Origin of the sequence: Nocardia sp. NPDC005366 (genome assembly GCF_040606855.1) — a bacterium.
GTDB lineage: Bacteria > Actinomycetota > Actinomycetes > Mycobacteriales > Mycobacteriaceae > Nocardia.
This window is the reverse complement of record NZ_JBEXFQ010000030.1, coordinates 57672-99434: the sequence shown is the minus strand read 5'-3', so window position 1 is coordinate 99434 and position 41763 is coordinate 57672. Positions and strand designations below refer to the sequence as shown.

Sequence of the window (41763 nt, the reverse complement as noted above, 5' to 3'; positions counted from 1 at the left end):
CGTGCCCGACCGGTCGGGCACGTCATCGGATCGGCAGAAGTTGTCACGGAGTCGTCGTAGCCAACGCCTCGAACGCCCCGAGGTCGACGATGGCGTTCGCGGCACGCTCGATGATGGCCAGTGAGTATGCATCGGGCTGATACTTCGGCTGATATGTGGCGCGTCCGATGGTGAACACCCAGGCGATATAGGGGTAGAAGGCGTGCCGTCGATACTCCAACCAGGCTGCGTCGAAGTCCAGCTTCTCGCCGCCGGCTTCGGCCAGCCGGTCGAGATAGAAAGCGATCAGTTCTTCACCCCAATCACGCCTGTTTTCGACCGACAGGGCTGTGTTCAAGGTGTAAGCAACGTCGAACACCCATCGGCCGCGCTGTACCACCTGCCAGTCGGCGAGCCCAATCCGTCCGTCGGCAGTGCGGTAGATCTGCCCGGCGTGCGGGTCCCCGTGCAGCAGGGTCGGTGTCAGCGCGCGGTCGTTGCTCAGCGATCGTAATGTCGCATCGAATATCTCACTCGCTCGACCATGCAGTGCTTCCGGGATCACCTGGATGGCGCGCTTCTCCCCCACCACAGACCGTGAACGTAGGCCGACGAGGCGATCCGGCCAGCTGACGACGTCGAGCGAATCGCGGAGACCGTGAGTGCGCAGATCTTCGGAGTCCCAGAACCGTCCGTGCATGGCGGCGAGGTTCGAGAGCAGGTCTTCGACGTGCGGACGGGACAGCGGCTCGATGGGTGACAGGAAGGTGACACCCTTCGAAGCGGAGATGTCTTCCATCAGTGTGATCGACCGCCAGGAACGATCGTCCCAGACGCCGTGGTACCCGTTCGGCGCCTCGATGTCCAGCCTCGGCCGGAACGTGGTGTAGAAGGTCGGTTCGCCGTTGAGCACCTTCGAGAAGCCCAGGAGGAGCCGCTGGCGAAAACCGTGCGTGGTCTTGGCGAAGATGTCGGTCGGCAGGTTCGCGTGTCGGCCCACGTCGTTGTAGGAGACGCGGATGCCGAAACGGTGAGCTGTGCCGCTGCTGACATCGAAAGTCTCGAAATCCTCGACCTCGGCGCCGGCGGTTCCGGCGCACAGGGCTGCGGTCAGCCAGTCGCGGGTTACCTCGGTACGGCCGGTCGGGGTCGCGGTGGCGCTACGAGCCAGGCAACCCCGCACCCGATCGGCGATGTAGGAGCTGCCGACGGTGACGACTCGGCGGACCAGGTATCGGACAGAGGGTTCGACCGGCTCGCGGCCGCCACCGATTCCGTCTGTCCGGGCCTCCTTGGATGAATTCATCAGCCGAGAATATCGCAGAATAATCTAACTATTACAGGAATTGGTGATCGGTGGGCGACCGATAGCGAGTAGGGGTGATCGACCGGTCTCCAGCGGGGTTTCGCCGGTCGGTGGGAAGGAGTTTCAGCGCTGCGATCGGGGTGTCGAGGTAGCGGGCGCGGACCCTTTTCTGCTGGTCGAGGATCAGGGTGGCGGTGTACTCGGTGATAGGCAGGCGTCGGCCGGGCCGGTTGGCTTTGAAGTTGTCGTAGATCAACACGGGCAGGCCGTCGCTGTCGCGGGCGAGACAGTCGAAGCTCAGGCAGCAGATCTCCTCGGGACGCCGCCCGGTATCGATGGCCAACTCGACCGCGGTGCGTATCTCCGCTGAAGTGAGCAGGTGCAGGTTCGCGCAGAGCTGGGACATGATTTCGGCAGGCAGGTCCCGGTTCAGTTCCGCGGGTTCGGGTTCGAGCGGGATGTCAGCGATGTCGATGGCGAAATCCTCACCCAGGCGGCCGGCGGCCGGACCGCCCGGCAGGGTGAGTCCCATGGCGCGGATGCGGACCAGGACCGCACGAACCTCGCGGTAGGCGCGGATGCGTGGCCTTGCTGCTGTCCCGCACGGCGGGCACCCGGCGCATGATCGAGCGCAGGCCGCCCCTTAATTACGGGTACCATGATTACCGTAATTAAGAGGGCAGCGGAATTCAACACCACGAGCGCGCCCGCGACGAAGGCGTCGATCCCGACCTTCGCGCACGTCCGAGACGGAACCCAACCCACCTCCACCGATCGAACAGCGCCCTCTCCACTGTTCACGCACCAGGGTTTATGTAGTAGAATCATCTAAAGAATTAAGAAGCAGAGGTGCGAATTTGCAGACATCCGTCAGCACATGCGATCACCCGGCGCCGAGTCGTGATCAAGAGACCCGGCACATCCTCGCCTCCGCGTGGTGGGTTCTCGAACGATCCCGGTTCCGCTCCCTGAAGGTTCGCCAGGTCCTGGCCGCCTCCAGCACCTCCGCCAGCAACTTCTACCGCCGCTTTCCCAGCAAAGCCCATCTGCTCCTGGCGCTCTTGGAGGACGAAGTCCAGCTGGTCGAGAGCCAGCTGCGCAGCCGGATCGATCCGGACGCGCCCGTCGCCGTGCAGCTCGAGGTCTGGCTGCGCTACAACATCGGCATCCTCTTCAACCAGAACCGGGTCCAGCGCACCCGGTTGTTCCTGGACCAGGACCTGACCGAACTGCTTCCGGACCAGGTCGCCGCGCTGTGCCGCATCGGCGACAGACACCTCGCGGAGATCATCCGGCGCGGCACCTCTCGCGGTGAACTCGCCGACAGCGATCCCCACGAGGCGGCCATGCTCGTCGGCAATCTGGTGCGCGGACTGATCACCAGCGGGAGCAGCGCGACAACTTCCGATGAGAACGATCTGGTGGCCCAAGTGCTCAATTTCATCCTACGAGCACTCGGACCCGCGTAGCTCGAACCCCGAATCGGCCATTTCGACCAAATCAGTTGAGGAGAACAGTGTGACCCCCACCACGTTGGGCAGCATTTCACGCGAGCATCGGCGCAGCTACCCCACCGGTATCGCCGTCGTCGACGACCAGTACCGCCTGACCTGGCCCGAATTCGACGACCGGATCAACCGTGCTGCGCACGCGTTGCAGTCCGTGGGAGTCGGTGCGGGCGATCGGGTGCTCTGGTTGGGTCAGACGTCGTTCCGCGTGTTCGAATTGCTCGGCGCCTGCGCCAAGCTCGGTGCGATGGTGTGCCCGGCGAACTGGCGGCAGTCCGGCGAGGAGTTCGCCTTCGTGATCGACGACTTCGATCCGAAAGTCGTTGTGTGGCAAGAAGAGGAGATCGGGGACGCGGTGCGGGCAGCACGCAAGCTGACGCAACGGGATCCGGTCTGGTGGCAGCACGACACCGAGGGCGAGGGCAGCTACGAGGGCTCGCTCGCCGCGCAAGGCACCGACGACCCGTGGGGTCCGGTGGACGTCACTCTGCCGCTGCTGGTGATCTACACCGCCGCGATCGGGGGTAAACCGAACGGTTCCCTGCTCACGCATCGAAACCTGCTGGCCATGGCGCACGAGTCGTCCTATCTGACCCGCTCCACTTCCGACTCGGTGTTCCTCAATTCCGGGCCGCTGTTCCACATCGGCAACTTCCAATGGGACGCGCTGGCCGTCTACGTGCAGGGTGGCACCAATGTCTTCGTCCGCCGGGTCGAGGCCGAGACAGTCCTGGAGATCATCACCCGCGAAGGCGTGACGTCGGCCTTCCTCATGCCCCCGACAATTACGCAGATCACGCAACTGTACGACCCCGCCGAGCACGACGTGTCGAAGCTGCGCGGTGGAGCGTTCACTCCCCTGTGGAACGGTCTGCTGGCCGAGGACACCACCCTGTGGGGGTCGGTGCCCGGCGGCTTCGGGCAGACCGAGGTCAGCGGCCTGGCGGTCGTCAACGGCCACGGCGGGCGCGGCATCGGGAACGCGGGCCGCCCCTCGCCGCTGGTCCAGGTGCGCATCGTGGACGCCGACGGCAAGGAACAGCCTGTCGGTGAATCCGGTGAGATCGTGATCGCGGGCGATGTCGTCCACGCGGGCTACTGGAATCGCCCGGACATCAACGCGTCGCGCATGCGCGAAGGGTGGTGGCACACCACCGATCTCGGCCGCCGTGAGCCGGACGGCACCATCCACTTCCTCGGCACCATGACGCGGATGATCAAGTCGGCCGCGGAGAACATCTACCCGGTCGAGGTCGAGACCTGCCTCGAACAGCATCCCGCGGTCCGCGAAGCCGCGCTGATAGGTGTTCCGGATCCGCAGTTCACCCAGTCGGTGAAGGCGGTCGTTTCGCTGGTCGACGGCGCCGAGGTGACCGCGGACGATCTGATCGAGCACTGCCGCCAGCTGATCGCGTCCTACAAGAAGCCGCGCACCGTGGAGTTCGTGAGCGAGATTCCCAAACGAGGCGGCGCCAAGGACTACGACGCCCTGGATGCCCAGTTCGGTGGCGGCGGATATCCGGGCGGGGACAACGTCCGCGCCTGACCCCCCAGCGGCGCCGGCTCCGTCCAACGGGCCGGCGCCGTTCTGTATGTCAACGATAAAGAAAAGGAGCCATCCAATGGCGGAAGCGGTGATCGTCGCTGCGGCGCGCACCCCGATCGGCCGGGCGTACAAGGGCCGGACCAAGGACCTACGACCGGACGACCTCGCCGCACGTGCCGTGCGTGCGGCGCTGGACCAGGTGCCTGGCCTCGATCCGGCCGATATCAAGGATCTGCTGCTCGGATGTGGCGCTCCGGGCGGCGAGCAGGGGTTCAACATGGGCCGCGTCGTCTCGGTACTGCTCGGTCTCGACACCGTGCCCGGGACCACCGTCACCCGCTACTGCGCCTCCAGCGTGCAGACCACACGTATGGCGTTCCACGCGGTCAAGGCCGACGAGGGCGAGGTCTTCGTCTCGGCGGGTGTCGAGGCGATCAGCCGCGGCACCCGCGGTCACGCCGACACCCCGCCGGTCGCCGAGGGCGCCGATCCACGTGACCGGACCACCAACCCGTGGACCAATCCGCGTTTCCGGGATGCCCAGGGCAGGACCGTGACGCGGGCGGCCGGTGCCGCGCCGACCTGGACGGACCCGCGCGAGCAGTCACAACTCCCCGACGTCTATCTCGGCATGGGACAGACCGCCGAGAACGTCGCCCAGCTCCACAAGGTGTCCCGGCAGGAGCAGGACGAGTTCGCGGCGCGCTCCCAGCAGCTCTACGAGAACGCCGCCCGCAGCGGATTCTGGGCACGGGAAATCACGCCGATCGAGCTGCCGGACGGCACCGTCCTCGACGCCGACGAAAGCCCGCGCCCGGGAACCACACTCGACGCCCTGGCCGGTCTGCGTCCGGTGTTCCGGCCCGATGGCACCGTGACCGCGGGTAACGCATGCCCGCTGAACGACGGCGCCGCCGCCCTGGTCATCATGTCCGACAGGGCCGCCCGCGATCGAGGGCTCACTCCCCTGGCCCGGATCGTAGCCACCGGCGTCTCGGCCTTGTCTCCCGAGATCATGGGCCTCGGGCCGATCGGCGCGACCAGGGACGCGCTGGCCAATGCCGGACTCGCCATCGGCGACATCGATCTGTTCGAGATCAACGAGGCCTTCGCCGCACAGGTCATCCCTTCCTACCAGGAGCTCGGGATCCCGCTGGACCGGCTGAACGTCAACGGCGGGGCGATCGCGCTCGGCCATCCGTTCGGCATGACCGGAGCCCGGATCACCACCACTTTGATCAACTCGCTGCGCACCCACGACAAGCAGTTCGGGTTGGAGACCATGTGTGTCGGTGGCGGTCAGGGCATGGCGCTGATCCTGGAGCGCCTCAGCTGACACGCCGGTGGCCGGCCCCGAAATCGGGCCCGGCCACCGTGACGTCGGTTCGGCTTCCGCCGATCAGAACACCACCCGGCTGACCGCTTCCGCGATCATCGCCGGTTTGGGAGCGTTCTCGATCTCCACGGTGTGCCGGACGACCAGCTGCAGCGCTCCCCCGCTGACCTCGGTGGCCTCGATCAGCTCCGCGGTGGAGCGGACGCGCGCACCGACCGGGACGGCGCTGGGGAACCGCACCTTGTTGGACCCGTAGTTCAGGCCCATCTTGGCGTTCTCGACACGATAGATCTGATTGCCGAGCACTGGCAGCAGCGACAGGGTCAGATAGCCGTGCGCGATCGGGCCGCCGTAGGGGCTCTCCCGCCGCGCGCGCTCGACATCGACGTGGATCCACTGCTTGTCACCGGTCGCCTCGGCGAACAGATCGACCATCTGCTGGGTGACCTCGATCCAGTCGCTGGTACCCAGCGTTGTCCCCACGGCCGCCAGCACCTGAGCCTTATCGGCGAAGACCTGCATGAACTCCTCTTTCACGGTAGGACGCGGTCAGTTACCCAGGAACAGTTCCATGCCGTTGTCGCGGATGAACCGCTTGCGGTTCTCGTCCCCGAGCCCCTCCACGCGCGCATAGAAGTCGGCCGGTTCACGCAAGCCCTCCGCATGCGGCCAGTCCGAGCCCATGACCAGCGCTTCGATTCCGCCGAGTTTGTCGGCGAGGGCGATCGTGTCGTCCTCCGGATACGGCACGACCCGGACATGCTTCTTGAAGATCGTGCTCGGCCGTTCGCTGAGCTGACCACCCAGCCACCGGCCGTTGCGAGCCATACCGCGACTCTTGTCCATATGCCGGATGAAGTGCGGAACCCACTCCGCGCCGAACTCGCTGACCAGCACCTTGACATTCGGGAACCGGCCGAAGACGTCGTCGAAGATCAGCGCCGACAAGGTGTCGGTGATCGGGCGCTCGCCGTAGGTGTTCTGCCACTGCCAGGCGGAGAACTGGAACGGCGGCACCAGATTCCACCCCCAGTGGGAGGCCACGTTGGCCTGGTAATGGAACTCCGAGATATGGTACGAGACAACCGCTTTGGCCTCATTGATCCGGGCCCAGAAAGGGTCGAAGTACGGATCGCCTGGCGAGCGGCCGTAGGCCGGACCCGCGGGCAGCAGGATGAACCGCGCACCCGCGGCCAGTACCCGGTCCAGTTCGGCGCAGGCACGGTCCAGGTCACGCATCGACAGCATCGCCGGGGCGTAGATGGTGTCCTTGTAGGCGAAGCCCCAATCCTCGTCGATCCAGCGATTGAACGACTCGAGGTTGTCGTAGAGCGGATCGACACCGTCGAGATAGGCCTCGGCCAGCAGGCCCCAGCCGCCCGGGTACATGATCGCCTTCTCGATCTGCTGCTCGCGCAGCTGGACCAGCCGCTTGTCCCTGTCCAGGTATTCGGCCTGGATCGGCTCGTAGAAGCGATCGGCGTCGGTCGCGTTGCCGGAAGCGCGCTGCTTGAGCATCTCCACCAGCGAGCCGGGAACATAGGCCTGCTCCAGATCGGCTTCCAGCGCGGTAACGATGCGGTCGTTTGCCAGCAGGACCTTGCGGCCGTAGCCCGGGGCTTCGATCGGGCGAACAGCGGTGTGCAGCTTGTCCTTCGGCATGAAGCGGGTGAACGCGTCCTGCGCTTCGTAGGAATGCTGGTCGAAGTCCGTCATCAGGTACGGCAGTGTGCCGACGGTGTTTTCGATCAATGCCATCTCGGAGTCTCCTTCTCACGCTGACGGGCAGAAGTGCGGGCTATGACGCGAAGAGCGCGCATTGCTAGAGTCAGACTACCAACATGATAGAAACTATTGCAATGATAGATCATCACGATATTCGTGACAGGAGGAAGTACCAGATGACCGAAGAATTCAAGGGACGCGTGGCCTTGGTGACCGCGGCGGCCGGCATGGGTATCGGCCGTGGCATCGCGCACCGCCTCGCCGAGGGCGGCGCCACCGTGGTCCTCACCGACATCCACGAAGGGCGACTCCTGCAGGCGGCCGACGAGATCAGCGAGGCGACCGGATCCCGGGTACACCCGCAACTGCTCGACGCGGGCGATCGAGACCGGATCGTCGCGGTCACCGACTGGGTCCGCGAGGAACTCGGGCCACTGTCGATCCTGGTCAACAATGCCGCGGTCAACATCATGGCCCCGATATTCGACTACGATCCCGCCGACTGGGACCGTGTACTCGCGGTCAACCTCAGCGGACCGTGGATGCTCTCGCGGCAGGCGATGGTCCAGATGCGCGACGCGGGCACCGGTGGTGTGATCCTGAACGTGTCGACCTACGCTCCCGATGTGGGCGGGCTCGGGATCGAGGCACCCTACGCGGTCTCCAAGGGCGGCCTGAATGTGCTCACCCGCAGTTGCGCGCACGAGGGCGGGAAGTACGGCATCCGAGTCAACACGCTCTCGATGGGCATGGTGACCGGCACCCGGTTCACCGACATGCTGCACGCGGACATGCGCACCGAGGAGACCGGCAAGGCGCCGCTGGGGCGACTCGCCCATGTCACCGATATCGTCGAGGCCGCCGCGTTCCTGATCTCCGACCGGTCGGCAGCGACCACCGGCGAGACGCTGAATATCGCCGCAGGCCTGCACATGAGGTACTGACCCCAGCACATCGCCATCGGCGGCCGTCCCCCTCGCGCGAAAGGTACGGCCGCCGTTCGGCATTCGTTCAGCGCGGACCGAACCGCTGTGCGCCGTCCAGTCGCACCACCTCACCGTTGATATAGCCGTTGAGGAGCAGATGCTCGGTGAGAGCGGCGAATTCCGCCGGGGCGCCGAGCCGCTTGGGGAACGGAATGTTGGCGGCGAACTTGGCCAGTGCCTCCTCGCCGACAGACTCCATCATCGCGGTGTGCATCGTGCCCGGCGCGACCGTGTTCACCCGGATTCCCACCGCGCTCAGATCCCGGGCAGCCGCGAGGGTAAGCCCGACGACGCCCGCCTTCGCCGCGGCGTACGAGCTCTGGCCGATCTGCCCCTCGAAGGCCGCGATCGAGGCCGTCATCACGACCGACCCCCGTTCACCGTCGGCATTCGGCTCGTTCGCCGCCATCCGGGCCGCGGCGAGCCTGAGCATGTTGTAGGTACCGACCAGGTACAGATCGAGCGTCTTGACGAAACCGTCCAGGGACGCGGGCGTGCCATCGCGCTGCACCACGCGCTCGGCCACGCCCCAACCACCGTGCGAGATCACCAGATGACGCAGGACACCGAGCTCCGCGGCGGCATCCAGGGTCGCGGTGACCGATTCCTCGGAAGTCACGTCGGTCCGGACGTAGGTCGCGCCCGCTCCGAGCGAATCGACCAGTGCCCCGGCGCGCTCGTCGGCGAGGTCGGCGACCACGACCGCGGTACCCGCCTTGTGCAACCGGCGTACGACGGCCTCGCCGAGACCTCCCGCACCGCCGGTCACCACGGCCACATCGGCTGTCGGACTACTCATTCCATCTCCGTTCACTGTCGTTCGATCGCGTCGGCGCGACACAGGCTCACTTGCCCGTCCACACCGGCTCGCGTTTCTGCGCGAAGGCCTCCGCGCCTTCGCGCGCGTCCTGGGATGCGAAGACCGGTTCGAACACGGCCCGCTGCTGGTCGAACGCCTGGTCGTCGGGCCAGCTGCTCGACTCCACGACGATCCGTTTCGTCGCCGCCACCGCGAGCGGTCCGTTGCGGCAGATCCGCGTCGCCAGTTCCACCGCGCTCTCCAGTGCGGAGCCCGGCTCGACCAGCCGGTTGATCAGCCCGTGCCGGTAGCCGAACTCCGCGGAGAAGTTCTCCCCGGTCAGTGCCAGCTCGAGCGCCACCTGATACGGCATGCGGCGGGGCAGCCGCAGCAGACCGCCACCGCCCGCCACCAATCCGCGCTTGACCTCCGGAAGTCCGAAGACCGCGGTGCGCGATGCGACGATCAGGTCGGTGGCCAGGGCCAGCTCGGTACCACCGGCCAGGGCGTAGCCTTCGACCGCGGCGATCACCGGCTTGCGCGGCGGCGCTTCGGTGAAACCGAGTCCCCGGCCCTCGACCTCGATCGCCTCCCCGGCGAGATATGCCTTGAGATCCATCCCCGCACAGAAGTTCTCACCGGCGCCGGTCAGCACGCCGACCGACAGCTCGGCACTGTTGTCGAGACGATCCATCGCCGCCGCCAGCCCGTGGCTGACCGCGGCGTCGATGGCATTGCGCGCGGCCGGCCGGTTGATCGTCATCACAAGGATGCGATCGCGCTGTTCGACGAGGACCGCGGGGGGAGATTGGTCGGGCACGACACGGACCTTCCTGAAGGTGGCGAGACGATTCTGGCCATCGGTATAGTATAACTATATACCTGATTACCCCTTTGGGAATCCAGCGACCGCGATCGAGGAGCCATGCCGGAATACGTCGACTACGAAACTCTCGATGATGGAGCGATCGCCCGGATCACCCTGAACCGGCCCGAGTACCACAACGCGCAGAACCGCGGCATGCTGGTCGACCTCGATGCGGCGTTCAACCGCGCCGAGGCCGATGACACCGTACGGGTGATCATCCTGGCCGCGGCGGGTCGCAGCTTCTCCGCCGGTCACGACATGGGCTCGGCGATCGCCGCCGAAGAGATCGAACCGGGCCCCGGTCAGCACCCGACCATGCGCATCCACGGCGGCACCCACGTCGGTGTCGTGGAGCAGCGGATGCGCCAGGAGTGGCACTACTACTTCGAGAACAACCTGCGCTGGCGAAACCTCCGCAAGATCACGATCGCCCAGGTGCACGGCAACGTCATCTCCGCGGGGCTGATGCTCATGTGGGCGTGCGACCTCATCGTGGCCGCCGACGATACGACCTTCGCCGATGTCGTGGGCACCAGGCTCGGCATGGGGAGCGTCGAGTACGTCGCCCATCCGTGGGAGTTCGGGCCGCGCAAGGCCAAGGAACTGCTGTTGACCGGCGACTCCATCGATGCGGAGGAAGGCTACCGGCTCGGCATGGTGAACAAGATCTTCTCCCGTGACGAACTGGCCGAGCGGACAGTGGAATTCGCCCGCCGGATCGCTGCGCGGCCGACCATCACCAGCCTGGTGGTCAAGGACCTGATCAACGATGCGGTGGACCACATGGGGTTCACCAACTCGCTCAAGCACAGTTTCACGCTGCACCAACTCAACCACGCACACTGGTCCGCGCTGCACGACGACAAGTTCCCGGCGGGTAAGCCGGGCTCGGACGTGGAGGACTGGCGTACCGCGGGCAAGCCGCGCCCCAGCCGCAAGGACCAGCCGTGACCGACAACCTGTTTCCGGCGGAATGGGCGGATCGGCCGGCACTGATCGTCGAGCCGGCCGGAACCGTGCTGACCTTCGCGGAATTGGAGACCCGGTCCAACACCGTCGCCCAGTTGCTGCGCAGGCGCGGCCTCGGCCCGGGCGCCACGATCGCACTGCTCATGGAGAACCGTGCGGAGTTCCTGGTCATCGCCTGGGCAGCACAGCGGGCCGGCCTGTACTACGTAGCCGTCAACACCCATCTGACGGCAGCCGAGGCCGAGTACATTCTGCGCGACAGTGGCGCCACGGCAGTCTTCGCCTCCCCCGCCCTGGTGGCGGTGGACACCACCGGTATCGATCACCGGTTCGTCCTCGAAGACGCGGCGGTCCCGGGCTGGGAAAGCCTCGACAGGTGCCTCGTCGGCCTGCCCGCGTTCCCGGTACCCGACCAGAGCGAGGGCGACTTCCTGCTGTATTCCTCGGGGACGACAGGCCGCCCCAAAGGGATTCAGCGCCCGCTGCCCGGCGGCCCCCTGGGTAGCTATCCCGACGCCCCAGGGCGCTGGCTGCGCGAGCTACTCGGATTCCAGACGGGCGATGTGTATCTGAATCCCGCGCCGCTCTACCACGCCGCGCCCCTGGGATGGAGCATGGGCGTCCACCGATCCGGTGGAACGGTCGTGATACTGCAACGATTCGAGGCCGAACTCGCGCTCGCCTGCATCGAGCGTCACCGTGTCACTCACTCCCAATGGGTGCCGACCATGTTCGTTCGTATGCAGAAGCTGGCTCCCGAAATTCGCGAGCGATACGACGTCTCGACGCAGCGAGTAGCGATACATGCCGCAGCGCCCTGCCCGGTCGAGGTCAAACGCGCCATGATCGAATGGTGGGGTCCAATCCTGTTCGAATTCTATTCCAGCACAGAAGGAATGGGCGCGACCGCGATCTTCTCCGATGAATGGCTGCGCAAGCCCGGCTCGGTCGGCAAGCCGCTACTGGGCAGGCCCGTCATTCTGGACGAGCTCGGAAACGAGGTCCCGACTGGGGAAATCGGCACCATCTGGTTCCAGGGCGGCACACCTTTCCGGTATCGCGGCGACCCGGGCCACACCGCGGCGGCGGTCGACGAAGCGGGCCGATCCACGGTCGGCGATCTCGGTTCCCTGGACGAGGACGGCTATCTCTATCTCGCCGACCGCCGTACCGACCTCGTCATCAGTGGCGGTGTCAACATCTATCCGCGCGAGATCGAGGACGTCTTGATCATGCATCCCGGCGTCCTGGACGTCGCCGTGATCGGGCTGCCCGACCCCGATCTGGGTAAGCGCGCCGTGGCGGTGGTTCAGCCGACCGAGCTCGGCAGCGTCGGTACCGCCGAGCTGCTCGAGCACTGCCGTAACCATCTGGCCACCTATAAGATCCCGCGCGAGATCCGTCTCGTCGAACAGCTCCCCCGCACCCCGACCGGCAAGCTGCGCAAACACCTGCTCATCGATGAGATGCGCTGAGCCGACTGTTCGCCGACTCAGCGCTCGGGATCCGGGCGCAGCATGCCTTCCTGCAGGACAGTCGCAACCAGGGTGCCGTCCGCGGTGAAGACACGCCCCTGGGCGATACCGAGACCCATCGCCGCGTTCGGGGAGATCTTGTCGTAGAGCAGCCATTCGTCGACCCGGAAGGGCCGATGGAACCAGACACAGTGATCCAGGGAGGCGAGCTGGAACCCGTCATGGCGTGGCGGAACCCCGTGCGGCTGCAGGGCGACCGAGAGCAGGGTGAGATCGGTGAAGCAGGCCAGCAGCGCAGTCTGCAGGACGGGGTCGTCGGGGACCGGCTCCGTGGTCCTGAACCACACCCGGCGCCCGTCCCGGCCACCCGGCTCATCCAGGACATGCCGGATATCGACCGAGCCCCACTCCAGGTAGAACTCGGGCCATTCCGCCGGATTCATGGCGATCGTCTCCGGCATCGTCGGCAGCGTCTCCGGATCGGGCACCTGGGGAAACGGCACCTGATGGTCCGGTCCGGCCTCGGCGACATGGAAGGACGCGGATGCTTCGAAGATCACGCGTCCGTCCTGTTCGGCGATGATCCGGCGGGTGTCGAACGTCCGGCCGTTGCGAATCCGGTCGACCTGGAACTCGATCGGCCGGCCCACCTCCCCGGGACGGAGGAAATAGGCATGCATCGAATGCGGGAGGCGACCTGCCGCCACGGTGCGTGCCGCCGCGGCCAAAGCCTGTCCCGCGACCTGACCACCGAACACCCGGACGAGGGAAGTTCTCGGGGATCCGCCGACGAAACGGTCGGGTGCGATCTCACGGAGCTCGAACAAGTCGAGCAGGTCGGGCAGCGTGGTGGTCACGAGGTCTCCAGGGGTTCGGCCGTCGTCAACGGCAGGATGGATGGCGGTTCACACACCGCCGACCAGGTCGAAAGGCAAGGTCGATCGACACCGTCCGCTCCTAGGTGGTCAGGATGGTCACGGCGCCGGTACCGGGCGAACCGTAGAGGTGGGCATAGCCGACCCGGTGTGGGCCGGGGATCTGACGGCCCTCGGCCGTGCCGCGCAACTGCAGCACCAGTTCGTGGATCTGGCGCAGGCCCGAGGCGCCGATCGGTTCGCCGTTGGCCATCAGCCCGCCGTCGGTGTTGACCGGAAGCTTGCCGGCGATCGTGGTGTAGCCCTCGGCGATCAGTTTCTCCTGCTCACCGTCCGCGCAGAACCCGTTCTCGGCCATGTGGATGATCTCGGACCCGGCGTCGGTGTCCTGCAACTGCGCGACGTGCACGTCCTCGGGGCCGAGCCCGGCCTTCTCGAATGCCTCGAGCGACGCGTCGACCGAGGGACTCGGTGTACCGAGCGCCGGAAGAGACGGGCTTTGCATCTCGAAGGCGCCGAACCGGCGGGTGCGCAGCGAGGTCGCGGCGAGATGGATCGGAGTCGAGGTGAACTTCCTGGCCAGATCACGCCGGGCCAGGACCACCGCCGCCGCGCCTTCGTCCGGACCGCAGTACATGAACTGGGTGAGTGGGTAGTTCACGTACGCGCCGGCGAGGATCTGCTCTTCCGACATCGGCTTGCGCCGCCAGGCTTTCGGATTGAGCGAACCGTTGGCGAAGTTCTTGGCGGCCACCCGGGCCAGGGTCTGCTGGGAGATCCCGTGCTCGGCCATGTACCGGTTGATCTTCATCCCGAAGAAGTGCGTGGTCATGAACAGTCCGGTCTCGCCGTACCACGACGGCAGGCCGAGCACGGACGGATCCGCCGCGAACGCGCCCTTGGGGTGTTTGTCGAAACCGGCGGCGACGGCGATGTCAGCCTCCCCGTGCTCGATGGCCTCGGCGGCCATCCGCAGTGCGGTGTTGGCGGTCGCGCACCCGTTGAACACCCCGAAGAACGGGATGCCGGTCAGTCCGAGTTTGCCGACGATGGCGTCCGGATTCGACACTTCCAGACTGCCCGCGAACCCGCGCTGCACGTCGGACCAGCCGATGCCGGCGTCGGCGAGCGCGTCCCGGACCGCCTCGGCGCCCATGTCGAGTGCCTGTTTGCCCTCGAAGCGGCCGAATGGGTGCAGGCCGACACCCACGATCGATACGTTGCTCATGCGCTTTCCTCGGTCTCGGTGGAATCCGACGTGGGCGCGAAGGCGAAGGTCATAGTGACCGAACCATCCGCCTCGGTGCGGAAGGGGATGACGACCACGGTCATCGACATTCCGATCGTCAGTGAATCGGTCGCGGCGGCGACGATTCGCCCTTCGACCAGCACACCTTCCGGGAACGCGACATAGCCGACGAAGTACGGCTCGAACCGTTCCGGTCCCCGGTAGGGCGGTGACGGCGGCGGGAACTCCTGAGTGGTCCAGGTGTGCAGCGTGCCGGTTCTGGACAGCAGGAGTTCCTCGTCACCGGGGTGTGCCGGAAAATCCGGCGTCTGCCCCGGGCCGGGGCGGGACGAGATCAGCTGCGGTTCTTCCGAAGGCCAGGTGAAAAGGCCCGGCGCGATGGGATTCCGGACGACGGACTCGCCCGACACGGTATCGGCGACCATCATCAGATCCGCTCGTAGATGGTGGCGTTGGCGGTGCCGCCACCCTCGCACATGGTCTGCAGGCCGTAGCGCTTCCCGGTGCGCACCAGGTGGTGGATCAGGGTGGTGGCCAGCCGAGCGCCGGAGCATCCGAGCGGATGACCCAGCGCGATGGCGCCACCGAGCGGGTTGAGACGCGCTTCGTCGGCGCCGGTCTCGGCCTGCCAGGCCAGGGGCACCGAGGCGAACGCCTCGTTGACCTCGAACGCGTCGATGTCGCCGATGCTCAGCCCGGACTTGCGCAGGGCGAGCGCGGTAGCGGGAATCGGTCCGGTCAGCATCTTGACCGGGTCGTCGCCGGCGACCACGGCGGTGTGGATCCGGGCCAAGGGGGTGAGCCCGAGGCGGGCCGCGTTCTCCGAGGTGGTGATCAGCAGGCCGGCCGCGCCGTCGGAGATCTGCGACGCGTTGCCCGCACTGATCCGTCCCCCGTCCTTGAACGGGGTCTTCAGAGTTGCGAGCTTCTCCACGGTCGACCCACGGCGCACACCCTCATCGATCTTCACGGTGGTGTCAGCGGTCGGTACCGCGACGATCTCGCGCTCGAAGTCACCCCGCTCCTGGGCCGCGGCGGCCAGCTCATGCGAGCGAACGGCGTACTCGTCCAGTCGCGTCCTGGACAGGTTCCACAGCTCCGCGATCATCTCGGCGCCCATGCCCTGGTTGAAACTGCCGTGGAACGCCGGATCGGTGAGCTGCTCGGCGTACCGTCGCACCGCCGGTCCCCCCATCTCGCCGGTGCCCTCGACCCGCGCGGCGCCCATCGGCACCGCCGACATCATTTCGACGCCACCGGCGACCACCACATCGGCCTGGCCGGAGATCACGGCGGCAGCAGCCGTCGAGATGGCCTGCTGAGACGAACCGCACTGCCGGTCGATGGTGAAGCCGGGCACCGATTCCGGCCAGCCCGCGCCCAGGACCGCCATGCGGCCGATATTGCCCGACTGCTGACCGATGCTGAGCACATTGCCCCAGTGCACGTCGTCGACGACCGCGGGATCGATGCCGGTGCGTTCGGCGAGCGCCCGCAGGATCGTGGCGGACGCCTCGACCGCGTGCACGCCGGCGAGCCCCCCGCCTCGCTTGCCGACCGGGGTGCGCAGAGCCTCGACGATGACAGCATCACGCATCAGAATGTCCTCTCAACGAAAGAATAGATTTAATTATTATACCTTATAAGCATCCGCTGCCACGGGCTAGCGAGGCAGACCGAGTACTCGCTCCGCGATGATGTTGCGCTGGATCTCCGCCGTGCCGCCGTAGATGGTCTCGGCGCGGGAAAGCAGGAAGGTCTTCTGCTCTCGATCGAGGCCGTCGTGCCCGGTATCCGCGGTCACCATGGCCTCCTCACACCGCAGATCCATGGCCAATTCACCGAGTAGCTGGTGCGCGGTCGCGGCGTACAGCTTGCTTGCCGTGGCCGCGGCGCCGGTCGACTCCGGCGCGCCCTCGATGATCGAGGACAGGACCCGCAGGTTGGTCGCACCCATCACCTGGGCAGCGATATAGGCATCGGCGAGTCGTTGACGCACCCGCGGATCACCGGTCGAGCCCAGGCGCCGCGCGGTGCCGATCACCTCGTCCACTTCCCGCTGCATGGCCAGCTGCATGGGCATCAGCGCGGAACCGCGTTCCATGGCCAACGTCCCCATGACTACTCTCCAGCCACCGTCGACCTCGCCGAGCACCATGTCGGCCCCGGTGCGTGCCCCGTCGAAGAAGCACTCGCTGAACTCCGCGGATCCGGCGATATTGCGGATCGGGCTGATCCGGACGCCGGGCTGATCGACCGGCACGAGCAGCATGGTGAGCCCGCGGTGCCGCAGGCTGCGGTCGGGATCGGTGCGGCACAGGACATACAGCCAGTCGGCGTGGTGACCGAACGTCGTCCATACCTTCTGCCCGTCGATCACCCACTCGTCGCCGTCGAGGATCGCGCGCGTACTCACCGAGGCGAGATCCGAGCCCGCACCGGGCTCGCTGAATCCCTGTCCCCACATTTCCTCGACGGCCAGGATCGGCGGGAGAAACCGCGCCTTCTGCTCCTCGGTACCGAAGGCAAGCAGACTCGGACCGAGCAGCTCGAGCGCCTGGGTGCCGACGCGGGCGGGCGCGGCCGCTGTCGCATACTCGTATTCGAAGATGATCTCCTGGACAGCGCTCGCGCCGCGACCGCCGTACTCGCCCGGCCAGGTCAGCCCGAGCCAGCCACCGGCGGACAGTTCCTTCTCCCACGCCACCCGGACATCCCAGGCGGTGTCGTCGGTCGGGCTGCCCACCCCGCGATAGCGGGCGAACTCACCGACGAGATGCTCGTCGAGCCACGTGCGGACCTCGTCCCGGAACTCGATGTCCGCGGGCGCGATCTCAAGTTCTGCGACCATGGTTGAGACTCCTAGTACAGGCCCGAGTTCAGAGCTCGAGCGGGGAATACGGGTCGAATCGGGGCGCCCGTTTCTCGGTCAGGCTGCGCAGGCCCTCCTGGAAATCCGGTTGCTGTTTGGCCAGCGTCAGCAGGTACTGGGCGCGAACTCGCGCCTGTTCCAACGTGTTCTCGCTGTCGGACCACACCTGTTTCTTGATCATGGCCAACGCGACCGGGGACACCTCGGTGGCCATCGACCGGGCGTAGGCCACCGCGTCCGCGAGTACCTCCCCTGGCTCGGACAGCTGCTGCACGAGCCCGATCTCGAAGGCTTCCTCGGCCAGGAAGACCCGGGCCGAGGCCAGCAGATCGAAGGCGCGCGCCGGACCTACCAAGCGCGCCAGCACCCAGGCGGTGCCGTCCTCGGCGGGCAGCCCGCGCTTGGCGAAGGCCGTACTGAATTTGGCGCCACGAACCGCGAAACGCAGATCGAAGTTCAGTGCCTGCGCCAAACCGATTCCGGCACAGGCACCGTTGATCGCGCCGATGATCGGTTTGGGCAGCGTGGTGGCGTAGGTCTGCGGGCGCCGGTTCGTCGCGTACCGCTTGCCGTCCCCGACCTCGCGCAGCACCAACGGGTCCAGACCGGGAACGAAGGAGGTACCGGAACCCGTCACCACGATCACCCGCACATCGGGGTCGGCGCAGGCCCGGTCCAGTGCCGCGTAGAACTCGGTCTCCATCTGCGCGGTCCACATGTTCCGCCGCTCCGGACGGTTCAGGGTAAGTACCGCCACCCCGTCCTCGGTGTCGTAGCAGACGACATTCGACTCGGTACTCACGGCTGCACCACCCACGCGGGCCCGTCGACGGGCTGCGCCCACCTGACCTCGACCTGTTGCGACCCGGCGAAATTCGGCGCGCGCTTCTCCAGGAACGCCGCGACACCCTCGCTGGAGTCGGGCTGTCTGCCCGCCCAGCGGAAGGTTTCCCATTCCCGGTGGAACGCCGCCTCCCGATCGGGCTCGGCCAGCATCTGGTAGAGCAGTTGCTTGGTCAGGCCGACCGCCGCGGGCGAGCATTCGGTGGCGATCTCGTCGGCCAGCTCGAGCGCGGCGGGCAGGACCTGATCACCCGGCAGGGCGCGGGTGGCCAGACCGATCCGTGCGGCCTCCTCACCGCGGAAGAGCCGGCCGGTGAGCAGCAGCTCGACGGCCGCTCCCGCACCGACCAGGCGCGGCAGCAGCCACAGCGAGTTCTGCTCCGGGATGAGGCCGCGGCGGGCGAACACGAACCCGTACTTGGCGGATTCGTTGACGATGCGAATGTCCCACTGCAGGGCGAAGGTCAGGCCGAGACCGACGGCGGCCCCGTTGAGCGCGCCGATGATCGGTGTGCGCAGCTGCCACGGGCGCGGCCGGACGGCCATCATCTGGCGCGCAGCCCTGGTCTGCTCCTCGTCGAACGCGAAGTTCGACCCGCCTGGTTCCATGTCGGCGCCGGTCGAGAAGAACCGGCCGCGGCCGGTGACCACGATGGCCCGAACTTGCTCGTCACGGTCGAGATCCGACAGCTGACGGTGCAATTCGACCTGCATCGCCGACGTGAACCCGTTTCCGCGGTCCGGTCGGTCGAGCCAGACGGTCGCGACCCGGCCTGCCCGCTCCACCGAGATCCCGTCGATCACCGCCATCGAGTCACCGGCTCCCGGCTCGGGGCTTGCCCGAGCCGTCCGAGTTCGGCCGGGCCTGCGCGACCAGCCTCGGCACCGTCTCCCCCAGCGTTGCGGGATCCCAGCGTTCCAGCTGCTCGGCTCCCGGACCGGCCTGCCAGGTCTCGGCAACGCTGATCGATCCGCCCTTGACATTGAACACCCGGCCGGTGATGTCGGCGGCCTCCTCGGAGGCCAGCCACACGACGATCGGCGCGATGTTGGCGGGAGAACCGGCGTCGAAACCGGTGGTCTCCTTGATCTCCTTCAGCTTCTCGACGTAGTCGTGCAGTCCCGCCGTCATATTGGTCAGCGCGCTCGGGGCGATCGCGTTGACCGTGATGCCCAGCCGCGCCAATTCGTCGGCCAGAATCACTGTGAAGGAGGCGATCGCGGCTTTGGCGGCGCCGTAGTTCGACTGACCCACATTGCCATACAGGCCGGAGGGTGAGGAGGTGTTGATCACCCGCGGGTGGTGCACCGGCTCACCGGCTTTCGCCTTGGCCCGCCAGTGGGCGACCGCGTGCTTGGTCGGACAGAAGGTGCCGCGCAGATGCACCTTCATCACCGCGTCCCACATGTCGACGTCCATGTTCACGAACATCTTGTCGCGCAGGATGCCCGCGTTGTTCACCAGGATGTGCAGGTCACCGAATTCCTCGAGCGCGGTCTGGACGAGGCGGCCCGCGCCGTCCCAGTCCGACACATCGTCATGGTTGGCCACCGCGCGCCCGCCCATCGCGGTGATCTCCTCGACCACCTGCTCGGCAGGCCCCAGGTCGTTCACCACGACCTGGGCGCCCTGGCGGGCGAACTCGAGCGCGTGCTCACGCCCGATGCCGCCCGCGGCGCCGGTGACGATGACAACCCGTCCGTCGTGCAGTCCCATCAGTTCTCTCCTGTTCCGGTAGCGCCGCCGGTGCCCGCCGGAGGCTCACCGAAGACGGATAATGCGTTGGCGCCGAGGTAATTCCGGCGCGCGTCGTCGGGCAGTGCGAGTGCCCTGCCCTCGCTGATCGTGCGATCGAGGGAAAGAATCGGGTAGTCCGAGGCCCACATGAGCTTTGTCTTGTTGCGTTTGCGCGCGAACGCGAGAATGTCCTCGGGGACGTACTTGGGCGCCCAGCCTGCGGTCATCGCGAAAACGTTGGGGTGTTTGACGAGCATCGCGACGGTTTCGCTGATCCACGGGTCCCCCAGATGGGACATCACGATCTTCAGGTCCGGGAAGGTAAGCGCCACTTCATCGATGAGGATGGTGCGCTGAAGTTTCGCGGGCTTCATCGGTCCGGGCGCGCCGACATTGATCGATACCACCGCTCCCTCGTCACAGGCCGCGGTGTACATGGGAAACGCCAGCTTGTCGTCGATGGCGATGCCGGTGAACATCGGCACCACCCGGATGCACTTGATGCCGTACTCACGCACCGCGATCCGGACATGCTTGGCCGCCTCGTAACCGAGCCGTGGGTCGATACCCACCGAGGTGACGAACCGGCCGGGATACTCGGCCTGGAATCGGGCGAGCACCTCGCAGGTCTCCCGCAGGACCGCCTCGCCGGAGCGGACACCGTGCACGTACGGCGGTGTGATGTCCCGGGGCACTTTGGTCAGCACGCCGCCGGAGATCCCGAGACGGTCCATCTCGGCGATCACATCGGTCATGGTCTGGCCGCCCTCGTAGGCGCTGTTGCCGCGCTTGAAACGGGCTACCACGGAGGGATCGGGGGTTACCTCGCCCGGGGCGTAGGGCAGGTTGATCCAGGCGTCGAAGATGCGCGGTTCGTCGGTACTCACTGGTATTGCCTCCGTTGTCTGTCTCAGCGTCCGAGGTAGTTCGGGCTTCGCTTCTCGCGCATCGCCGCGAGCGCCTCCGCGGCGTCCTCGGTGGCGGCGACCACCGCGAAGTGTGAGGAGATGAGGTCGAGCGCGGTACGCAGGTCGGTTCCGGCCGATTGATAGGTCGCCCGCTTGATCATGCGGATCGTGACCGGTGGACCGGCGGCGAGCTGAGCGGCGAGCGCTCCGGTCACGGCCGCGAGCTGGTCCGCGTCGGCCAGCCGGTTGACCAGGCCGATCCGCAGTGCTTCCTCGGCGTCGATGAAGTCTCCGGTCAGCAGCAATTCGAGGGCCTTGGAGGTGCCGACGAGCCGCGGCAGGTAGTACGCACCGCCGTCGCCGGGTGTCAGCCCGACCCGTACATATCCCTCGGACACCTTCGCCGAGCGGGACATGACTCGCAGGTCGCACATCAATGCCATATCCAGGCCCGCACCGACCGCGACCCCGTTGATCGACGCGATCAGCGGCTTGTCCAGCGCGTCGACGGCGAGCGCGACCTTGTGGATCTCGTCGTGCAGCTGCGACTTGCGCTGCAACGGTGTCAGCCCCTGGTTCGCGTTCGAGATGCTGCCCAGATCGACGCCCGAGCAGAACGCCTTGTCACCGGCGCCGGTCAGGACGACGACCTTGACCCGATCGTCTCGCCTCGCCTCGTCGAGCAGCCGAGCCCACTCGCCGATCATGTCGAAGGTGAACGCGTTGCGCGCTTCGGGCCGGTTCAGCGTGATGGTTCCGACACCGCCGTCGAGATGCCACTCCAGGTCCGACACAGCTTCCTCCTCTGGCGCAATCAGTATGATATTTGTACTATAAGAATCCGGATTGTCCAAGCTTGGGAAAGCCGGAACCGAGAAGGAGCTCCCCGATGACCGGTGCCGAAACCGATCTCGCGCTGCTGGCGCTGCGCGTGATCGCCGGACTGACCATGGCGGCCCACGGCCTCAACAAATTCTTCGGTGGCGGCCGGATAGCGGGCACCGCCCGCTGGTTCGACAGCATCGGCATGCGGCCGGGTCGGGTGCACGCCCTGCTCGCCGCGACCACCGAGACCGCAGCGGGTTTGTTCTTCGCCGCCGGGCTGGCCACCGCCTTCGCCGGGGCCGCGTTCGTCGCCTTGATGGCGGTTGCGGCATGGACGGTGCACCGCGAGTCGGGATTCTTCGTCAACGCGAACGGCTGGGAGTACAACCTCGTGCTGGCGGCAGTCGGCGTGGCGGTGGCGACGACCGGACCCGGCGCGTGGTCACTCGACAACCTTCTCGGCATCACCGACGCGCTGCGGGGCTGGACCGGACTGGCCATCGCCCTGGTCGGCGGCCTGCTGGCCGCCGTGGGACAGCTCGCCCTCTTCTACCGGCCCGCACCCGCCGCACCGCCCGCCGCGGCGTGATCGACCGCCCACCCTCCGACAGACAGAACAGGCACGGCATGACCCAGACACCGGGTGAACTCCCCCTGACCGACGCCGATCTCCGGTTCCGTGACGAACTCCGCAGCTGGCTCGACGTGCACCTCACCGCCGAGTTCGCCGACCAGTACGACCGCGGCGGACCTGACGACGACGACAACTGGGAGCTGCGCCGCCGCTGGGAGCGTGAGCTCGCCGCCGGGGGGTGGCTCGGCATCTCCTGGCCGGAGGAATACGGCGGGCGCGATGCCACCATGTCCCAGGAGATCGTCCTGGCCACCGAACTGTCCACGGCGGGAGCGCCCCCACGCGCGGCGTTCCACGGCGAGTCTCTGATGGCACCGACCGCGCTGCACTATGGGACGCCCGAACAGAAGGCACGACTGCTGCCACCGATGGCGCGCTCGGAGATCGTCTGGTGTCAGGGCTACTCCGAACCGAACGCGGGTTCCGACCTGGCAGGCATCGCGACCAAGGCGCGGCGCGACGGCGACGAGTGGGTGGTCACCGGCCAGAAGATCTGGACGACCTTCGCCCAGCACGCCGACTGGATCTTCGCCATCGTGCGCACCGATCCCGATTCGCGCCGTCACGCCGGGCTGTCCTACATGCTGATCCCGCTCGATCAACCCGGCGTGCGGGTGGTCCCTATCCGGACAATGCTCGGCGACAGCGGTTTCAACGAGGTCTTCTTCGACGGCGCCCGGACCAGCGTGGACAACGTCCTCGGCGCTCCCGGCGACGGCTGGAAAGCGGCGATGACCACCCTCGGGCACGAGCGCGCGACGTCGGTGCTCGGCTATCAGTTCTCGTTCCGTCGCGAGATGACCGAGCTCAGAGCGCTGGCCCGCAAGCGTGGCGCCACCGCCGACCCGGTACTGCGAGATCGGCTGGTCGACAGCATCATCGGTCTCGACATCATGGGGTACAACAATTTGCGCACCCTGTCCGCGGCGCTGCGCGACGGCCAGTTCGGTCCGGAGGCCTCGATCGGCAAGTACTACTGGTCGCGCTGGCACCAGGAGTTCACCGAGATCGCCATGGACGTTCTCGACGCCGACGGGTGGCTGTCCACCGAGTGGGGCTCGGGTCCTGATCAACCGTCGGAGGCGCTGCGCCGCTCGTTCATCCGCGCCCGCGCCGAGACGATCTACGCCGGATCCAGCGAGATCCAGAAGAACATCATCGCCGAGCGAGTCCTCGGGCTGCCGCGCGAACCGAAGGAGTGACATGAGCACAGCGAGCCTGTCGGGCGTCCGGGTGCTCGACCTCAGCCGGATTCTGGCCGGTCCGTTCACCACTCAGTTGCTCGGCGATCTCGGCGCCGACGTCATCAAGGTCGAACGGCCGGGTACCGGCGACGACGCCCGCACCTACGGCCCGCCCTATCTGCCCGACAGCGAGGGAGCCGACACCGCCGAGGCCGGTTTCTACCTGAGCTGCAATCGAAACAAGCGGTCGATCACCATCGACCACTCCACACCCGAAGGCGCGCAACTGATCCGCGATCTGGCGGCGCGCTCGGACGTGCTCGTGGAGAACTTCCGGGTCGGGGTCCTGGACAAGTACGGTCTCGATCAGCGGTCCCTGCGTGCGCTCGACGCCCGCCTCGTCTACTGCTCGATCACCGGGTTCGGCCAGGACGGGCCGTACGCCGACCGGCCCGGATACGACGGCGTCTTCCAGGCCATGTCAGGCATGATGAGCGTGTCCGGACATCCGGACGGGACTCCGGGCGCCGGACCGATGAAGGTCGGCGTTTCCATGGTCGACATCCTCACCGGGCTCTATGCCTCCAACGCGATTCTCGCCGCGTTGCGTCACCGCGAGATCACCGGCGAAGGCCAATACATCGATATGGCGCTGCTGGACTGCGGTATCGCCGCCCTCTCCCACTACGCGCAGAACTACCTGATCTCCGGTTCCCCGGCGCCGCGGCGCGGCAACGGCGGTTTCGGCGGCATTCCATCCCAGACTTTCCGATGCTCCGATGGTAACGAGATCTTCATCGTCGCCTCCACGCCCCGGCAATGGTCAGGTCTGGCGCGAGTACTCGGACGCCCGGAGCTCGCCGACGACCCTCGCTTCGCCACCGTCTCGGCCCGGATCGCCCACCGCGACCTGGTGCTCGACACCCTGAACGATGTTCTGCGAACACGGCCTGCCGCGGCATGGATCGCCGAATTGGAATCGGCCGATGTTCCGGTGAGTCCGGTGAACGACATGAACGGCGTATTCGCCGACCCTCAGGTGCGGCACCGCGGTATGCGGCTCACCGCCGAGCACCCGCTCTCGGGTCACGTCGACATGCTGCGCAACCCCATTCGGCTGTCCGGCACCCCGCTGGAACGCTACGACCCCCCACCGCTGCTCGGCAGCCACACCCGCGAGGTACTCACGACCGTCCTCGGCAAGTCCGCGGCCGAGTACGACGAACTCGTCGCCAAGGGAGTCGTGTGACCGGCAGGGACCGACGAACGGAAAGATCATGGTGAACACCGCACTCATCCCACCTCAGCGAGCACTACCACCCGAAACCGCGCACCTCCGGGCCGCGGTCCGGGACTTCCTCGCCGCGGATCGCACCGAGCACGGGTGGACCCCGCATGTCGATTCGTGGATCTCGTCCTGGGATCCCGGGTTCAGCCGTCGCCTCGCCGAGCGCGGCTGGCTGGGTATGACGGCCCCCGTCGAATACGGCGGGCACGGGCGCGGGCACATCGAGCGGTTCGTGGTCACCGAGGAACTGCTCGCGGCGGGTGCGCCCGTTGCCGCACACTGGGTAGCCGACCGGCAGGTCGTTCCGGCGCTGCTCGCCCACGGGACCGAGCATCAGCGGCAACGGTATCTCCCCGAGATCGCCGCGGGACGCTGCTTTTTCGCGATCGGTATGAGCGAGCCGGAGTCCGGGTCCGATCTCGCCAGTGTGCGTACCCGCGCGACGCGGGTCGACGGCGGATGGTCGGTCACCGGAACGAAGGTTTGGACGTCGGGCGCCCATCACGCGCACGCGTTCTTCGTGCTGGCCCGCAGCGCTCCGCTCGACTCCGCGCGCCGGCACGAGGGACTCAGCCAGTTCGTCGTTCCCCTCGATGCGCCCGGCATCGAGATCCGGCCGATCCGGCTGCTGACCGGACAGCACCATTTCAACGAAGTCGTGCTCGATCATGTCTTCGTGCCCGATGACATGGTGCTCGGTACGCCGGGCGAAGGCTGGCGGCAGGTCACCTCCGAACTCGGCTTCGAACGCAGTGGCCCGGAACGCATCCTGTCCACCCAGCCGCTGCTGGACGCCCTGGCCGATCGGCTGCGTACCGATACACCCGATCCGGCCGCGGTCGGCGCACTGGGCGCGCTGACCGCACGGCTGGTCACCCTGCGGCAGCTCTCCGCCGCGGTGGCGTCCGCTCTCGCGGCCGGCGAGCCCGCAGACCTGCCCGCCGCGCTGATCAAGGATCTGGGCACGCGCTACGAGGCCGACGTGGTCGAGGCGGCGGCGTCCCTGGATTCCGGTTACGCCGATCCGGGATCCGCCGACGAATTCGACCGGTTGCTGGCCGAAGGGCTGCTGCACGCACCGGGATTCACCCTGCGGGGCGGGACGAGCGAGATCCTGCGCGGCGTGGTGGCACGAGGACTAGGACTGCGATGACGAACCCGACCTCTCACTTCGACGAGCTCGCCGAGCTGCGCCGGCTCGCCGACGACATCTTCGGCGCCAGTGCCGAGACCGTGCTCGATGTTCCGAACACGACCATCGACTTCGATCCCGCCCTGTGGAAGACCCTGGCCGAATCCGGGCTCACCCTGCTCACCACCCCCGACGCCGCGGGCGGTAGCGGAGCGACCCTCACCGAATCCGCCATCGTACTGACCAGCGCGGCCGCGCACGCGGCGCCGGTGCCGGTGGCGGAGACCGACCTGTTGGCCTCCTGGCTGCTGCGCGCGGCCGACCTGCCGGTGCCGACGGGACCGCTGACCGCCGTGCACGACCCGGCACTCGAGATCGGCCGGGGCCGGGTGCGCGGCACGGCGCAACGGGTTCCCTGGGCCCGCGCTGCCCAGGCCATCGTGCTGGCCGACGAACGTTCGGTGGCCGTGGTGCCCGCCGCGGCACTGCGCATCGAGCACGGCGGCAATGTCGCGGCCGAACCACGCGACCGGATCGAGATCGATACCGAGATCGACTCCGCGGCAATCGGACCGGCGCCGTCGCGCGTCGCCGAGGGGTTTCTGCTGCGTGGCGCGCTCGCGCGGGCGATCCAGATCAGCAGCGCGCTCGAGCGAGCCCTGGTGCTGACGGTGGGCCATGTCGGTACCCGAGAACAATTCGGCCGACCGATCGGGAAATTCCAAGCCGTTCAGGCCATGGTCGCCGAAGCGGCCGAAGCGGTGGCAGCGGCCCGCACGGCCAGCGAATTCGCTGTGCGGGTGACCACCGAGCACGGTTTCGACGACGAGCGGGCCGCCTTCACGATCGCGGTGGCGAAAGCGCAGGCATCCAGTGCCGCACCCGTAGTCGCACGCGCGGCGCATCAGGCACACGGCGCGATCGGCTTCACCCTCGACCATCGCCTGCGGCATTTCACCCTGCGTGCGCTGGCCTGGCGGTCGGAATTCGGCGGTGCTGAATTCTGGGAAAGGGAACTGGGGCAGACCATGCTGGGCAGCACCCGATCGCAGCTGTGGGAATTCGTCACGAACATCTCCTGACCGACCGGCATCTCCGGAACGCGGAAGGGCCTGTGTCACCGAATGTGACACAGGCCCTTCCTCATACGCGGCTCAGGCGATATAGCCGGAGGTTCCGGCGCGGGACAGCACGATATCGGGAACGACCGTGCGCGCGGACAGCCGCAGAATCGCCTCGACGACCTCCACGATGTCGCTGACCGGAATCATCGTCTCCGGCGCAATGGTGTTCTTGGCCCACGCGCTCATATCGGTGTCGACGTACCCGGGCGACAGCGTGGTCGCGGCAACGCCATTAGCCGACTCCTCGATGTTCAGCGTACGAACCAAGGAGATGAGCGCGGCCTTGATCGCGCCGTACACCGCGAGGCCCGGCTCGGCGAACACCCCGGTGATCGATGCGAGCGCGACAACCCTGGCACCACGGTCCGGGTCGGCCGCCGCGGTCTTGCGCAGTGCGGGCAGAGCCAACTGCACGAGCTGCAGCGGCGCGCGCAGATTGATCGCCACGGTTTTGTCGAAGCGCCGCAGCGGATAGTCGGCGACCTGCCCGGCACTGCCGACTCCGGCATTCAGGACCAGCGCGTTCATCCCGTCGAACGCCGCCGTGTGGGCGTCGGCCAGCCGCTCAAGATGCTCGGGATCGACCAGGTCTCCCGCCACAGGGGCAACGTGCGGGAGCCGAGGTCACGAAGCCGCGCCGCCACGGCCTCGAGCGCCTCGGCGTGACGCGCGGTCACCGTCAACCCGAAGCCACGTTCAGCCAGCCGTTCCGCGATGCCGAGTCCGATTCCCCGGGACGCACCGGTCACCAGCGCGGATTTCACCCTCACTGCGCTCTCCGTTCTTCCCGTCACAACCCGATGTGTTGGGCAAGTGCTTCGCGGTGATGGGCCGGACTCCCGAGCAGGATCTCCGAGCCCTTCGCCCGCTTGAAGTACAGGTGCGCCGGATGTTCCCAGGTGAATCCGATACCGCCATGCATCTGAATGCTCTCGGCGGCAACGTGATAGAAGGTCGTCGAGCAGAAGACCTTCGCGGTCGCCGCGGCGATCGGGAGGTCACCGCCGTCGGAGGCGACAGCGTAGGCAGCGTAGTAGGCCGCCGATCGCGCCGACTCCAAATCCACCAGCATGTCCGCACAGCGGTGCTTGATCGCTTGGAAGGACCCGATCGGCCGGCCGAACTGCTCGCGCACCTTCAGGTAGTCGACCGTGGTCTCCAGAACCCGGGCCGCTCCACCCACCTGTTCGCAGGCCAGCGCGGCCGCACCGATGTCGAGCACGCCGGCGACGACATCCCAGCCTCGACCGATCTCGCCGAGCAGCCGGGCCGGGGTGTCACGCAGGGTGATCGTCGCCTGCCTGCGGGTCCGGTCCATGGTCGGGACATCCTCGATCTGCAAGCCCGGTGCGCCGCGTTCGACCACGAACAGCGAGATACCCTCGACACCACGGGCCGCGACGATCACCAGGTCCGCGGAAGCGCCGTCGAGCACATACCGCTTCACCCCGTCGAGTCGCCATCCCTCGGTCGTGTCCACCGCCGCGGCCGATATCTGCTCCTCCGACCAGGCCGCACTCTTCTCGATGACAGCCACCGTCGCGATGGTCTCCCCTGCCGCGATGGCGGGAAGGTACTCCGCGCACGCCGCTTCGTCTCCGGCGAGCAGCAGCGCGTTGGCCGCGAGGATCACGGTGGAGAACAACGGCGCACACAGCAGCGCACGGCCTGCCTCCTCGAGCACCACGGACAGTTCACCGAAACCGAATCCGGCGCCACCGTACATTTCCGGAATGGCGAGTGCCTGCACGCCGATCTGGTCGGCGAGCTGTCGCCACACCTGCCGGTCGAAGCCCTCGGCGGTGTCCATGTGCGCTCGCACCTGGGCCTCGGAGGACCGCGATTCCAGGAACTTGCGGACGACCGCGCGCAACTCCAGTTGCTCCTCAGTGAATGACAGGACCATCGGGCCTCCTCAGGGCGTTACCAGTCTTGACGTTAATGAGTATAATAGACTAACTGATTAAGGAGACCTTTGTGATCCGATACAGCACCCTCGACGTAGCCACAGATGGGCATGTCGCGATCGTGACGATGAACCGGCCGGCGGCACGCAACGCCGCCGACGCCGTCATGCACCGCGAACTGGCCGACATCTGGCAGGACCTGGCGGCCGACCGCACGGTGCGCGCCGTCGTACTCACCGGCGCGGGCAGAGCGTTCAGCGCGGGCGGCGATCTGCCCAGAATGATCGAGACCCAGCGCGATCCCGACGTCCAAGACGAAGTGTTCGACGAGGCGCGTCGCATCGTCCGTGGCATGACGGCACTCCCCCAGCCGATCGTCGCCGCGGTCAACGGCCCGGCGGTAGGACTGGGAGCGAGCCTGATAGCACTGTCGGACCTCGCGGTCGCGGCCGAGAACGCCTTCCTCGCCGATCCACATCTCGGGGTCGGACTCGTCCCGGCGGACGGCACCGCGCTGACCTGGCCGCTGATGAGCGGACTGCTCAGAGCCAAGGAGTTCATCCTGCTCGGTGAGCGCATTCCCGCGGCGAAGGCGCTCGAGTGCGGACTCGTCAATCGGGTGGTCCCGGCCGACGAGGTGCTGCCGACCGCGCTGGAGTTGGCCCACCGTCTGGCCCAGATCCCCCAGCGCGCACTCGAGGACACCAAGCGCATCCTCAACTCCGCGGTGTCCCGGACGGTGGGGTCCGTTCTAGAGCAGGCACTGGCCGCCGAACGGCAGAGCGTCACCTCACCCGAACACGTCGCCTATGTCGAGAAGATGGTCGCGGCGTCCCCGAAGTGATGAAGAGTTTGCGGGCGTGGTGGTCACCACGCCCGCATACTTTTCAGAAGCCCAACCCCTTGCCGACGATGTCGAGCATGATCTCGTTCGTGCCGCCGTAGATCCGCTGCACCCGCGCATCGCGCCACAGCCGGGCGATCTCGTACTCGTTCATGTATCCGTACCCGCCGTGCAGCTGCAGACACCGATCGATGATCCGCCACTGGGACTCGGTCGCCCACCACTTGGCGCCCGCGGCCTCGTCCGCGGTGAGCTCACCCGCGTTGACCGCGAGGACACACTGGTCGATGTAGGTCTGCATGACCTCGACTTCGGTGGTCATCTGCGCGATCGCGTGCTTGTTCACCTGGAAGTTGCCGATCGGGGTGCCGAAGGCGGTTCGTTCGTGGGCGTAGGCGGTGGTGAGCTCGACCGCGCGCTTGGCCTGTGCGACGGCGTGAATCGCGATACCGAGGCGCTCGGCGGGCAGATTCGTCATCAAGTGGTAGAAGCCCCGGTTCTCCTCACCGATCAGGTTCTCGGCGGGCACCCGCACGTCCTCGAAGATCAGTTCCGCGGTGTCGGCCGCGCGCTGACCGATCTTGTCCAGCTTTCGCCCTCGGCTGAAACCCGCCATCCCGGTCTCGACCACCAGCAGGCTCAGACCCTTGTGCGGCCGTTCCGCACCGGTATCCGTCCGACAGAGGACAACGACGAGGTCGGCGAGCAGGCCGTTGGAGATGAAGGTCTTGGAGCCGTTGACGATGAAGGAATCCCCGTCGCGGCGCGCCGTGGTCTTGACGTTGGCCAGGTCCGAGCCCGCCCCCGGCTCGGACATCGCGATCGCGGTGATGTACTCGCCGGAGACGAATTTCGGCAGCCAGCGCTTCTTCTGTTCATCGGTGGTGAGATCACGGAAGTAGCCGGAGAGGATGTCGTTCTGCACTCCCAACCCGACGCCGACACTTCCGGTCGCGTGGTACTCCTCGTTGAGGATGGCGTTGAACCGGAAGTCCTTGATGTCCGCGCCCCCGTATTCCTCCGGCATCTCCCAACCGAGCAGGCCCAGTTCGCCGGCCTTGAGCCACACCTCCCGATCGACATACCCCCGCGCTTCCCACTCCTCGGTGTGCGGAGCGCATTCCTTCTCGAAGAAGGATCGCGCGGTGGCACGGAACTGGTCATGTTCGGGTTCGAAGATTGTGCGGCGCATATCAGCTCTCCTGGGCAGGAAATCGGACTCTACAGGTAGTATCAGCATAACAGTCTAACTGATTGAACCCTATATACTTCGGGCCACGCCGCCCGACACCGACCACGGAGTGCCATGCACCGACGAGCGAGCGAGGCGCGAGGCCGAGAATGATCAAACCCACTGCGATCAAAGTCCCCAAGGCCGGCGAACTGGTCGCCGCCGAGTTGCGACGGAGGATCATCACCGGCGAGCTCGCCGTAGGCGATCCACTGCCTACCGAGTCGGCCCTGATGGAACACTTCGAGGTCTCGCGCCCGACACTGCGAGAAGCGTTTCGAATCCTGGAATCCGAGTCGCTGATCACCGTCCTGCGCGGAGCCCACGGCGGCGCCCGGGTGCTCCGGCTCGACGACACAGTGGGCGCGCGATACACCGGGTTCCTGCTGCAGTACAAGGGCACATCACTGGCGGACGTGTATCGCGCACGCACCGAATTGGAGGTGACCGCGGTTGGCATGCTGGGCGCGCTCGGACCACGCGCCCTCACCAGCCGCCTCGACCGATTGGACGCACTGATCCGGGAGGGCACTTCCCTGGTCGACGACGCCAAGGCGTACGCCGAACACAATGTCGGGCTGCACCGGACCCTTGTCGAACTGGCAGGCAATATGACCCTCGATGTCCTCACCCGGATGCTCTTCGAGATCATCGCGCTGCACAACGTGGTGTTCATCGCCGAGCGCCGGCCCGGGCACGAAGGGCCGGCGAACCGTGCCGCTCAGCACGCCTGGACCAAGCTGGCGAGACTGCTCCATGAGACGAACACGACTGCCGCGCAAACACATTGGCGACTACATCTGGACCACGTGGCGTCCTACATGATCGGCAACTCCGAAGCGGCCCTGGTCGATGTCCTGCCCTGACCGCGGACGCGCCGGCCACAGTATCGAGTAGGATTCTCATTTCGAGAGTGACTATCGCGAGTCCGAGGAGCACTGTGAGCACATTGCGAGAACGCAATCGCCTGCGCACCAGGGGCGATATCGCCAGCGCCGCCATCACGCTGTTCGAACAACACGGCTACGATAACACCACCATCGAACAGGTCGCCAAGGCGTCAGGGGTGTCGGTCGCCACGTTCTTCCGCCATTTTCCCAGCAAAGAGGACGTCCTGTTCGCCGACGAGGACGAGTCCGCCGCAGCCATGGTGCAGCGGGTGGCAGGGCGGTCCGACCCGGCGGTGACCGTCGCTGCCCTCGCCGAGCCGGTCGCGCTGTTCGCCACCGACCTGGAAGACGATCGGATCTTCCGGCTCACCCACCTGGTCATGACGAATCGCCAGCTAGAGCCGCGTAGTCTGCGGATGCGCCTACGCTGGGAACGCGAGATCGCGCGGCAGCTCGCGGCCGAGCAGGGGAGCAGCGCGCCGACACAGGACGACGTGCTCATCGCCTCGATCGCTGTCAGCTGCCTCAACACCGCGCTCCGGTTCTGGGACCGGACCAGCTCCCCTAGCGGATTGAGCGACTTGGTGCGGCAGATGTTCGCCCGCTGCTCCCGGATCGCTGGTGCAACCGATCAGGTCGCCGAGTCCGCATGAGTCCCGTGCGCTCGCGCGAGGAGGTACTCCATTCGACGCCATGGCACAGAATTGCTCGGCGGCGTCACAGCTCAGCGCGTTGGACTCGCTGATCAGCATTCCGTCGGTCGACAGGACGACAGCGGATTCGACGCCCGGCAGCCGGGAGAGCAGGTCATCCAGCAGCCAATCCAGGTTCCTGACGGTCTTCGTGGACCCCAACGGCCGTTTGGGCGGCCGAGTACCGGTTGTGCCCGCGCGATTCTTGTCCGATCGATCAGTCCGGGCGACTCGTTCTCTTCGACCGGGTCCGAGAACAGACCAACTGTCGGCGGACCGGTCACGTCGTCTGCAGACCACCAGCTGGTCACGGCTGCTGCGGGCGGTGGCCGCATCGAGACCGGAAACTCCGGCTGCCGCCGAAACGAGGTCGCGTTGTCGATGAGCTCCGACAGCAGGTGGACGAGGTCGGCGATCACCGCAAATACATCCGGAACCTGATATCCGGAGGTCGCTCACGGTTTGCGAAGACACCGACAGGGCGGATACCCGCGCGGGCACAGAGCGGACAGCCACCGAACACCGTCCCGTTTGCGCAGGGGAACGCGGTTCGGCGGCGTATCCCTTCCCCAAGCGGGCCTCCCGGGTCGAAGATCGAGGGATGGATAGCCAGCGAGGACCGGGCGGGCGGATACCCGCCGAACAGTCGAGGGCAGCTGACACCGTCAGCGCCACCGAGGCCGTCGCACCCACCCTGGAGGCGGTGTTCGAGCGGTATCCACGGATCCGGTTGGACCAGGTCAACATCGAGTACTACCGAGGCATGTTGATGCACGAACTGCGCGCGGGCTGGTGCCCCGCATGCGGGCTGTGGCACACGCCGTTGCGACCGATCTGTCCGTCCTGCTGGTCGGGCAACGTCGTAGCCCGGGCCGTTCAGGGCACCGGCACGGTACATCTGCTGACCCTGCTGCATCAAGGCCCACCGGTCGTGGATTACACCGAGCCATGGCCTCTGGCCGCCGTCGAGTTGACCGAACAGCCCGGCCTCAGGATCGTGGGCCCGCTGGTCGACACTCCCGCGGAACTGCAGCGGATCGGACAGTCGGTCGAACTCACCTGGATGGAGCGCGACGGTTCGCCGTGGCCGGCTTTCCGTGCGGTTCCGGACAAGGAAGAGACCCGATGAACCTGCTCCCCCAGCGCAATTCGATCAAGGACCGCATCGCTTTCACCGGTATCGGACGGTCTCCGTACGCCCGGGATCGCGACACCACCGAATTGGCCATGGTTCTGGAGGCCGCCGCCCAGGCGATCACCGACGCCGGGTTGACCGCGGGCCAGATCGACGGAGTGGTCGGCGGTGGGTTGCACACCGGCGGCATCGATCCCGCAGTCGTGGCCTCGGCACTCGGCCTGCCCGCCGTCACCTACTGGACCAGCGTACGGCCGCCGATCGGCAACCATGTCACGGCCGCGGTCAACGCGGTGTGGTCGGGAACCGCCAACGCGGTCCTGGTCTATCACTCCGTGTACCGGCTCGGCCGCGGGCCGTTCCGCGAACGAGCGGCGGCGGGCCTGCCGGACGGTCGCGCCATACTCGGCGACGGCCACACAGAGTCCGAGCCCTACGGGATGTTCGGCCCCACCGGCTACGCCGCGTGGGCCGAGCGTTATCTGAGAACCTACGGTCGCGACCGAGCGGACCTCGGCATGGTCGCGTTGAACGGACGTGCGAACGCCGCGAACAATCCGGGCGCGGTGATGACGAAACCGCTCACGATGGAGGACTACCTCGCCGGCCGGATGATCCGCGAGCCGCTGTGCGTCTACGACATGGACGTCCCGATCGACGGTGCCGACGCTTTCGTGGTGACCACCGCCGAACGCGGCGCCGACAGCCCGAACCGGCCTGTCGTCGTGCACGCGCTCTCGATGGGACTCACCGCCCATCCCGAGGAGCACCTCACCGTGAGCCTGGAGCACACCGGCCAAACCGTGTCCGCTGCCGCAATGCTGGCCCGCAGCGAACTCGGCATCGGCGACTTCGACGTGCTCTTCCCCTACGACGGGTTCTCCCTGATCACCCTGCACTGCCTGGAGTCCTATGGGTTCTGCGGGCCGGGCGAAGGCGGCGACTTCCTCACCGAACACTGGAATCCGGATCGCGGCCGGGTCGAGATCGACGGCCGGGTACCGATGAATCCCCACGGCGGCAGCCTGTCCGAGGGCGGCACCCAGGGCGCCGGGCACCTGCGCGAAGCAATTCTGCAGCTCCGTGGCGCGGCGGGAGAGCGGCAGACACCCGGGGCCGCCGCCGCGCTGTTGACTCCCGGCGGGCTGTTCTTCAATGCCCAAGGTATCGCGCTGCGCGCCGGCTGACCCTACCGACAACTTCGATAGACGAAGGCAAAAATTTTTGAGCGTCGAATTCAGAGAACGCGTGGCACTGGTCACCGGTGCCGGATCCGGTATTGGACGGGCGATGGCTGCACGGGATGAACGGCAACCTCGGTGCAACGTTCCGTGGGGTGCGCGCGGCACTGCGGATCATGGCGCCGAAAAGGCGTGGCGTCATCATCAATACAGCCTCGGCGGCCGGCGTGCGCAAGGTCGCCGGAGTTGTCCCCTACTACGGTGCCGCGAAGGCGGGAGTGATCCAGCTGACCAGGGAAGCCGCGGTGGAGGCCGGTGAGTCCGGCATCCGGGTGAACGCAGTCGTGCCCGGTGCTGTACACACCCCAGCCTTCGAATCTTATCTGGGTGCCGACCGTTTCCGGCAGTACGTCGACAAGCTGCCACTACGGCGAATGGCCGAAGCGGAGGACGTCGCCGAAGCCGTCGCCTTCCTGGCCTCTGATCGTGCCGGCGCCATCACCGGTGTCGCGCTTCCCGTCGACTCGGGAATCGGCGCGCTCATGTACCAACCGCCGATGAACCGATGACGGCCACCGACAGCCCGCTGGGTGGCCGGGTCGCTCTGATCACCGGCGCAGGACGCGGACTCGGCGCGTCCCACGCGATCGTCCTCGCCGCCGCGGGTGCCGCGGTCGTAGTCAACGATCCGTCGCTCTCGGTAGACGGGTCCAGGTTCGAGAACTCCGACGTCGCACAGGTTGTGGCCGATTCGATCGTCGCCACGGGCGGCACCGCGATCGCGGACCGATCCGACATCTCCTCCTTCGACGGCGCCACGAAGGCGGTGTACCGCACCCTGGAGACGTTCGGGCGGATCGACATCGTCGTCAACAACGCGGGCATCTTGTCGACTACCGGAATCGCCGGGCTCTCGCAGGACGAACTCGAACGCAGCCTCGCCACCAATGTGACCGGAGCCATCGGGACAGCGCGTGCAGCCTTCCAACCGATGCGTGGGCAGCGCTACGGCCGGATTGTCAACACCGTGTCCGAAGCCGCCCTCGCGCCCGGCCACCACACGGGAACAGCGTATGCCGCGTCCAAGGCAGCGCTGTGGGGTGTGACTATGGCGCTTGCCGACGAAGGCGCAGCGGATGGCATCACTGTCAACGCGATCTCACCAGGCGCACGCACCCGGATGTCCGCCGCGCACCTGGAACGAACGAGATCGTCACTCGACTTGGATCCCGCGCATGTCTCCTCGGTACTCCTCGCACTGGTGTCCGAATCCGCCGCCGACATCACCGGCCGGATCGTGCACGCCGCAGGCGGGGCAGTGCGGGAGTACTTGCTGCGCAGGCAATCCGAGACCGAAATTCTCGCCCGGCTCGCGAACCCGCCGGTGCTGAACGATGAGAGGAATCGCCGTGAGTACGGATAACGTCGATGGTCCGGCACGCAGGCTGACAGGCAAGGTCGTCCTGATCACCGGAGCCGGACAGGGGATCGGCCGCGGCATCGCTCTGGCGCTGGCCCGTGACGGTGCCTCGGTCGCCTTGGTCGGCCGAACCGTGGCGAAATGCGAAGCCGTCGTGTCCGAAATCAGCGCATTCCACGGTACCGCCATCGCCATGGAATGCGATGTCGCCGACCGAGCGCAAATCCAACGTGCTGTCACCACTGCCGCCGAGCGGTTCGGTGGGCTCGATGCACTGATCAACAATGCCCAGTCGACAACGCAGGGCCCATTGGCCGATGTCACCGCCGACGACGTCGAAGTCTCGATGCGTAGCGGGCCTCTTGCCGCCTTGTGGGCGATGCAGGCAGCACTTCCCCTGCTGCGCGAGCGTGGTGGCGGCTCTATTGTCAATTTCGGATCCAGCTCCGCGATCAACGGCGCACCACTGTTCGGTGCGTACGCGATCGCCAAAGAAGGAATCCGTGGACTGTCGCGCGTCGCCGCTCGCGAGTGGGGACGCTATGGAATACGGGTGAATGTCGTCGTCCCGACCGCACTCTCGCCCGCGGCGGAACAGTTCCGCGAGGAACAGCCTGAACGTTTCAAGCAACACGTCAAGCGGCTGCCGCTCGGCCGGATGGGCGATCCGGAGACCGATATCGGTCGTGCGGTCGTCGCGCTGGTCAGCGACGACTTGGCCTACCTGACAGGTGACACGCTGATGCTCACCGGAGGCGAGTGATGCATATGTCTGATTTGCCCCGCCGACTGGCCCGCATGGAGGCACGCTTCGCGATCGGGCAGTTGCCGATTCGCTATGCGCTCGCGGTCGACCAGCGTGATATCCAGGCGTGGATATCGCTGTTCGTCGACGACGTACGACTCGGTAGCCACGGCAGCGGACGCGAGGCGCTGCGCGGGTTCATCGAAACCCGACTCCGCTGGTTCTACCGGTCGATCCACTTGGTGTGCGGACATCGGATCGAACTCGGCCCTGACGTCGGCGACAGCGGCCCCGACACGGCCACCGGCCAGGTCTATTGCCGGGCCGAGCACGAGATAGACGATCGCTGGGTGGTGATGACCATCCGGTACGACGACGACTACCGCCGCGTCGGCGACGAGTGGCACTTCGAGCGGCGGCGCGAACACCACTGGTACGCCGCAGATCTACTCGAACACCCGCAAGCGGTCGGTTTCGACAGCTGGCGCGTCGGCAGCGCACCCACACTTCCGGGACGCGACGAATCGTGGGCCGCGTTCTGGCCGGGAGATCGTCCTGCCCCGACATCGAATCCCGTCCACGGGAGGACACCATGACCGAGGTCGGCCTGTACTTCGATCTGCGCAACCCCCCGCACCGCGAAGGTTCGGCCGCGCGGTTGCACGGATTCACCCTGGAGATGTGCGAGGAGGCCGACCGTCTCGGCGCCGCCTCTCTGTGGTTCTCCGAACATCACCTGTTCGACGATGGCTACCTGACTCAGCCACTGACTTTTGCCGCCGCGGCGGCCGCCCGGACCAGAAACGCCAGGCTCGGCACCGCGATCTTGATCGCGCCCTTGCACTCCCCCGTGGACGTCGCCGAGCAGGCGGCCCTGGTGGATCTGATCTCCGGCGGACGGCTCGACCTCGGCATCGGAACCGGATACCGCACAGCCGAATTCGAGCTGTACAACGTCACCGACCGGGCACGCTACAGCCGGACCGACGACATGGTCCGGCAGCTACGGCAACTATGGTCCGCCGACGGGGTGACCCCGCTGCCCGTACAGGACCCGATTCCCGTGTGGTTGGGCTATCACGGCGCGCAGGGCGCCCGGCGCGCAGGATTGCTCGGCGCACCGCTGCTGACTCCGAATCACGAGAGCTGGCCCGACTACCGGGCAGGACTGATAGAGGCCGGCCACGATCCCACCACCGGCCGCATGGGCGGCGGTATACAGGCCTGGGTGACCGAGGATCCCGAACGGGATTGGCCACTCGTGGCACCGTACATCGCGTACCAGGTCGACTCCTACCGCCGACACATGGTGCACGGCACCGACCAGCCGCTGCCCGCTCCGGTCGATCCCGCACGACTGGTGACCCGCGAGCCGCGCGGCCCGCTGTCCTACTTCTGGTTCGGCACCCCCGAGGACATCGCCGAGCGCATTCGTGGGCTCACCGAAGGGGCCCCCGTGACCACTGTCTATTTGTGGGCCTCGGTGGGCGGCATGCCGGAGGCCATGGTCGCCGAGCACATCAGAGTGGTCACCACCCGCCTCGCGCCCCTGTTGCGCTGAGTTCTCGACCTACAGGAGCGCCGTGCGACCGCCGTGAATCTCGACCAGTCGTGCCGAGGCCGCGGTCCGGGAATTCTGCTCGTCGTCGGCAAGAACCCGGACCGGTCACCGGTCTGTCCAAGCTCGCCCGCGTGGTCGACTTGTACGCCAAGCACCCGCAGGTACAGGAACGGCTGACCAGCCACACGGCCGATGCCGTCATGCGCAAGCTCGACCCGCGCGGAGCGATCGTGGTCATTGAGGCCGAGCATCTGTGAATGGCGATACGCGGTATCCGCAAACCGGGCGCGCACATCACCACCTCGGCGGTACGCGGTTCGCTGCAGTCCGACGCCACCTCGCGCGCCGAGGCCCTGGACTTCATCCTGCGCGATCGAGCCAGGCGGGAGTGACCGATCGACCGCTACAGCTCACAATCGCCGCAGGGCGGTATCCATGGCAAACGGCGCGCAGCGGACGTGATCAGCGACGTATAGGCCTCGGCGAGAATCGCCGTCCGCCGACACAACGACCGCACATCTTCCCCGGCGGCCCCATCACTGCGCAGCTTACGGTGCAGCTCGACCGAGGCTCGAACGACAGCCAGAATAGTCAGCCGTATCTCGCGCCGATCAGGTGCGGAGATGTGAGGCAGATGATCAACAAGGGACGCCTCGATATGTCCGAGCAGGGCCGCGCGCGTTGAGGCCGTACACTCCGTCGGCTCAGCCGCTTCCAGATCGGCCAACTCGAGGGCGCACCGCGCGACACCTGTAGCGACGGTACCGCCTCGAGTATCGATGGAATGACCACGCGCGGCTCGCAACAACTCGAGCGGGGACGGCAGAACAGCGGTGACGACGGCGATGTCAGGTTCCGACCACTTCATCATCAGTTCATTTCAGGCATGGAGCGAGTCCTCGGAGCGCGGGCGGCCACACCGCGCCGTCCGGGGCGACATTCTCCCGATGTCCGCACCGTCGAGCACACCGGGTGGTTCGAAGTTGAACCGGGGGCACACTCGCCGTTGAGGGTGCCCGACCCCGGAGTCTACCATACAAATGGTGTATTTATTGAACTCATTTAGCTCATAGCGTGGGCTGAGCACGGTTACGTTTCCGAGGCCGGACGGCCATGGCACGGGACGCCCGCCCAGGCGGCCTTGCATTCACACATCGGGATCATGGGTACAATAAGTTCACTAGTACACCTGATTAGTCCACACCTGCACAGCAGTATCCGGGCCGCCCGTGTCCGGATGCACCATCCGAGACGAGCGAGGCCCCGTGACCAAATTGGCGAAACCGAGTGCGGTCAAGGTTCCCAAGGCCGGCGAGCTGGTTGCGGCCGACCTGCGCCGTCGCATCATCACCGGGGCACTCGCCGTGGGCGATCCCCTGCCCAACGAAGCCTCCCTGATGGAGACCTACGGTGTCTCCCGGCCGACGCTGCGCGAAGCGTTCCGCATCCTCGAATCGGAATCGATCATCACGGTGCTACGGGGGGCCCACGGCGGAGCCAGAGTGCTCGCACTGGATCCCACCGTCGCCGCGCGATACACCGGGCTCCTCCTGCAGTACAACGGCACCCCACTAGCGGATGTCTACCGAGCGCGAACGGAATTGGAAGTCGCCGCGCTCGGCATGATCGGAAACCAGAAGGGGAAGGCGCTCGCGGCCACCGCCGATCGTATCGACCAGATCATCGCCGAAGGCGCCGAGGTCATCGATGATCCGCAGCGCTACTCCCAGCACGATGTACGAGCGCACCAGACGTTGATCGAGCTGACCGGCAATGTCACCCTGGGCACCCTGTCCGAGATACTGTTCGAAATCATCGCCAGCCACAACCTCGCCTTTATGGCCACGCACAGCGCTGGGCAGGAAGCGGCAGCGGCAAGAGCCGCACAGCGCTCCTGGGCGAAGCTAACGAAGATGCTCCGCGACGGTGATATCGCTGCCGCGCAGACTTATTGGCGGCGCCACCTCGAAGGCGTATCCAAGTTCATGGTCGACAACACCGAGGCCTCGATGGTCGACCTGCTTTCCTGAGCAGGTCCGGCCGCGTGATCGTGCCGCCGCGAGAGGCGTGCGGTGCGGGCGCACACAGGCGGAGCCGCTACCGGTACGGTGGCGGCTCCGCGCCGCTGCGAGTCGGGTCTATCGCGAATCGCCGCGACTGATGATCGGCAGGACGAGACGACTCGGGTGCTCGGGGCCGTGATGAACGCGATTGACAGCGGGGATCATCTGTTCCTCGGACTCGCGAGCGATCACACCGCCGGTGTTGGTATTTCGGTCGTATCGCGGGAAGTTACTGCTCGACACGTCCAGCCGGATGCGATGCCCCGGCAGGAACACATTGGCTGTCGCGGCCATATCGATGGTGACCTCGTAGATCGTCCCCGGCTCCATGAACTCCTCCCGATCGAGCCCCCCGCGGTACCGTGCCCGCAGGATCCCATCGCACAGATTGAGCGCCGTGCCATCGGGAAAGACGTCGACGAGCTTGGCGGTGAAGTCGGTGTCGGCCGCCGACGACGAGACGAACAACGTCACCCTGATCGGGCCGGTGACCTCGACAGCTTCATCGAGAACGGGAGTGGCGTAGCACAGGACATCGTTCCGGCCAGCCACCTCTCGCTGGTCGACCGGGCCGCAGAATCCGGGGGTCGTCGGCAGGGACGCCCCGCCTGTCGTGGGCACCGGCCGGCGCGGATCGTAGAGATAGACATCGCGCTCCGCCTTCGTCGTCGGCTCGATGGTGAGCACACCGTCGCCTGTCGACGTGTTGGCGCGGCCACCGCTGGTCAGCTGGTAGTCGGTCCACCGGGTGTCCGGCAGCGGCCAGTCCTGTTCGTCGCGCCACTGGTCGATGCCCATGACGAAGATCTTCACCGGCGCGACGCCGTCGAGAGCGGTGGTGTCACCGCGGACCCAGCGGTCGTAGAATCTGATCTGCAGATTGGTCAGCCGCAGCGCTCTGGCGGTGGCCAGCGGACCGAACGAC

General features: G+C 66.7%; 42 protein-coding genes and 3 pseudogenes (1 of these 45 cut by a window edge). 23 read left to right on the top strand and 22 right to left on the bottom strand.

All coding sequences use genetic code 11. The features are described from left to right. Positions 1–43 precede the first annotated feature (43 nt). Positions 44–1285 (bottom strand): phosphotransferase, encoded by a 1242-nt coding sequence (locus ABZS43_RS28410; RefSeq protein ID WP_355039037.1) that lies wholly within the window; start codon positions 1283–1285, stop codon positions 44–46. Between the two features lie 31 nt (positions 1286–1316). Continuing rightward, on the bottom strand, positions 1317–1817 hold the full coding sequence (locus tag ABZS43_RS28405) for a hypothetical protein (protein ID WP_355039036.1): 501 nt from the start codon (positions 1815–1817) through the stop codon (positions 1317–1319). A gap of 325 nt (positions 1818–2142) precedes the next feature. On the opposite strand from ABZS43_RS28405, the gene ABZS43_RS28400 reads away from it, so the two are divergent. From ABZS43_RS28400 to ABZS43_RS28390, 3 genes are all read left to right on the top strand, one after another. Next, a complete protein-coding gene (locus ABZS43_RS28400; protein WP_355039035.1) occupies positions 2143–2754 on the top strand; it encodes a TetR/AcrR family transcriptional regulator in 612 nt (203 codons plus the stop codon). Between the two features lie 49 nt (positions 2755–2803). Beyond that, a complete protein-coding gene (locus ABZS43_RS28395; protein ID WP_355039034.1) occupies positions 2804–4339 on the top strand; it encodes an AMP-binding protein in 1536 nt (511 codons plus the stop codon). A 76-nt stretch (positions 4340–4415) separates the two neighbouring features. Further along, a complete protein-coding gene (locus ABZS43_RS28390) occupies positions 4416–5675 on the top strand; it encodes an acetyl-CoA C-acetyltransferase (RefSeq protein ID WP_355039033.1) in 1260 nt (419 codons plus the stop codon). Between the two features lie 63 nt (positions 5676–5738). Here ABZS43_RS28390 and ABZS43_RS28385 read toward each other — a convergent pair whose 3' ends face one another. Both ABZS43_RS28385 and ABZS43_RS28380 read right to left on the bottom strand, forming a co-directional pair. Further along, positions 5739–6197: a MaoC family dehydratase gene (locus ABZS43_RS28385; RefSeq protein WP_355039032.1), complete on the bottom strand. Its 459-nt coding sequence runs from the start codon at positions 6195–6197 to the stop codon at positions 5739–5741. Positions 6198–6224: 27 nt separating this feature from the next. Then, the gene (locus ABZS43_RS28380) at positions 6225–7433 is read right to left on the bottom strand and encodes an amidohydrolase family protein (protein WP_355039031.1); all 1209 of its coding nucleotides are present in this window, start codon (positions 7431–7433) and stop codon (positions 6225–6227) included. A 143-nt stretch (positions 7434–7576) separates the two neighbouring features. Here ABZS43_RS28380 and ABZS43_RS28375 point away from each other — a divergent pair, with 143 nt between their 5' ends. Then, positions 7577–8344, top strand: coding sequence for an SDR family oxidoreductase (locus tag ABZS43_RS28375; protein WP_355039030.1), 768 nt, complete (start codon positions 7577–7579; stop codon positions 8342–8344). A gap of 67 nt (positions 8345–8411) precedes the next feature. Here the strand turns inward: ABZS43_RS28375 and ABZS43_RS28370 are convergent, their stop codons facing one another. Then, positions 8412–9185 carry an SDR family NAD(P)-dependent oxidoreductase gene (locus ABZS43_RS28370; protein ID WP_355039029.1) on the bottom strand — a complete coding sequence of 258 codons (774 nt, stop codon included), beginning with the start codon at positions 9183–9185 and terminating at the stop codon, positions 8412–8414. Between the two features lie 46 nt (positions 9186–9231). Continuing rightward, entirely contained in the window at positions 9232–10005 is a 774-nt protein-coding gene (locus tag ABZS43_RS28365) for a crotonase/enoyl-CoA hydratase family protein (RefSeq protein WP_355039028.1), read from the bottom strand. Positions 10006–10110: 105 nt separating this feature from the next. Here ABZS43_RS28365 and ABZS43_RS28360 point away from each other — a divergent pair, with 105 nt between their 5' ends. Both ABZS43_RS28360 and ABZS43_RS28355 read left to right on the top strand, forming a co-directional pair. After that, positions 10111–11004, top strand: coding sequence for an enoyl-CoA hydratase (locus tag ABZS43_RS28360; RefSeq protein ID WP_355039027.1), 894 nt, complete (start codon positions 10111–10113; stop codon positions 11002–11004). Between the two features lie 8 nt (positions 11005–11012). Then, positions 11013–12497, top strand: coding sequence for an AMP-binding protein (locus tag ABZS43_RS28355; RefSeq protein ID WP_355039041.1), 1485 nt, complete (start codon positions 11013–11015; stop codon positions 12495–12497). Between the two features lie 17 nt (positions 12498–12514). Here ABZS43_RS28355 and ABZS43_RS28350 read toward each other — a convergent pair whose 3' ends face one another. The 10 genes from ABZS43_RS28350 to ABZS43_RS28305 form a co-directional block, all read right to left on the bottom strand. Further along, on the bottom strand, positions 12515–13354 hold the full coding sequence (locus ABZS43_RS28350) for an acyl-CoA thioesterase II (protein ID WP_355039026.1): 840 nt from the start codon (positions 13352–13354) through the stop codon (positions 12515–12517). A 100-nt stretch (positions 13355–13454) separates the two neighbouring features. After that, entirely contained in the window at positions 13455–14600 is a 1146-nt protein-coding gene (locus tag ABZS43_RS28345) for a thiolase family protein (protein ID WP_355039025.1), read from the bottom strand. Further along, a complete protein-coding gene (locus tag ABZS43_RS28340) occupies positions 14597–15049 on the bottom strand; it encodes an OB-fold domain-containing protein (RefSeq protein ID WP_355039024.1) in 453 nt (150 codons plus the stop codon). The genes ABZS43_RS28345 and ABZS43_RS28340 overlap by 4 nt, the downstream gene beginning before the upstream one ends. After that, a complete protein-coding gene (locus tag ABZS43_RS28335) occupies positions 15049–16218 on the bottom strand; it encodes a thiolase family protein (RefSeq protein ID WP_355039023.1) in 1170 nt (389 codons plus the stop codon). Before ABZS43_RS28335 ends, ABZS43_RS28340 begins: the two co-directional genes overlap by 1 nt. A 66-nt stretch (positions 16219–16284) precedes the next feature. Further along, positions 16285–17472 carry an acyl-CoA dehydrogenase family protein gene (locus ABZS43_RS28330; protein WP_355039022.1) on the bottom strand — a complete coding sequence of 396 codons (1188 nt, stop codon included), beginning with the start codon at positions 17470–17472 and terminating at the stop codon, positions 16285–16287. Positions 17473–17500: 28 nt separating this feature from the next. After that, the gene (locus ABZS43_RS28325) at positions 17501–18295 is read right to left on the bottom strand and encodes an enoyl-CoA hydratase-related protein (RefSeq protein ID WP_355039021.1); all 795 of its coding nucleotides are present in this window, start codon (positions 18293–18295) and stop codon (positions 17501–17503) included. Further along, the gene (locus tag ABZS43_RS28320; RefSeq protein ID WP_355039020.1) at positions 18292–19146 is read right to left on the bottom strand and encodes an enoyl-CoA hydratase-related protein; all 855 of its coding nucleotides are present in this window, start codon (positions 19144–19146) and stop codon (positions 18292–18294) included. The genes ABZS43_RS28325 and ABZS43_RS28320 overlap by 4 nt, the downstream gene beginning before the upstream one ends. Positions 19147–19150: 4 nt before the next feature. Then, on the bottom strand, positions 19151–20053 hold the full coding sequence (locus ABZS43_RS28315; protein ID WP_355039019.1) for an SDR family oxidoreductase: 903 nt from the start codon (positions 20051–20053) through the stop codon (positions 19151–19153). Further along, a complete protein-coding gene (locus ABZS43_RS28310; RefSeq protein ID WP_355039018.1) occupies positions 20053–20961 on the bottom strand; it encodes an amidohydrolase family protein in 909 nt (302 codons plus the stop codon). Before ABZS43_RS28310 ends, ABZS43_RS28315 begins: the two co-directional genes overlap by 1 nt. A 23-nt stretch (positions 20962–20984) precedes the next feature. Then, entirely contained in the window at positions 20985–21776 is a 792-nt protein-coding gene (locus ABZS43_RS28305) for an enoyl-CoA hydratase-related protein (RefSeq protein ID WP_355039017.1), read from the bottom strand. A gap of 95 nt (positions 21777–21871) precedes the next feature. Here ABZS43_RS28305 and ABZS43_RS28300 point away from each other — a divergent pair, with 95 nt between their 5' ends. The 5 genes from ABZS43_RS28300 to ABZS43_RS28280 are packed head-to-tail and all read left to right on the top strand — an operon-like array spanning position 21872 to position 27127. Further along, positions 21872–22396, top strand: coding sequence for a DoxX family protein (locus ABZS43_RS28300; RefSeq protein WP_355039016.1), 525 nt, complete (start codon positions 21872–21874; stop codon positions 22394–22396). 38 nt (positions 22397–22434) lie between these two features. Continuing rightward, positions 22435–23643, top strand: a complete 1209-nt coding sequence (locus ABZS43_RS28295) for an acyl-CoA dehydrogenase family protein (protein WP_355039015.1) — start codon at positions 22435–22437, stop codon at positions 23641–23643. 1 nt (position 23644) lies between these two features. Beyond that, positions 23645–24874, top strand: a complete 1230-nt coding sequence (locus tag ABZS43_RS28290) for a CaiB/BaiF CoA-transferase family protein (RefSeq protein ID WP_355039014.1) — start codon at positions 23645–23647, stop codon at positions 24872–24874. 28 nt (positions 24875–24902) lie between these two features. After that, a complete protein-coding gene (locus ABZS43_RS28285; protein WP_355039013.1) occupies positions 24903–26066 on the top strand; it encodes an acyl-CoA dehydrogenase family protein in 1164 nt (387 codons plus the stop codon). After that, positions 26063–27127: an acyl-CoA dehydrogenase gene (locus ABZS43_RS28280; protein WP_355039012.1), complete on the top strand. Its 1065-nt coding sequence runs from the start codon at positions 26063–26065 to the stop codon at positions 27125–27127. The genes ABZS43_RS28285 and ABZS43_RS28280 overlap by 4 nt, the downstream gene beginning before the upstream one ends. A gap of 72 nt (positions 27128–27199) precedes the next feature. On the opposite strand, the pseudogene ABZS43_RS28275 reads toward ABZS43_RS28280, so the two are convergent. After that, positions 27200–27933: pseudogene (locus ABZS43_RS28275) on the bottom strand (SDR family oxidoreductase). A 26-nt stretch (positions 27934–27959) separates the two neighbouring features. Then, positions 27960–29075 (bottom strand): acyl-CoA dehydrogenase family protein, encoded by a 1116-nt coding sequence (locus tag ABZS43_RS28270; RefSeq protein ID WP_355039011.1) that lies wholly within the window; start codon positions 29073–29075, stop codon positions 27960–27962. 71 nt (positions 29076–29146) lie between these two features. Between ABZS43_RS28270 and ABZS43_RS28265 the strand changes: the two genes are divergently transcribed. After that, entirely contained in the window at positions 29147–29920 is a 774-nt protein-coding gene (locus ABZS43_RS28265) for an enoyl-CoA hydratase/isomerase family protein (RefSeq protein WP_355039010.1), read from the top strand. A gap of 43 nt (positions 29921–29963) precedes the next feature. Here ABZS43_RS28265 and ABZS43_RS28260 read toward each other — a convergent pair whose 3' ends face one another. After that, positions 29964–31112, bottom strand: a complete 1149-nt coding sequence (locus tag ABZS43_RS28260) for an acyl-CoA dehydrogenase family protein (RefSeq protein ID WP_355039009.1) — start codon at positions 31110–31112, stop codon at positions 29964–29966. Positions 31113–31261: 149 nt separating this feature from the next. Here ABZS43_RS28260 and ABZS43_RS28255 point away from each other — a divergent pair, with 149 nt between their 5' ends. Both ABZS43_RS28255 and ABZS43_RS28250 read left to right on the top strand, forming a co-directional pair. Beyond that, positions 31262–32017: a GntR family transcriptional regulator gene (locus ABZS43_RS28255; RefSeq protein WP_355039008.1), complete on the top strand. Its 756-nt coding sequence runs from the start codon at positions 31262–31264 to the stop codon at positions 32015–32017. 74 nt (positions 32018–32091) lie between these two features. Continuing rightward, complete coding sequence (locus ABZS43_RS28250) at positions 32092–32694, top strand: helix-turn-helix domain-containing protein (protein WP_355039007.1); 603 nt, start codon at positions 32092–32094, stop codon at positions 32692–32694. Positions 32695–32736: 42 nt separating this feature from the next. On the opposite strand, the pseudogene ABZS43_RS28245 reads toward ABZS43_RS28250, so the two are convergent. After that, a pseudogene (locus ABZS43_RS28245) lies at positions 32737–33033 on the bottom strand (roadblock/LC7 domain-containing protein); the annotation flags it as partial. A gap of 301 nt (positions 33034–33334) precedes the next feature. Between ABZS43_RS28245 and ABZS43_RS28240 the strand changes: the two are divergent. The 8 genes and pseudogenes from ABZS43_RS28240 to ABZS43_RS28205 form a co-directional block, all read left to right on the top strand. Continuing rightward, the gene (locus tag ABZS43_RS28240) at positions 33335–33862 is read left to right on the top strand and encodes an OB-fold domain-containing protein (RefSeq protein WP_355039006.1); all 528 of its coding nucleotides are present in this window, start codon (positions 33335–33337) and stop codon (positions 33860–33862) included. Further along, positions 33859–35055: a thiolase family protein gene (locus ABZS43_RS28235; protein WP_355039005.1), complete on the top strand. Its 1197-nt coding sequence runs from the start codon at positions 33859–33861 to the stop codon at positions 35053–35055. Before ABZS43_RS28240 ends, ABZS43_RS28235 begins: the two co-directional genes overlap by 4 nt. A 77-nt stretch (positions 35056–35132) precedes the next feature. Further along, the gene (locus tag ABZS43_RS28230; protein WP_355039004.1) at positions 35133–35618 is read left to right on the top strand and encodes an SDR family oxidoreductase; all 486 of its coding nucleotides are present in this window, start codon (positions 35133–35135) and stop codon (positions 35616–35618) included. Continuing rightward, a complete protein-coding gene (locus ABZS43_RS28225; protein WP_355039003.1) occupies positions 35615–36472 on the top strand; it encodes an SDR family NAD(P)-dependent oxidoreductase in 858 nt (285 codons plus the stop codon). Before ABZS43_RS28230 ends, ABZS43_RS28225 begins: the two co-directional genes overlap by 4 nt. Next, on the top strand, positions 36459–37232 hold the full coding sequence (locus tag ABZS43_RS28220; RefSeq protein ID WP_355039002.1) for an SDR family oxidoreductase: 774 nt from the start codon (positions 36459–36461) through the stop codon (positions 37230–37232). Before ABZS43_RS28225 ends, ABZS43_RS28220 begins: the two co-directional genes overlap by 14 nt. 5 nt (positions 37233–37237) lie before the next feature. After that, a complete protein-coding gene (locus ABZS43_RS28215) occupies positions 37238–37810 on the top strand; it encodes a nuclear transport factor 2 family protein (RefSeq protein ID WP_355039001.1) in 573 nt (190 codons plus the stop codon). Next, complete coding sequence (locus ABZS43_RS28210) at positions 37807–38775, top strand: LLM class flavin-dependent oxidoreductase (RefSeq protein ID WP_355039000.1); 969 nt, start codon at positions 37807–37809, stop codon at positions 38773–38775. Before ABZS43_RS28215 ends, ABZS43_RS28210 begins: the two co-directional genes overlap by 4 nt. Before the next feature lie 104 nt (positions 38776–38879). After that, positions 38880–39167, top strand: a pseudogene (locus ABZS43_RS28205) (GTP cyclohydrolase I); the annotation flags it as partial. 11 nt (positions 39168–39178) lie between these two features. Here ABZS43_RS28205 and ABZS43_RS28200 read toward each other — a convergent pair. Further along, complete coding sequence (locus ABZS43_RS28200; protein ID WP_355038999.1) at positions 39179–39643, bottom strand: hypothetical protein; 465 nt, start codon at positions 39641–39643, stop codon at positions 39179–39181. A gap of 397 nt (positions 39644–40040) precedes the next feature. Between ABZS43_RS28200 and ABZS43_RS28195 the strand changes: the two genes are divergently transcribed. After that, on the top strand, positions 40041–40805 hold the full coding sequence (locus ABZS43_RS28195; protein ID WP_355038998.1) for a GntR family transcriptional regulator: 765 nt from the start codon (positions 40041–40043) through the stop codon (positions 40803–40805). Positions 40806–40913: 108 nt separating this feature from the next. Here ABZS43_RS28195 and ABZS43_RS28190 read toward each other — a convergent pair whose 3' ends face one another. Next, positions 40914–41763, bottom strand: the 3' end of a protein-coding gene (locus tag ABZS43_RS28190) for a CocE/NonD family hydrolase (RefSeq protein WP_355038997.1). Its footprint extends 896 nt past the window's final position; the window shows 850 of its 1746 coding nt (coding positions 897–1746); its start codon lies off the right edge, out of view — the gene reads right to left on this strand; the stop codon is at positions 40914–40916.

Coding starts and splice junctions, on each gene's coding strand:
- ABZS43_RS28410 (WP_355039037.1), bottom strand. CDS start 1,285: ATGAATTCATCCAAGGAGGCCCGGACAGACGGAATCGGTGGCGGCCGC.
- ABZS43_RS28405 (WP_355039036.1), bottom strand. CDS start 1,817: ATGGGACTCACCCTGCCGGGCGGTCCGGCCGCCGGCCGCCTGGGTGAG.
- ABZS43_RS28390 (WP_355039033.1), top strand. CDS start 4,416: ATGGCGGAAGCGGTGATCGTCGCTGCGGCGCGCACCCCGATCGGCCGG.
- ABZS43_RS28385 (WP_355039032.1), bottom strand. CDS start 6,197: ATGCAGGTCTTCGCCGATAAGGCTCAGGTGCTGGCGGCCGTGGGGACA.
- ABZS43_RS28380 (WP_355039031.1), bottom strand. CDS start 7,433: ATGGCATTGATCGAAAACACCGTCGGCACACTGCCGTACCTGATGACG.
- ABZS43_RS28375 (WP_355039030.1), top strand. CDS start 7,577: ATGACCGAAGAATTCAAGGGACGCGTGGCCTTGGTGACCGCGGCGGCC.
- ABZS43_RS28370 (WP_355039029.1), bottom strand. CDS start 9,185: ATGAGTAGTCCGACAGCCGATGTGGCCGTGGTGACCGGCGGTGCGGGA.
- ABZS43_RS28360 (WP_355039027.1), top strand. CDS start 10,111: ATGCCGGAATACGTCGACTACGAAACTCTCGATGATGGAGCGATCGCC.
- ABZS43_RS28345 (WP_355039025.1), bottom strand. CDS start 14,600: ATGAGCAACGTATCGATCGTGGGTGTCGGCCTGCACCCATTCGGCCGC.
- ABZS43_RS28340 (WP_355039024.1), bottom strand. CDS start 15,049: ATGATGGTCGCCGATACCGTGTCGGGCGAGTCCGTCGTCCGGAATCCC.
- ABZS43_RS28335 (WP_355039023.1), bottom strand. CDS start 16,218: ATGCGTGATGCTGTCATCGTCGAGGCTCTGCGCACCCCGGTCGGCAAG.
- ABZS43_RS28330 (WP_355039022.1), bottom strand. CDS start 17,472: ATGGTCGCAGAACTTGAGATCGCGCCCGCGGACATCGAGTTCCGGGAC.
- ABZS43_RS28320 (WP_355039020.1), bottom strand. CDS start 19,146: ATGGCGGTGATCGACGGGATCTCGGTGGAGCGGGCAGGCCGGGTCGCG.
- ABZS43_RS28315 (WP_355039019.1), bottom strand. CDS start 20,053: ATGGGACTGCACGACGGACGGGTTGTCATCGTCACCGGCGCCGCGGGC.
- ABZS43_RS28300 (WP_355039016.1), top strand. CDS start 21,872: ATGACCGGTGCCGAAACCGATCTCGCGCTGCTGGCGCTGCGCGTGATC.
- ABZS43_RS28295 (WP_355039015.1), top strand. CDS start 22,435: ATGACCCAGACACCGGGTGAACTCCCCCTGACCGACGCCGATCTCCGG.
- ABZS43_RS28290 (WP_355039014.1), top strand. CDS start 23,645: ATGAGCACAGCGAGCCTGTCGGGCGTCCGGGTGCTCGACCTCAGCCGG.
- ABZS43_RS28285 (WP_355039013.1), top strand. CDS start 24,903: ATGGTGAACACCGCACTCATCCCACCTCAGCGAGCACTACCACCCGAA.
- ABZS43_RS28280 (WP_355039012.1), top strand. CDS start 26,063: ATGACGAACCCGACCTCTCACTTCGACGAGCTCGCCGAGCTGCGCCGG.
- ABZS43_RS28270 (WP_355039011.1), bottom strand. CDS start 29,075: ATGGTCCTGTCATTCACTGAGGAGCAACTGGAGTTGCGCGCGGTCGTC.
- ABZS43_RS28260 (WP_355039009.1), bottom strand. CDS start 31,112: ATGCGCCGCACAATCTTCGAACCCGAACATGACCAGTTCCGTGCCACC.
- ABZS43_RS28255 (WP_355039008.1), top strand. CDS start 31,262: ATGATCAAACCCACTGCGATCAAAGTCCCCAAGGCCGGCGAACTGGTC.
- ABZS43_RS28240 (WP_355039006.1), top strand. CDS start 33,335: ATGGATAGCCAGCGAGGACCGGGCGGGCGGATACCCGCCGAACAGTCG.
- ABZS43_RS28235 (WP_355039005.1), top strand. CDS start 33,859: ATGAACCTGCTCCCCCAGCGCAATTCGATCAAGGACCGCATCGCTTTC.
- ABZS43_RS28225 (WP_355039003.1), top strand. CDS start 35,615: ATGACGGCCACCGACAGCCCGCTGGGTGGCCGGGTCGCTCTGATCACC.
- ABZS43_RS28215 (WP_355039001.1), top strand. CDS start 37,238: ATGTCTGATTTGCCCCGCCGACTGGCCCGCATGGAGGCACGCTTCGCG.
- ABZS43_RS28210 (WP_355039000.1), top strand. CDS start 37,807: ATGACCGAGGTCGGCCTGTACTTCGATCTGCGCAACCCCCCGCACCGC.
- ABZS43_RS28200 (WP_355038999.1), bottom strand. CDS start 39,643: ATGAAGTGGTCGGAACCTGACATCGCCGTCGTCACCGCTGTTCTGCCG.